Consider the following 57,671-nt stretch of genomic DNA (forward strand, 5'->3'; position numbering starts at 1 on the left):
CCGAAGGCCCGCGCATCCGGGACGGCCTGCTGAACTTCCTTGCAGAGCAGGGCTACCCCACCGAGGTAATGACGGAAGAGTTGGTTACGCCGCTGGAATGGGCCGACCAAGGGATGCAGGCGGGAACACCCTTCTCGTTAGCGCACACCTTCGCCCAGACCGGTCCCTTCCGCCCCTCGAACACGGACAAGCGCGTCCCAGGACTGGTTTTCGCCGGCTCCGGAACGGTCCCCGGTGTGGGGGTGCCCATGGTGCTGATTTCCGGCAAGCTAGCTGCCGAACGGATAGGTAAGGCTTCGTGACGGCAACCACCACCGCCGAAGCGCTGCTGGTTAAGGGTTACCGGCAGTGCGCCAAATTGACCTACGCGTATGGCACGACGTACTTCTGGGGCGCGGCGCTGCTGCCGAAACCCAGCCGCAAGCACGTCTACGCCGTCTATGCGCTGTGCCGGTTGGCCGACGATATCGTCGATGACCAGGAAGCAATCGACAGTGCGACCCCGGAGATTTTAGGAGCCCGACTGCAAGGTTTCGTGGATCGTTTCTGGGCAGCGCTGGACGGCGGGGAGTGCACCGATCCGGTGTTGGCTGCTGTCGTCAACACGGTGCGCGCGACCGAAATCGATCCCGAGTGCTTCCATCGCTTCTTCGGCGCGATGGCGATGGATCTGCACACCACCAGCTATCTCACGTGGGATGACCTGCTCGGCTACATGGAGGGCAGCGCGGCCGTCATCGGCGAGATGATGCTGCCGGTACTGCAACCGCTGAGTCCGGCGGCTCGAGAACCCGCGCGCTCCTTGGGTTTTGCTTTCCAGCTGACGAACTTTCTGCGCGATGTCAACGAAGATCTTGACCGCGGACGGATCTACGTCCCGTTGGAAGATATCGAACACTTCGGCGTCGACATCCACTCGCGCAAATCTGACGAGGCGTGGAAGGCGTTGCTGGCCTTCGAGTTACGCCGCAACCGCGAGCTGTACCAGCACGCTGACACCGGGCTGGTTCACTTACCGCCGCGATCAGCGAAGTGCGTGGGCGCCGCTCGCGTTCTGTACTCACAGATCCTGGACCGTATCGAAAAGGCTGATTACGACGTGTTCAGCACCCGGGTGCGGGTTCCGACGTGGCGCAAAGCAACCACCGCCGGGCGGATCTTGCTCCGCGGGATGTCGTAATTTGCCCCTATTTCGCGGTGTCTAGCCGATCTCGATGACCGTCATCCCGGGCCCGCCACCCGGCTGCCCCATTGCCGCTAGAGCCGCACTGCCGTCGGCGAGCCCCACCGTGCGACCCACCAGCAATGACGGGTCGAGCCTCCCGTCAGCGATCATTGCCAACATTGCCGGATACTCCTGCGCCGCCATGCCGTGCGACCCGTGAATCGAGAGCTCCCACGCCACCACCCGACCCATCGGCAACGGCGGCGTGGAACTGGCGCCGAGTAACAGTCCGATCTGGATGTGCTTCCCGCGCCTGCGGAGCGACAGCACTGACGCCACGGCCGTTTCCGCCGACCCCAGGGCATCGATCGAGACGTGCACTCCACCGGACTGCTGCTGAATCTGAGCAGCAGCCCTCGGCGATGACATCAGCGTTATGTCGGCGCCCAAGTTGGCTGCGGTGCGCAGTGCCTGTTCCGAAATGTCTACCGCAATAACGTTGGCGCCCAATGCTTTCGCGATCATCACCGCGGACAGACCCACTCCGCCGCAACCGTGCACAGCAACCCACTGTCCGCGGGTGAGACCGCCATGGGCGGTCAGTGCGCGAAAAGCCGTGGCGAACCTGCAGCCCAGCGCTGCTGCTGTCACAAAGTCGATCGCTTCGGGCAGGGCGACCAGGTTGAAATCCGCCCGATGAATCGCGACTAGCTCGGCGAAAGAACCAGCGTGCGTAAACCCCGGTTGGGTCTGATCGGGGCACACCTGGGAGTCGCCGGCCAGGCAGTATTCGCAAGCGCCGCAGCCGCAGACAAAGGGGACCGTGACGCGGTCGCCCGGCTTCCAGCGCCGAACCGACGACCCAACCTGCGCGATCACGCCCGCAAGTTCATGGCCCGGGATGTGCGGCAGGGCAACCGGATCGTGGCCCTGCCAAGCATGCCAATCAGACCGACACACACCAGAGGCCCGAACCGCAATCAGCGCCCCGTCATCCGGGCAGGCCGGCGGCGGCACGTCCCGCAAGTGGAGTGGAGAGTTGATGGCGTCAAAAACAAGGGCCTGCACCCGTTCAGCCTTTCATGCTGAGCGGAGGCAGGCCCTTGCCTACTGCGCGGGTGTGTTATGCGCGGCGCCGCGCGAAGAGCAGCGCTCCCACGCCCAGCCCGATCAAGAGCATCGACCACGGCACCATCGTGTCGGTGTGGCTACCCGTGGCAGGCAGGTATTTGATCGGAGTACCTGCCATAGTGCTGGGGCTGGTACTGCCGCTCCCACCCTCCACTTCGGAGGTAGACGTCTTTGTCGAGGTGCTCGGGGACGTGACCGAAGGAGACGTTACCGAAGGGGAGTTGAACGTCGGCTGTGTTGTTGTGGGGGATGTGGTTGTGGGGGATGTGGCAATAGTTGTTCCGGTGCTGGTAGAGGTTGTGGTGGAGGTTGTGGTGGAGGTTGTGGTGGAGGTGGAGGTTGTGGTGGTGGACGTAGAGGTTGTCACTGGCACCGTCACCTCCGCCGGGTCGTCGTCCGTAACGGTATTTTCCTCTTCGTCGTAAGCCCGCACGACCGCGGTGTTCACGTAACCCTTGGCTATGGACTCCTGGCACGTAATGGCGAAGGAGTCTCCGGGCTGCAAAGCCTCCGGCAACTCCTGGTCATCAAGGCACGCCTGCAGCGTCGGGTCGGTAAATTCGAATCCGGATAGGGTCTGCGCGCCCGTGTTGGTCACCACCAGTTGCCACTCGGCCACTCCATCCATGCCGACCGCGTAGGTCTCGCCGTAAGGGCCCTCGACAGGGCCCACGGTCTTCTCGAGCGTGATGCCCGAGTCGCCCACGAAGCCAAAGTCAACCGTTAGGTTGGTGTCCTCGTACGGCAATCCCGTGTTGTTCGGGGAGGTCTGGCCCGCTGGTGCGCCGCCAATAAGCAGGCTGACCAGGCCGGACCGCACGCCGCTGATGGCTGGGGTGGCACCGGTGGCCTGGTGATCAACTCCTTCGTCAGCTCCGCTCGCGGGATTAACGACGCCGTCGGGCGCCACTTTGTAGCCTTCCAACGGACCATTGAGCGCGAAGTTGGTTGCGGCCACGTACACGAAGTACGAACCTTCGGCCAGCCCGCGCACAAACCAGCGCCCGCTAGCGTCGGTGACGGCTACTCCGACTGGGGTATCCGTGCCGACGATGGCGCCCGCGGCGTAGACGAGCACGGTGACTCCGGGTACCCCGGCCTCACCGGCATCGGCGCGCCCGTTGAAGTTGCTGTCCAGGAAGATGAAGTCGCCGATCGCGACTTCGCGGATCTTGGGCTGAATTTCCGCATTGAAGTACACCGGCAAGGCGATGTCGCCAAAACGTGCTTCCCAAGAGTTCGCGTAAAGATCACCCGGTTTGGCGCCAGCCGTCGTCTGGAAGTCCAGCAAAATGCTGAAGATCCCGGAGTCCGCGGGCAGGTAAGCCGGTCCGCTGCCAACGAAGCGCAAGGCTGTCACCATCGACAACGTCACCCCTGCGCAGGTAGCGGGGTTTGCATCAGCAACGTCTGCGAACGTGCACGGCCACTGCGCTGATCCCAGTGCCGCAGCTGTGCCCGGGTCCACCCGCCCGTCCAGCCCGGGACCGTCAAGGGCATCCAAGGTGGACGGCGGTGTGGTTGACACCCACGCCACCTCGCCCTTGATCGAAGGCGTGACGGATTTAATGGTGAGGCTTCCGGGGGCGATGATGCTGCCCCGCGTGTCGCCGACATAGGGCAGGATGTCGATTGCATCAAAGCTATTCAGGTCAATCGCGGAGTTGTTGGCGAAATCTAGTTTGTAGGTCGCTACGTCGCCAGCATCGAGCAATGGGGTCAGCGCCGCCTTGGAGATAACTGCCTGGTTGCTGCCGTTGACATTGACCGTGTTAGCTGCCAACGTGCCGTTGTCGTTGAACCCGGCGACCTCGTCCGGGGTCCGGATAGGCAGACCCGACCTGTCCGGAGAGTTGATCGAAACATAGTTGGTGTGGCTTCCGCTAGCCACAGCGCCGCCGATTTGCGCTCGGTAGTTGATGATCGCCGTGGAGAACCATGGCATGTCGCCCATGCTCCATGTCATCACCTGATGCCCGCCCGAGTCGAAGCTCAGCACCGGTTCCGGCGTGGGCGGCGCTGTGGGGTAGGTCAGCGAATCCTGGAAGTTGGCACTGCCCGGCACATACGTGAATCCCAGAGGCAGGGTGTCAACGACGGCGACGTCATTGGTCAGCCCGATGGTGGTGCCGTCGTTGAACAGGTTGATTGCTGACTCGCCAGGTGCTGGCTGCACCACTAGTACCCAAGGGACCGTGTCGCCCACCCCGTAGCTGACACCGTTGTCTGTGTTTCCCTTGCTAACGCGTACTGCACCGTTGATTAAGGTCCACCAAGAAGATTGCGGACCAGAGCTGACGGTGTAAGCGAGCGGCGCCGTGCAGTCCGGGAAGTTGGTGCACGTGGCCGTCTCTACACCGTTAACGCTGTCCTTGAACGAGGCGTAATTCCTCATCTGCTGGCCATTCGGGCCCGCTAGTGGCTCCCAGACAAATGTAAAACCTGCGGACTTTCCAGCCGGAACGGCCTCATTCAAGGTGACACGCGCCATATTGAGATTAGCCGCGTTGACGAGACGGAGTCCCGAGTTCGTGTAGTCGACGTCGGCCGCCGTTACCCAGCCGTCAGCATCGCCAGCGATAGCTTGTGGCGCCGAGCAGTCGTTAGCGGATTGTGCCTGGTACTCCCCGCTATCCGTAGCCGCGATCCGATGAGTTCCCCACGGGCCAATCCCGTATTCGGTCAGGAACGTGCCCACGTACGGGTTGAACCCCGCGGGGTTCGGAGCAATCGGGTTGGTAGTAAAGGGAAGTCCGCCTGGTGTGCCGACGGTGCCCGTCGGAGCGGAGAGGGTGAACTTATCGTTCTCCCACTTATCGCACAGCGCGATGCCTGCCGGGTAGTCGGCCACGCCCGTGTTAACGAAGCCGATTTCGCTGGTGAATTTACCGCCCAGTGCTACGCCGAGGCCTCGGACTTCTGACTTGTAGTACCGACCGCTCACATTCACATCGAGCTGAGTACACACCCCGTTGTTGAGGGTGCTCTCCGTGCCCGCGCCGAAGTTCGACAAGCCAGCGGTATCCGACGGGTCCCAGTTACTCACTCCGGTCCCGGCGACCCAAGGCGATCCCGGATTCGGTGATGAACACAGACCTTCATTGGTGGTGCCGACTGCGTTGCCGAAGTACAACGTGCCGGCGCCGTCACCTGCTGGGAGTGTGGCCGCATCGACGTCGGCGGACGGGATGCGAAGCTGCACCTGCGCCACGCCGTAGTACCCCTGGTGACCAGCCGATAATGCAAACCCATAAGCGTCTTTGGTCGGTGTCGCGGCAGGGCGGTTGAAGTCAGGACTGAAGCTCACAGTGATAGGCGCGCCCGCAGCTGCTTGAACGCAGCTGGCGTTTGCGTTGGCGACCTGGCGGTCGTAGTCGATGGTGCTCCCGAACTGGATGCCGGGGATGTTGAAGGCGGAGATATTCACGTCGGTGCAGTTCTGCACGACGGTGCCGGTGGGGGTGAAGATATCGCTGAAAACTACTGGCGCCGACAAGGCTGTGTTTCCGCGAGGGTCGGTGTCGGCCGAGCGAAGACCGATCATGTACCGAGCGTTAAAACCTGCGGGAAGTGTTTGCGTCGCGGCAGCGAAGCTCGGGACGGCGGCAAGGTCTTTGACCAAATCCCACCGCGGGGCTGCCGAGGTAACGACCGGCACCGATGTCGCCGTCGCGGGGGTGCTCCCAACGTTGGTAACGGTGGCGGTGGCCGTAAAGCTCGCGCCGTCACCCATCGCCACCGGGGCAAACCCTGGAAGCTGAACGGTGCCGGTCGTGGAAGCTGCCAGCGGGCCTAAATTACAGGTGAACCCAGTGCGCGGGTTGAGAAAGGTCAGGCCCTTCTTGCACACGCCAGTGGTCGGATCCGTGGACAAAATGAAAGAGGCCTCGATCAAGGCCCCGTTGGTCAACGACACCGTGAGGATAGTGTCTTCCGTGTTCAACGGGGGGTTGATTGAATAGTCGACGCTGTATTGGACCGTGTCACCTGTGCGGACGATCCCGTTGGAGGCGTTGAGGTCGTCGCCCGGTTCTTGGACGCCGTCACCCGCGACACAAGGGGTGTCGATTGCGTCGGTACCGTCGTTGCACCAGTCCTCGAACGGGGCCGTACCGTCCGTCAGCTTCTGAATCTGCACGACCAACTCACTGGCGTTAGCCGTTAACGGCGCAAACAATTGAAGGCTCGCAGCGACAAGGCAGGTCACCGCCACAGTGATACCCGCGCGAAGGCACACTGTTTTGAGAGGAAAACGAGTTGCGGACACGGGCGACCTCACGTCGAATTAGCGGACTGTGAGAGTGATGTTAAGTCGTTCGCCGGACGGTTAACAGCCCATTCTGGTAATCTTTAGTTTACTCTTTCTGACAGATTGGTGACGGTAAGTAGTCACTAACCTTTATGTCAGGAACCTAAAGGTCGGTGAATCCGGGTCGATCTTCTCGATGTCCATCTTCGCGGCGCTCATCCGTTTCAGCAAGCCCGGAAGGTCGTCAGGTGAGCCGATCTGAATACCCACCAACGCCGGGCCGGTCTCACGATTGTTGCGCTTCACATATTCAAACAAGGCGATGTCATCGTCGGGACCGAGCACGTCGTCCAGGAATCTTCGCAGCGCCCCGGGCTCCTGCGGGAAGTTGACCAGAAAATAGTGTTTCAAACCCTCGTGTACCAAAGACCTTTCGAGGACCTCGCCATACCGCGAAACGTCATTGTTTCCACCGGATACCACCAGCACGACGGTGCTACCGGGCTGCACTTGAACTACCCCGGGATCGTAATGGGTACCCAGGCTTGCCACGGTGAGCGCCCCAGCGGGTTCGGCGATGATGCCCTCACTTTGGTAGAGCGCGAGCATCGCGGTGCAAATCGCGCCCTCCTCAACAGTGACCATCTCAACGCCGCTCTGTGCGATTAGCCCACTCGTGAGAGTCCCGACGGTTCGCACGGCGGCGCCGTCGACGAAAGGGTCCATATTCGCCAGTGGCACCGGCCGCCCGGCGGCGAGTGCGGCCGTCATCGAAGCGGCGCCCGCAGGTTCGACGCCGACGACGCGGATGCTGCCGAACCGCTCCGAATAAAACGTCGCCGTACCAGCCAGCAAACCACCGCCGCCCACAGGGACCACCACCATGTCCGGCACGCGGCCCAGCTGGTTGACGATTTCTCGGGCAATGGTGCCCTGCCCGGCGATGGTGCGCAGATCGTTGAACGGGTGGACCATCGTCGCGCCCGTCTCGGTCACCTCCTTCGCGGCGGCCTCCGCGGCTTCGTCATACGTGTCTCCCACCATCACCAGCTCCACCATCGAGCCGCCGTGAGCGCGGATCCGATCCCGCTTTTGCACAGGCGTGGTGCGCGGCACATAGATGCGCCCCATAATCCCCAGCTGCTTGCAGGCAAAGGCGACGCCCTGGGCGTGGTTGCCGGCGCTCGCCGTGACGACGCCCGCAGCGCGCTCGGCCTCGGACAACTGCGTCATCAGGTTGAACGCGCCGCGAAGCTTGTACGAACGGACCGCCTGCAGGTCTTCCCGTTTCAGGTAGACCTCCGCACCGACCATCGTCGAAAGTCGCTCACAGCGCTCCAGCGGGGTACTGGTGATCACTCCGGCCAGCCGCGCGGCCGCGTCGTCAATGTCAAGGGCGGACAGCTGTGGAAACGGCGTCGCCCATGGCATCGATCGGAAGTCCGGCACCAGTCAATCCTGCCACCGCTGACGGCGCGGCAACACCAATGCCCTTGTCGCGCTGCCGCCTTTCACTATCTGGTCGTGGCTTCTGATGCCACTGCCTGCCATCAGCGCCCCATTGGTGCGCTGATTTACTGCCGCTGGGGAGCCTGTCGGAGCCCTGCACTAGGATTTGCGGTAACGCTGACAGGCACCGAAAGGGGACGCCATGGACGCAATGACTACTACTTTCCTGGTGGTGGGCGGCCTCAGCGTCGTCATCCTGCTGATCTCCGTGGTAATCGGCGACGTAGCGCACTTCGGTGCGGACGCCGACGGGCCATTCTCACTTCCAGCACTTGCGGGGTTCTTCGGGGTGCAGGATTCGGTGGCGCGATCGCCGCCTCGTTACTCGACTCGCTGCCAGGCCTGGTCCGATTGCTGCTCAGCCTCGCAGTCGCTGGCGCGGTGGCTCTCCCACTGGCTTGGGCGGCGCTCAAGCTCGCTTCGACGCTTCTTAACATGCGCACCGACGCCACCGTAACCAGCACGTCATTGCTCGGCGCCCACGGAACGGTAATCACCGCGATCACCTCTGCAGCAGCCTTCGGTGAAGTCCGGCTTACCCTCGGCGGTCACACGCTCAAATACAACGCCCGGAGCCAGACCCCATTGCCTGTCGGCACCACGGTGTACGTCGTGGATGTCCCTAGTTCCACGTCGGTGGAGGTAGTTTCCACCGCCTACGACGTGCCCGGCGCGGCTGGTCCCGGCGCGGGCGGTCCCGGCGCGGCCGGCTCGCACACCACCGAACCAGGAGCCAGCGCAGAACTTACGTAGTACCGAATGCTTGAAGAAAGAGGTTCGAATGAGTCCTATTTTGCTTTCCATCATCGGCGTCGTTGTTCTGATCGTCCTATTGGCGCTGCTGATTCTGAGCCGCATCAAGGTGGCCGGGCCCAACCAGGCGTTCCTGGTCACCGGAGCCAAGGGACGCTCCGTGACGAGCGCCTCCGGTGACGTATCCACCGACATGTCGGGCCAGAAGGTCGTGATGGGCGCCAGCGTTTTCGTACTGCCCGTCGTGCAGAAGTTGCACGTCATCGACCTCTCCAGCAGGCGAATCCCCGTCGCCATCCGCGGCGCGGTCTCCAAACAGGGCGTCAAATGCGACCTCGAAGGGGTAGCCATCGTCAAGGTCGGCGGATCACAGGATTCGATCCGCGCTGCAGCCCAACGGTTCCTGAACCAACAGCAGGGCATTGATATCTTCACCTCGGAGGTGCTGGCCGGCGCACTGCGCTCCATCGTTGGCCGGCTGACCATTGAAGAAATTATCCGCGACCGCGCAGCGTTCGCCTCGGCCGTCGCGGAAGAAGCCGAAGCATCGCTGACCGGCCAGGGCTTGGTGCTCGACACGTTCCAACTGCAGGATATCCAAGCCGAAGGCACCTACCTGGAAGACCTCGGCCGCCCCGAAGCAGCTCGCGTGGTCAAAGAAGCAGCCATCGCGGAGGCCCGCGCCAGGCAGGCAGCCGAGCAGGAACGTCTACTGGCCGAAGAAGCCATCGCCGTATCCAACCGGCAGCTCTCCCTCAAGCAGGCAGAGATCCTCGCCGAGATCGACGCCGCCAAGGCGCAGGCTGCGGCCGCTGGGCCTATCTCTAAGGCGGCTCAAGACCAGCGCGTTCTGGCCGAGCAGGAGAAGGTAGCCCAAGCCACGGCAAACCTGACCGAAAGGCAGCTCGATACCCAGGTCCGCCGACCCGCGGATGCTGAGCGCTACCGGATCGAGCAACAGGCAGAGGCCAGCAAAAACTCCGTCATTGCCAAGGCCGAAGCCGACCGGCAAGCGACCATTGCGGGTGCGCAGGCAGCCGCGGAGCAGGCCAAGCTTTCCGGTGAAGGTGAACGGGCGCGCCGTAGTGCGCTCGCTGACGCCGAAGCAATCGAAGGCGCCAAGAAGGGGCAAGCCGAGCAGCAACGACGCACCGCTATCGCGGCGGCGGTCGAAGCCGAAGGCGCCGCGGAAGCATCGGCGATCCTTGCCCGCGGAACCGCTGAAGCAGCCGCCATGGACGCCCGGGCTGGCGCATTCAGCACCTACGGCGAGGCAGCAATTCTTGACTTGTTGATGAAGGTGCTGCCCGAGATCGTTCGGGCAGCCTCGGCGCCATTGTCGAATGTTGACAAGATCTCGATTATTTCAACGGACGGCGCTTCAGGATTGACGAAGACTGTTGCCGCCAACGTGGCTCAGGGTCTTGAGTTGTCGAGCGACCTCACCGGCGTCGATCTCAAGGCGCTGCTGACCAAACTCGGCGGAGCAGCAGCGGGCGGGGTGACCGGAGCAGGCAAGGGGTCTAACGCAGGCTCGCATGCCGCCACCGGGCCCACCACGATCGCCGTCGAAGACAAGGCCTGATTCTTCGATGCGGGCTCCCGGTTCACTGGGGCGGGGCGAGAATCAACAGTGCCCACTGCCCACGAACCGAACAGGAATCAACATCGCCCCGTTCGAATAAGTTGACTTAGGTGCCACTTCTTGCCAGAATCAGGCAGCAACCCGAAGGAGCTGCCTGTGCTCGCACAAATGCGTCAAGCCCGGATTCTGGAAGAAGTGCACCGCAGCGGCGGAGTGCGCGTCTCCAACCTCACCGATATCCTCGGCGTCTCCGACATGACGATTCGGCGCGACCTCGAGCTGATGGCCCGTAAGGGACTTCTCGCCAAAGTGCACGGTGGGGCCACCGCTGTCGACACAGCCTCCGCTGTCGAACCGGGATTTGCTGCCAAGAGCGGGCGCGAAACCGCAGAAAAGCAGGCGATTGCTGCCCGCGCAGCATCGCTGGTCCGTCCTGGGATGGCGGTGGCGATAACGGCGGGAACCACTACGTGGACGCTCGCCACCCACCTCGCTGCCATCGCTAGTCTCACCGTTGTTACCAACTCGCTGAAGGTCGCCGAGGTCCTGTACGCCCAAGGTCGACCAGACCTGACGGTGGTACTCACCGGCGGTATCCGCACGCCCTCCGACGGTTTGGTCGGCCCTATCGCGGTGCATGCCATCAAAAGCCTGCATGTCGACATGGTGATCATGGGCGTTCATGGGATCGACGAGCGAGCTGGCCTCACCACCCCGAACCTGCTCGAGGCGGAAACCAACCGCGCTTTTGTTGATTCTGCCCGTCGGCTCGTCGTCATCGCCGACAACACCAAGTGGGGTGTGGTGGGACTTTCCCAGATCGCGCCGCTGGACGCTGTCACCACACTCGTCACCGACGACCGCCTCGACGCGCACGCCGTCCGAGTCCTGCAGGAGCGCGTCGGAGAAGTGATCTGCGTGCCGCGCGTCGATGCGGGCAGGCCGTTCAGCGCCAGCGAACTGGACTCGCACCACCATGGCGGGGCGAATGGCGAACCGGCTTACCGCGTGCACTAGAACACCCTGCCCCACCTCAACAACTGCTCCACAACACCACATCCCCTGATCAAAAGGCGAGCCACCCCTTGACTCACGACAGCACCACCGCCAGCCGCGTAGCCAGCATCTTCCCGCCGGAGGTCATTCCCACCAAGATGGCCGATGGCCGCGACCTCATCTACTACGTCGACACCGAGGGTCCGACCGAGATCCTCGAAGATGCGCGCGATATCTCGCCCGTCATCCCCGCGTCGGTGGCGCGTTACGACGCACTTGTCGGCGAATGGGTGGGCATCGCTGGCCATCGCCAAACACGCACCTACCTACCGCCGGCCAACCAGTGCCCGTTGTGCCCGACGACTCCCGAGTTCGAAACTGAGATGCCCTCACCCGACTACGATGTCACCGTCTTTGAGAATCGCTTCCCCTCCTTCGCCCCCATAGGCGCCAGTACTGCGCCCGAGCCGCTGGGCGCCGATGCGTTGTTCATGGAAATCCCTGGGAACGGCCGCTGCGAGGTGGTCTGTTTCACCTCCAACCACACTGCGCTGGTCTCCGACCTGAACCCGGTACGGATTGGCACCGTCATCCAGGCCTGGGCCGACCGGACGGAAGCGTTGGGACACATCCCTGGGTTGGAACAGGTTTTCTGCTTCATCAACCAGGGCGCAGAAATTGGTGTAACGCTGGCCCACCCGCATGGTCAGATCTATGGCTACCCGTTCGTCACCCCAAAAACAGCCGCAATGGTGCGCCACGCGGACGACTACAGGGCCCGGACCGGCGGCAACTTATTCGGCGATATTTTGGACCGCGAGATTGCCGACGGCAGCAGAATCGTTGCCAGCAACGAACATTGGGTAGCCTTCGTCCCGTTCGCGGCTCGTTGGCCCGTGGAGGTCAGCATCTACCCGCGCCGCCAAGTCCCCGACCTACCCGCCACCAACGCAGCCGAGCGGCTGACTCTGGCCGCGATCTACCTCGAAGTGATGCACCGTATGGAAGGAGTGTTTGATGACACCATGCCCGCCATCACCGCCTGGCATCAGGCCCCTGTCAATGTTGGCCGCGAGGAGTTCTGGCTGCATATGCAGATTCTTTCTATCCGGCGGGCACCGGGGAAGCTGAAGTACCTGGCTGGAAGTGAGTCCGGGATGGGCGCCTTTGTCAACGACATCACCCCCGAATCCGCCGCCCAACGTCTCCGCGACGTAGTTCTTACACCGACCGAATCAGGGGCTCAGGCATGAGTAAAACTCTCGTCCTTGGCGGCGCTGGTTATATCGGTTCGGTGGTGACCAGGTTCCTGATCGAAGCGGGCCACGACGTCATGGTTCTCGACGACCTCTCCACCGGGCATGCCGATGCCTTACCCGCAGGGGTCGATTTCACCCACGCCGACATCTCGGCCGCCGGCGAACTCTTCGCGGCGCAACCGTACGGCGCGGTTGTCCACCTGGCAGCAAAATCGCTCGTCGGCGAGTCTGTGGTGCACCCGTCAAAGTACTGGCATACCAACGTGATCGGGACCCGCGCGCTTCTCGATGCCATGACCGAGCACCAGGTGCCACGGCTCGTCTTCTCCTCCACCGCGGCGGTCTACGGCGAACCCGAACAAATCCCTATTTCTGAAGATGCCCCGACCAAGCCGACCAATACCTACGGGGCGACCAAGCTCGCGGTCGACATGATGATCTCAGGCGAGTGCGCCGCCACCGATCTATCCGCGGTCTCACTCCGATACTTCAACGTCGCGGGCGCAGCCAAAGGCGCCGGCGAAAGGCACGGCACAGAAACGCATCTCATTCCACTCGCGCTTGACGCCGTTGCCGGTAAGCGCGACAAGCTCACCGTCTATGGCGATGACTGGCCCACCCCCGACGGCACACCGCTGCGCGATTATGTGCATGTTGCCGACCTAGCGAGGGCCCACGTTCTCGCCATTGGCGCAGCCCATCCGGGAGAGCACCTTATCTGCAACCTGGGTAATGGCAACGGTTTCAGCGTCAAAGAAGTGGTGGCCGCCGTCGAGCAGGTCACCGGAATGAAGATGCCCATCGCTTACGGGCCAAGGCGTGTCGGCGACCCTGCCCGGCTGGTCGCGTCCGCGCAGCGAGCCAGCGAACGCCTGGGGTGGCACCCCGAACTCGACCTGACCACGATGGTGGCCGACGCCTGGGCATTCGCCCAGAGTCGGCCGTCAGCAACAGATTCCGGAGATACTTCGCTGTGACCACCTCGCACCTGTATACCCGCGCTTATGGCGCAGCACCTGCCGGGCTGTGGTCAGCACCCGGCCGTGTCAACCTTATTGGCGAACACACCGACTACAACAACGGCCTGGTAATGCCGTTCGCTATCGATGCACGCGCGCACATGGCCGTCGGACGGGCCGCTGGCCAAGAGGTCAAAGTTGTTTCAGCGCAACAAGATTTTACGGTCCACTCGTTTCGCCTGGATGAGATCCAACAGGGTAGTCCGTCTGCCCGGGGGTGGCCTGGCTACGTGTATGGCGCGATCTGGGCGCTCCGTGAGGCAGGCTACCCGCTGGCCGGTGGACTGAACATCGCGATCGACTCCTCCGTACCGGTGGGAGCTGGGCTGTCCTCATCCGCAGCTCTGGAGTGTGTGACAACTCTGGCAGTGTCTCAATTGATGGGTATCGATCTCACCCAGCGCGACGTGGCGCTGTTGTCCCAAAAGGCGGAGAATGATTTCGTGGGGATGCCATGCGGTCTGATGGACCAAATGGCATCGAGCGCATGCACCGCGGGCAACGTCCTATTCTTTGATGTCCAGGCCCAGACCACGGAGCAGGTTCCGTTCGATACCGCCGCCGCAGGGCTGTCCCTGCTGGTGATTGATACGCACGTGCACCACCAGCTCGCCGACGGTGAATACGCGAAACGTCGTCAGTCCTGCGAGCAGGCCGCGGCCGAGCTCGGAGTCCCGTTCTTGCGAGCCGTTGATCTGGCCGGCCTCGATGCTGCCCTGGCGCAGTTGAGCGACGACGTGCTGCGCCGCCGGACTCGCCACATCGTCACCGAGAATGCCCGCGTTGCCCAAACGGTGGAACTGTTGCGCGCCAGGCGATTCGACGGGGTGGGTCAGTTGATGGTCGATTCTCACGCCTCCATGCGCGACGATTTCGAGATCTCCGATCCCGCCTTAGATTTAGCTGTTGAGGTATCTCTGGATGCAGGCGCGGCAGGTGCCCGGATGACGGGTGGCGGCTTCGGCGGATCCGCTATTGCGTTGGTGGAGACGGACCGCGCGGAATCCCTTTCGGCAGCCGTGCGGGCCGCCTTCGCCGCGCAGGGCCGGACCGCTCCGACCATTCGCTCGGTGGCGCCAAGCGAGGGAGCGCGACGCGACGGCTGACCGAGCGCAGCGGCCGACCACGCCACTGCCACTGCCACTGGCAGAGGCTGCTTTAGCTGGGCGGCGCGGTGGTGGCGCGGTCAATAAGAACTGTTGCTACCTGGATAGTTTCGGGCTCACGCGACGGGCCGCACTTCATCAGTTTCAGAAGAAGCTCGGCTGCCAGTTCACCTTGGTGGCGCACCGGTTGCGCGACAGTGGTGAGGCCGAAAAGGTAGGAAAGGTCATGGTCGTCGACTCCGACCACGGACAGCTCGCCAGGTACCGACACCCCCATGGCCCGCGCCATGTGCAGGATGCCCATGGCGATTTCGTCGGATGCCGCCACGATCGCCGTGGGGTGCTCAGCCTCCTGCCACAGCTGCACGAACGCGCTCTCCCCACCGAACACGCTGAACTCCGCGGGCAGAATCCAGTTCGCGCGGGGTTCAATACCCGCCGCTCTCAAAGCCTTCTCGTAGCCCGCCTGACGATCGGGAGCCACGGGGAAGCCGAACATGTCGTAGGGGTCCCCGCCAAAGAACGCTATTCGGCGGTGGCCCAGGGTCAGCAAGTGCTGCGTGGCCATAATTCCCACCCGGACGTCATCGACGCTCACGGAAGAAAAACCGGGAGCTGCCGGCCCCACCGTGACGAGTGCTGAGCGAGAGGCTTGCAACGCTTCGGCTTCGGAGTGAGAGAGGTTGACGGACAACGCCAGCACCCCGTCCACACGCTTAGAAAGCACCCGCGCGTCGATGGTCCGCGGCCTGCTCGTCGACGTACCAGCGGCATAGAGCACTAAGTCGTAGCCGTGGTGCGCCACCACCTCCTGAGCACCTTCCACCACTGCATTGAAAAACCACCGAGAGATCCACGGCACCAACACGCCGATGGCCTTGGTCTTGCCGGTGGGAAGGCTGGACGCCGAGGGCGACGCGACGTATCCCAATTGATCTGCTGCGAGCCGGATGCGCTCGCGGGTGTTGTCCGAGACGCCTGGAAGACCCCGCAGTGCCCTGGAAACTGTGGCCGGCGACACGCCGACATGGGCTGCTAGATCAACGATTCCACTCATCCGGCGCGGCCCTTACTGAGCCGCGCCGGATGAGCCGAATCGAAAGCTGTCACTACGGTCAGCCCTTGACTCCGCCGGCGAGCAAGCCGCGGACGAAGTAACGCTGCAGGGCAAGGAACACGATCAACGGCACAGCCATGGAGACGAATGCTCCGGCGGCAGGCAGCTGCCAGTTCGCGCCCTGCGTTCCCGAAAGCTCGGCAAGCCGCGCAGTCAACGGGGCAAGGTTCGCGCTCGGGGCGAACACGATCGCCACGAGCAGGTCGTTCCACACCCACAGGAACTGGAAGATGCCGAACGACGCGATTGCTGGCACCAACAACGGCAGCAGAACCCGGAAGAAGATCTTCACGTGTCCCGCACCGTCGACGCGAGCGGCTTCGATGATTTCCCGCGGGATCTCCTTCATGAAGTTGTGCAGAAGGAAGATCGCCAGCGGCAGACCAAAGATGGTGTGGGACAGCCACACCGGCCAGAAGGATGCCGCGAGTCCCCAAGCAACATACTGGCTTTGCAGCGGAATCAAGGTGACCTGGATCGGCACCACCTGCAAGGCGAAGATTGCCACGAAGAGGAAGTTGCGGCCCTTGAACGGAATCCACGCAAATGCATAGGCCGCAAGCAGCGCCAGCGCAATCGGGATGATCACGGCGGGAATAGTGATGACAAACGAATTCAAGAAGAACGAGCCGAGACTGCTCGCCCCTCCGGTGAGGACCTTGTCGTAGTTATCCAGGCTGAAGCTTGGATTGGTGAAGATCGTCCACCAACCGGTCGCCGTGGGACCGGAAATGTCCGCGGGCTTGCGGAACGAAGTGATAAAAAGGCCCAACGTTGGAAGGGTCCACAAGATCGCCAAAATGATGGCAACGGCCGAGGCCCACGGCGAAGAGAGCTTGGTCTTCGCGTCCGAGGCACGCTCGGACGCCTTGAGTGCCCTCCGCGTCATGTTTGATTCTTCTGGCAAAACCGGCGCTATCTGCGTCATCGCATACCCTCCGAAATCCGCATCTGCCGAACGTTGTAAACAATGATCGGGATAACGATGATGAACAGCAGCACCGCGAGGGCTGCAGCGATAGCAGGCTGGCCACGGGTGAACTGTTGGGTGTAGAACTCGTTCGCCACCACAGACATTTCCTCGTTCGACCTGGACATGGTCCGCACGATATCGAACGATTTAAGGCTGGTCATGGCGATGGTCGTAATGACCACCACCAGGGTTGGCCTAATACTGGGAATGGTGATGCTGCGGAAAAGTCTCATGCCCGACGCACCGTCAATTTTCGCGGCTTCGATCACGTCATCCGGGATTCCCTTAATGGCTGCCGACAGCAGTGTCATGGCAAAGCCCGCTTGGATCCAGATCATGACGACGATCAGCGCAAAGGTGTTCCACGGCCAGTACCGCAGGAAGTCGACGGGGTTGAGCCCCAGCCAGACCAAGACCTGGTTCGCCAGGCCGATCTGGTTATCCACCACGCTGGGGTCTTTGAAGTCGTAGACAAAACCCCAAATGATGGACGCACCGACCATAGAGATAGCCATCGGCGTAAAGATCAGCACCTTGGCGAATTTCTCAAAACGGCTCCGGTCGATGATTACGGCGTACACAAGCCCGATCGCCGTGGCAATGAGCGGAACGAGGATGACCCACATCGCGGTGTTGAGCAACACTTTTTGCAGCGCGCCGTCGGAGAAAATCTTTCCGTAGTTACCGAAACCGTAGAAGTAATCTTCCTTAGTCACCTGCCCGGTACTGGGGTTGATGATCTTTTTCCCGTTGTCGCCGAGTGCGTCTCTCGTAGCCGTGAAGGAAACCCACAGCGTGCGCAGAGCTGGGTAGAACAACCCGCCGCCGATGACCAGCACCACGGGCCCTAAAAATCCGCCGACCACGAGCCAGTTGGGGATTTTCGGTCGATCGACTGCAACGATGATGGCACCAACGATGAGGGCAAACAGCAGGATCGCCACCACCATCACCGAGATTTTTTCTACTGCAGTGGTTGGTCTTAAAAACCAATCCCAAAATGAAGAGCTGAAATCAAACACGCCCACACCACCTTCCGCGCTTTGAGAAGTGTGAAAGATGAGCCCCGCCGCTGAGGGTTTCAGCAGCGGGGCTCACCGTCATCCGAGCAAGATCAGCTCGCGGGCCAAGAGGCTTCGATCGTGTCGAGGACCGACTGGCTGGACGCGTTATCGCGGACCCAGGTCGTCATGCCCTTGAAGAACGAGTCCGAACCGACCGCGGAGGGCATCAGGTCAGAGGCGTCGAAGCGGAAGACCGTCTTCGGGTCTTGCAGGATCTTTGCCGAAAGCGCATCGATCGGGGTGGTCAGGTTGGCAACGTCCAGGCCCTTGTTGGCCGAGACCCAGCCGCCGCCGGGAGTGGCTTTGGCCTTCTCGTTAGCCCACGTGTCGGAAGACAGGTAGGTCTGGAACGCCTGGACCTCGGGGCGGTCGCTGAAAGCGGCAACGAACTCGCCGCCACCCTCAACAGGCTTGCCGAAGTCTTCGCTGATTGCGGGCAGGTAGAAGGCGAAGACGTCGCCGTCTTCGGCAATCTTGGTGCCTGCCGGGAAGTTGGCAGCGTAGAACGATGCCTGACGGTGCAGGAAGCAGGTACCGGTCGCGACTCCGAGTCCACCGTCTTGGAACTTGGTGGCGGCAATCGAGGCAACGTCGCCGATTCCGGCATTCATGTAGGCAGGGTTACGGACGATTTCGCCGACCTTCTCCAGCGCGGCAACAACCTTGGGGTCGTTGAACGGGATTTTGTGGCTGATCCACTGGTCGTAGACGTCAGGTCCGTTGACCCGGAGCATATAGTCCTCAAGCCAGTCGGTCAGCGTCCAGCCGGTGGCTACACCGGACTCGATACCGGCACACCACGGCTTCTTGCCGTCGGCAACGATCTTGTCCGACAGTGCGATCAGCTCTTTGTACGTGGTCGGGACCGTGTAGCCCTTTTCCTTGAAGACCTTCGGGGAGTACCAGACGAACGACTTGACGTTCGCGCCGAGAGGGGCAGCGAAGAAGATATCGTTGACGGTGCCGTAGCTCTTCCAGTCCTTACCGAACCACTTGTCGACGTTGTCGGCGACAGACTTTGGTGCCGGCTTCACGGCGCCGGTCTCTTCCACCAGCGTCTTCAGCAAACCTGGCTGCGGAATGAAGGCAATATCCGGCGGGTTTGCGGAAGAAACGCGCACCTTGAGCTGGGTCTCGAATTCCTTGGAACCTTCGTAGTTCACCTTCACGCCGGTGCACGCTTCGAAGGCTTTGTACGAGTCGATTTGCGGCTTGTCTTCAGGCGCCACGATGGAGGTGTAGACGCTGACGGACTTGCCGCTGATGTCCGCGAACTGCGACTTGAGAGTGTCGCACCACGCGGCATCCGTTGCCGCGGGGGCTCCGGACGAGCCGGCTGCGGAGCCGTCCGTCATCGCCTCTGAGGTCATTGCCTCTGATGTCATCGCTTCGGAGCTGCCAGCCGATGTTGCAGCCGCAGCCGTACTCGATGCGGCAGGGGTGGCTGCCGTGTCTGAACTGCCGCACGCGGACAGCAGCAACGCTGTTGCCGCCGAACCTGCGATCAGTGCTTTTCTTACTGAAGTCATGGCCATTCGGGCCGACCTCGCTTCCTTTTTTAGGACCGGCGCGTGAGAGATTTCACACTGCCAACACCCAATAGAAAACGTTTGCGTAGCTGTTTGGCAACCCCTAGCCGGTAATTAGCGGTAACAATTGCGTAACCCAGCCCGTGGGTTCGCGCCGCGGGGAGGCCCTACCGTAGGGATCACGTTCCCGTACTGGCAGCTGGGAGTATGTTTCGTCCGAATTTTGTGTGCACCTGGCACGGCTGCGCCGCTTCGGGACCGCCGACCCGCACCGCGACCATTTCGGCTCTCTAAGATCACGGATTGTGAAGATACTTTCGATCCAGTCGTCCGTGGCGTACGGATACGTCGGGAACAGCGCTGCAACATTCCCCTTGCAACGGTTGGGCCACGAGGTATGGCCCGTGCTGACGGTGCATTTCTCCAACCACACGGGCTACGGCGAGTGGCGTGGCATCGTGATCGATCCGGCCGTAGTCGCTGACGTCATCGAAGGCATCAACGATCGCGGCGTGTTGGGTCAAGCAGATGCCATCCTCACCGGCTACCAAGGTTCTCCCGGCGTCGCCGAGGTGGTCTTGGCCACCGTGGCCCGCATCAAGGCCCTCAATCCGCGGGCTGTGTACTGCTGCGACCCGGTCCTCGGGGACGTGGGCCGGGGCTTCTTCGTGGCGCCCGGAATCCCCGAACTCATGCGCGAACTCGTCGTGCCCCACGCCGACATCGTCACCCCCAACGCGTTCGAACTCGCCTACCTCGCCGGTCTACCAAGTACCACCGACGACGCCTATGTCCCGGCTCCGTTCCGTGACGCCGCCTCCGTACTCGCGGCAATCGACGCTGTCCGCGCGGCAGGCCCCACGACGGTGCTCGTCACATCCGTCACCCATGACGAACTCGGCGCGAACGAGATCGCAATGATCGCCTGCGACCCCACCGGGGCGTACGAAGTGCGAACCCCGGAGCTTCCGCTATCCGTGAACGGCGCCGGCGACGTCACGTCGGCTCTGTTTCTTGCTCACCTTGCGGCGGCCGGGATCGAGAGCGCCCTCGCCCGTGTGGCGTCATCGGTGTTCGCCATTTTGTCGCTGACCCTCGCGGCTGGGTCCCGGGAGATAAAGCTGATTCAAGCCGCTGACCAGATCGCTGAACCCGCGTGCGAGTTCACCGTGACGCGGCTTCGTGAGGCATAAAACCTCAGAATCGCTGTAGGCAGACGCGGGCTAGGCCGAACGGGTTACTCTTCGGTGAAAGCATGTCGATGGGATACGACGGGGGCCAGATGCGGACTGAGCGCAGTTCTGTTCAGGCACGACAGCGGCTAATCGCGCTGATCTGTCTGCTGCTCACCGTCTCCGGGTGTACCGCCGTCATCTCCGGCCGGGGCAGCGGCGACACATCCGTAGCTGCGGCGCTGGCTGCCGATCTTGCAGCGGTTAGTTCCTCGGCCCGCTCGTCAGCAAGCTTGGCTTCCAGCTCGGCCGCAAGTTCTTCGTCCAGCTCGGCAGCAAGCGCGGCGGCAGAAAGCTCCGCTGCCAGCGTGGCGGCTTCACTGGCCAGTGAAGCCGCAAGACCCAAGGTTCGCCCAAGTAGCGTTGACACCAGCGCGCTTTTCGAATCCATCACGAATGCACTGCTGGTTGGCAATCGTGAAGCATTCCTTCTGCACTTCACCTCAGAAGCGCTGGTACCGGCCACATTCTGGTGGGACAATATGGCTGCCATCGGGATGGACGGAGGCGCGGCGAGCACGTATTACTCAGACGCGGCGATGATCGATGTGGGCGCAAATGACGTTGGTACGGTGCGACAAGTGTTTATGGGCGCGCACTTTCCCGGCGACGGAGCTGACGAGTTCAATAACCTGCGTGTGTCCACGACCGCCTACAGCTGGGATGTGGCTGCCAGCTTCGATCCAACGTTTGAGGTCACTTCGTTAATCGTCACCGCGTGGACCTCGCTGAGCAACGCTCCATGGGACTGCAACTGCGCGTTACATGTCGCCAGAGGGGTATCCGGTGTCGTGGCCTCCCTGCCCGACGATGCAGCATTCGCCGACGAGATCCTCAATTATCAAGATCAAGGATATGAGTGGCTCAATAATTTTATGACGTTGAGCGCGCCCGAGATCGGCGTGCCCGCAGAGGTTGTCACGTTTGCTACTGCGAATGCCGACCGCCTCTACAACTGGTTTCGGCCACTTTCTGACGGCACCGCAGAGGTTCCCGTCGACCGTAGCTTTGTAGCGGCGGTGCAGGCGACATACAGCTACTACGGCTTCAACCCGAACCTGGCATGGGCTGTCCCCAACACCGCGCCGAGAATGGTGGTGGGCAGTGACGTTCTCGACTTCGCCGATCCCGTTGACGTCCTCGTTCACGAGCTCGTGCACTACTCACTGGGCAAGTTCCGCAACGAGGAGTACTGGCCCTACACAGAGCCGTATTTGGCCGAGGGCGTGGCCGAGATGATCGAGCAGGTCTATGGTTTCACGACTCCCGCCGACGCCGTGGCGGGCGCCTGGGTCGTCGGCCAACCTCGGCAGGCCACCTCGATCTCGGCAAGCCTTCTCGCAGAGCTTTTTGACGGCTCCCTCCCCACCAGCGACGAAATGCGCAGTGGCAGCAATAGTGTCGTCAATTTTTGGTACGACATTGCCGGCTCCCTCTATAACTATTTAGCCCTCACTTACGGAATGCCCGCGGCGTTGAGAGCATCGGTGTGCGCCTACAAAGAGGGCACAGTCCTCGGTTGCGTCACCGACGATGCCGGAGTTCGCCTCTCCGAAGCCGACCTCACAGCGTCGTGGGCTCAATGGGTGCGCGCCACCTACGGCTGACCTCAGTCGATCTCGTAGACCACTTCCACTTTCGCGTCGACTTCACCCTCGCCCGGAGCAACAGGCATGTCTGCCAAGCTTGCTGCCCGCATCATCGTTATCGGTCCGCCTCCTGCTGATCCAGGGATCTCGGACACCGAAATAGCCTGTCCCAACTGGCGTCCCACGAGCTGGGCATAGTGTTCGGCTTTATTCTTTGCGTCAGCTATAGCCAGAGCCCGAGCTTGCTGCTGCGCCTGCGCCGGGTCCGCGGCGGAGAAGACGAGGCCGTTAAACCGCACTCCCTCCACCCCGGCGGTTGCCACACTGCTGAGCAGGCGGCTGAGCCCGGAGAGCCCTTGTAGCACAGCGAGAAGGCCTTGACCGCAGGAGAATCCGAGCATCCGCTCCTGGCCGTCTTGCCAGCTCAATTTTGGCGCCAGATGCATGTTCGTGGTGCGGACACTGCGGGAATCAACGCCACCGTCGGCGAGCAAAGCCAGCACTGTTGTGGCAGACCCCGCCGCCGCCTCGAAGGCTTGGCTGGCCTCGGAGCGAACGATCTCAATAGCGAGATCTACCGCGACCTGATCCGCCGCAATTTTGACGCGGCCCTGTCCGGTAACCGTCACGCTGGGGTTCATGAGTTCTCCGCTGGATCTGGATGTGCTGGCGATGTGTGCTGACTCAGAACAGTTTTCATCATGGCTAACAGCGCGTCCACCGCGGGATGGGTCGGTGGATTCTTTGTCGCAAAGTACACGGGCAGGTCCGGCGCACCGCGAAGCGGCAGATACGTCACCCCCGGGTAGCGATGCAGCTCTCCCGTCGCCGCAGCCGTGACGCCCACCGCTCGGCCGCTAGCGATCGCACTGAGCCAATCGTCAGTATTGGCAACGGTTATCGTTGCTGGCGGAGACTGAGGGGGCCACAGATCGAGCGTGGTGCTCCCCGACGCCGGATTGATGGCAACGGTTTCCCGCGCTAAATCTTCCAATGTCACCGACTCGGCGGCTGCGAGGTAGCTCTCCGAAGGCACCGCCGCGATCCGGCGCTCCATCATCAGCAACTCTCTCGTCAGGTCTCGATAGGTCAGGTCTTGATAGGTCGGGTCTCGATAGGTCAGGTCTTGATAGGTCGGGTCTCCGCGTATCAGGGCGGCATCCACGCTGCCTGCGGCGAGCCCCGCGGTTCGTTCGTCACAACGCAGCAACTCCAGCGGGATGTCCGGGTTGGTGCGGGCCCAGCCGCGCAACAACACCGGCGTCGCGTTACCCAGCGCAGACCACGCATATCCCAGCCGCAGCGGCCAGGTACCCCACCGCTCGGGATCAGTGGCGTCCTCGAACGCGGCAACGGCCGCAGCAGCCCGGGCCTGGAAGCGTTCACCCGCGGGAGTCAGGTGCAGGTGATGGGTGGAGCGGTCCACGAGCGAGAGCCCTACCTGCGCTTCGAGTTGGATCAGGGTGCGGGATACCGCAGGTTGCGTCATATGTAGCGCGGCCGCCGCCGCCGTCACGGTGCCTTCCTGGGCAATAGCGAGGAAAGCGCGCAAGTGACGCAATTCGATGGTCATGTCCTGAGAGCATATCCACTACCGCTGAGGCATTATTCTTTGCGGCGGCGGGGACGTATTTTTGACGACATGACCACGCCCCCCGTTCCTGTCGCAGAAGGCGGACCGGCGGGCGCCGGATCGGCGGGATCCGGGCTCGGCCGTTGGCCCGCCGTCGCAATGGTTCTGGGGAGCGCAACCTCCACCCACCTTGGCGCTGCCATTGCCGTCCTGCTCTTCGCGCGGGCCGGCGCAGGTGGGGTGGTGACGTTGCGCCTGGCAGGCGCCGCCCTCATCATGATGCTGATCTGTCGGCCTCAGGTCCGCGGCTACCGACGCTCGGACTGGGCGGTCGTCATCGGCTTCGGGGTCGCTCTCGCCGGGATGAACACGCTGTTCTACCAAGCCATCGACCGCATCCCGCTAGGCGCAGCCGTCACCATCGAAGTGCTCGGGCCGCTGACGCTCTCCGTGATCGCCAGCAGACGGGCGATCGCGTGGCTCTGGGCGGCCCTGGCACTGGGCGGTGTGATCCTGTTGGGCGGGGCCGGATTTGATGGTCTCAATCTCACCGGCGTGGCCTTCGCTCTCGGGGCCGCCGCCGCGTGGGCGGCGTACATCGTGCTCAGCGGCAGCACCGGGCAACGTTTCCCGAAGGCGGATGGCCTAGCGCTGGCTCTGGTAGTGGCCGCCGTCTTGACCCTGCCGCTGGGTATCACCTCGAGCGGCAGCGCCATGTTCGCGCCAGCAGTGTTGGGCCTGGGCCTTGCGGTCGCAGTGCTGTCGTCGTCGCTGCCCTACACGATCGAACTGCTTGCGCTGCGGGCCCTTCCGGCATCAACCTTCGCGATCCTGGTCAGCCTGGGGCCTGGAATTGCCGCCACCGCTGGCTACTTCATCCTCGATCAACCGATGAACCTGATAGACGGCGCTGCCATCGCGCTGGTAATCGCGGCCAGCATCGGCGCTGTCCTGACAACGCCTGCGAAGCAGGTGTCCGCCGACATTGGGCTGCCGGTGCCGTAGTTCTCTCGCCTCAAGACGTCCAGCGGTGCCTTATGACGCCTAATCCGGCAGTTTTGCCGGTGTACCGTACCGCTCGGCGAAGAAAACGGAGCGAGAGCGGAGGGCGGCAAAAAGCTGGCGTACCCGGCGTCGGCGGGACCTTCGACCCTGGACGTTCCGTCAATGCGAGACGACGCTGGAGGTTGCGGCTCGTTCAGGGCAGCGCTGACCATCTCACCGAGGAGTCCGCTATGACGCTCACACCATCAGCCGCCACCAGGATCAACGTCATCGTCGCCGGGGTCGACGGATCGCCGGAGAGCAATGTCGCGATTCTCTGGGCCGCAGCGCAGGCCGAACGCCGCGGCGCGGAGCTGCGCCTCGTCCACGCCTACACCGAGAGTGCGGCGATGTACGCAGGCCCGGGCCTCATTGCCCCATCCATGACGGAAGCCACCACCGAGTGGGCGATGAATATCCTGGCCTCGGCGAAAGAGCTTGTTGTGGCTGGATACCCCACCCTCGCCGTTACTGCGCACCTGCATCATTACGATGCCAGCTCGTCATTGATCTCCGAAGCTGAGCATGCGCTCATGATGGTCGTCGGCACCAGCCACCGAAGCCGTCTCGCCGAGCTGATGCTTGGGTCTGTCGTAAACCGCGTCATCGGCAACTCCGGGTGCCCCGTCGTCGTAGTGCGCGGAGCTGAGAATCTCCCCGCCGACGGACCCGTCCTCGTTGCACTTGACGGCAGTGTCTGCTCCGATGGGGCGCTCGCGTTTGCGTTTGAAGAAGCGTCATTCCGCGGCAGCGAACTGGTAGCGGTCAGGGTCTGGAACGAGCCTGGCCTCGAGCGTTTTGCAGGGCTTTTTCCGCTTCCCATCGACAGCGCCAGCATCACTGTCGATGAGCAGGTCCGACTCGCAGAACAACTCGCGGGCTGGTCGGCAAAATACTCGGATGTGACGGTCCGGCCGCTAGTTTTTGGTGGGCACCCGGCCGAGACGCTGCTCCGCGAATCGGCGAAGACGTCAGACCGCGCGGCCGCATCGCTGATCGTGACCGGCAGTCGCGGCCGAGGCGGGTTTGCAGGCCTGCTGTTAGGCTCGACCAGCCAGACGCTGGTCACCCACGCAGACTGCCCGGTGGCCGTAGTCGGTTTACAGGAGTAGCCCCCTGGGCCGTGCGATGAGTGCCCGCCGAGACTGGCGGCATTTCAGGGTCGGGGCAGCACCGGCGACACCGATTCGATGTTCCCCACGGTGAACTCTCGGTCGCCGCCACGGAGATAGCAGAACGCCTCGATCCAGCGCCCGTACATCCCTGATGGCCTGATGGCGCGCGAGGTGTAGCTGCCGTTCTTATCCCGATAGTCGATGACGACCTCACTGTGGTTTTCTAATGCGTAGGCCAGCAACTCCAGTTCCGCCTCATTGAGCCCCGACCCTTCATTCACCAGTACCTGGGCCATCGGCGAAATTTCATCAACGCCCAGTCGGCCTAGGAGCGCGGCTGCGAGTGACTCCGGGGTGCTCCGACTGGGGCGATGAGGTGCCTCCCCGATGCCTTTGAACGCAAGGGCAAATGCAGCGATTTCGGCCCGAGAAGCAGCCGCGTCCTGCTCTGCGCGGACGATCACCGCCGCGGTGGCATCGCCGGGCATCGGGAACAGTCCGGCCTTCCGGAGCAGCGCTATCGCCTGAGTCGACTCCACCTGCGCCACAAGGACAGTCGGAGCAATCTTCGCAAGCCCCAACTTGATCAGCGACTTGGTATGCAACATTTCATTGATCAGATTCTCCTCTGCGACGATGCAGCATGCACCCTCGTGCACCTTGATTTGCCCGTGCCTGCGCGCCACATCGTTGATCAAGTACTCCAACGGCTGAGGAATCGCACGGTCGGACAGGGACTCAAGGCCAGCCAGAAGATTCTCGGCGCTCCATCCCGCGTCGAGGGCGGCCCGCACGCTGCTCTGATTGAAGCGCCAGACCTGCGCGGCACCAAGGGTTTCGCTTACCGAGGCCGCCGCGAGCAGCTTCGCCGCAGCAGCGCTGGGCTGCCCCGAAACCACTGCCGTCAGGTCCGACTGCAGGGTGACGGTGCCTGAGTCCACGACCAGGATGACGCAGGCTCTTTCCGCCAAGTCCGCTACTGCGTTGCACTCGAGGAGATGTTCGCCCAGCTCCGTCAGCATGTCAGAAGCGGACAATCCCAACAACTCTGACTCCACGAGGCTGGCAGCTACCTTCACGTCCAACTCTGCGGGGGAGTACGGCTGCCACGGAACCAGCCACCACAGATGGGAGCGCACGGAGTCAAGCGAAAGCCCTCCCTGCGCGTTTTTCAGTAAAGCTCGCCGCAGCTCGCCCGCGGGGCTCGACTGCGGGACCGGCGGCGACACCTCCTGCCCGTCAACAGCATCACGGCTTGTCGGGCAGAAATCTAGCTGCCACCAGGACCTGGCCAGTTGGGCCCACCTTGCGCCGACCTCAGCCTCCCTCCAGCCTAGATAGGTGCCACTGGGGGTGTACCCCTGGTTGGTTGTCGTCAGCAGGCCAGCAGCATTCGCTAGATCGAGGCAGAGCCCTACCTCAGGGGCGGAGATACCCATTCTCGTTGCCAACCGGGCGATCTCGCGCTTTCCAACACCCCCTTTCTTCAACTCCGCCAGCGGCGTAGCGGCGGTGCTATCGAGCAGAGTTGTTACGCGCCTGACGATCTCAGTTGCCGCAGCCGCAGCCGCAGGACGCACCGACTCGGCGTTCGTTGGCGCGGGAGCGAACTGTGGCCTGCCGTGGATTCGAAGGGGTGTCTCTGCCAGCCACAGCGCCAGTGCCACCTCCCTCGGCAGCTCCACCCCGTGGTTCGCTTCAATCAGAAGGCCGCAGTGGATGAGGTCCGCGACGTCGCGAGAATTAGTCCCGAACCTAACGCGGCTATAAAACGCGTCGATCTCCCCCGACCTGATGTTGCGGATACATTGCAGCAGCGGTCCAGGCAATTCTTGGATTTCTGCGGTCATTGCAGAAAGGTCACTCATCCGTGTGACGACGATTTCCACAAGTTCCGCCTTCCGCAGACCCGTCGAATCGCGGAACGCCGAAACGGCAGTGCGAACCGACTCGACCGATGCTGTGACGAGTATTTTGCGGATCGGTCGGCCACCCCCCACGCCTTGTAGCACGCTCAGCGTGAGGATTTCGGGGAGCAGAATGGCGTCCCCCGCTGGCCAACATAGACCCAGTGCTTGCAGGCTGGCACGGACGCGCTCGACCTCCGCGGGTGCGGCATGCAGCAGCGCTGAGATTGTCTCCACGTTCGCCTGCTCTCCCAACAACGCGATCGCTGTCGCGGCGCTCAACATGTCCCCATTTACCGCGCACAGCACCGCGGCCACCGACCCCGGACCACACAGTCGCTGGGCGAGCTGCACAAAATTGCGCGGGGCAGGCTCGACGAGCACGTCTGGTCGACGGGCGAGCAAGTCTTCTAAACGACGACGGGGCAACGACTGCAGGTGCTGGGCGAAACTGTGCTGGTTCGTCATACCTACAATTGTGTCAACTCTTCCTATCCCCCTCGCGCAGACTTGGACAGGGTGCTGTTCACTGACACCATGCTGGCGCCCACCCCGTTCACAGGTTCCTCGCGTCACGGACCTACCGGAGGCGGCTCATGACGGTGCAGAGTCGGTACATCGACATCCGGGATTCGCTTCGGACACAGCTATGGCCGGTGCCGACCGTCGGCATCGTTCTCGCTCTGATTGTCGGCGTGGCACTGCCAGAACTGGACCGGGCAGTCGACGACTCGCTTCCCGCCAGCATCAGTGCCTACCTCTTCGGCGGCGGAGCCTCTGCGGCGCGAACAGTCCTCGACGCGGTTGCGAGTTCCCTCATTACCGTTACTTCCCTTACCTTTTCGCTCACAGTCGTGACGCTGCAACTAGCGAGCGGACAGTTTTCGCCGCGGCTCCTGCGAACCTTCACTCGCGATCGCTTCGTCCACTTCACGCTCGCGCTTTTCCTCGCGACATTCGTGTACGCGTTGACCGTGCTGCGCACCGTGCGCAGCATTGGGGAGGAGCAAGCCCAGTTCGTCCCGCAACTTTCGGTGACGTTGGCGTTCGTCCTCGCGGTCGCCAGTGTCGTCGCGCTCGTGTTGTTCCTCGCTCACCTTGCCCGCGAGATCCGGGTTGAGACGATGCTGCAGGGGGTTCGCAAGGATGCGATCGCCGCCGTCGTACGGCTTCTGGCACCGGGTGAGGGGCCCGATGACGACGAAACGTCCGACATGGCTGCCTCTTTCAAAGATTCCGACCCGATCCTGGCTGACAAGTCCGGCTTCTTGACATCGGTCGACCACGACGGTCTGTGCGCGGCGGCGTCCGAGATCGGAGCAGTGGTGCTCATCGAAAGATGGCCCGGCGCGTTCGTGGTTGCTGGCACACCGATCGGCCGCTCCCGGGGTGTCCCGAAGAATCCAAAAGAGACTGTGGCCGCTTTCGAGGCCGCGTTGAAGAAGTCCCTCACAATCCGCAACGAGCGCAACGACACCCAGGACTTCACGTTCGGCCTTCGGCAGCTCACCGACGTCACCACCAAGGCGCTATCTCCCGGCGTTAACGACCCGACCACGGCGATCCACTCGTTGGGACACATTTCGGCGTTGCTCTGCGAAATCGCTCGCCACGACCTGCGCCCTCAGCGGTGGTACGACGATGACGGTTGCCTGCGCGTCGTTTGCCTTCAGCCGGGCTTCAGTGACATTTTGGACGAGGCGCTCGCGCAGCCGCGGCGCTACGGGGCATCCGATCCGGCGCTGATGGTGCGCCTGTTTGAACTGCTCCGCGAGGTGGGGTGGTCGGTTCGCACTCCCCACCAGAGAGAGGCGGTCACTGGCCAACTCGCGAGGTTGCGGGCTACAGCCGCTGCGCAGGATTTCGACGAGGCGGAACGTGCGCAGTTGGGGCGGTGCGACGTGCAGGTCCAACAGGCACTTCGTGGTCTGTGGGCCGAAAGTTCGTAGGCGGGTCCTCGTACTCCTCTACTACTGCGCGAGATCTACTGCGCGAGATCTACTGCGCTAGGTCTATGAAGCGGCTGTAATGCAGTTGGTGCGCGACGGCGATGGTCATGGTTTGGCCGTTGCGATGCTTGGCGACAATCAGGTCAGCCTCGCCGGCGCGAGGGTCGTCTGCCTCGTGAATATCGGGACGGTGAACCAGAATCACCATGTCGGCGTCCTGCTCCAGCGAACCTGACTCACGAAGGTCAGAAATCAGCGGGCGCTTGTCTGTCCGTTGCTCGGGGCCCCGGTTCAGCTGCGAAATGGCGATCACCGGAACTTCCAGTTCCTTGGCCAACAGCTTCATCTGCCGAGAAAATTCCGAGACTTCCTGCTGACGGGACTCGACCTTCTTCCCCGACGACATCAACTGCAGGTAGTCCAGCACAATGAGCTTGAGGTTGTTGCGCTGCTTAAGCCTGCGGGCCTTCGCGCGGATCTCCATCATCGTCATGTTAGGGGAGTCGTCGATAAACATGGGTGCATCGGAGATCTCGCTCATCCGGCGGACGATCTTCTGCCAGTCGTGCTCCGACATGGTGCCAGCTCGCATCTGCGACAGTTTGATCTGGGCCTCAGCGGACAGCAACCGCATGGTGATCTCGGTTTTGGACATTTCGAGTGAAAAGAACGCGCTGGTCATCCCATGTTTGACGGACGCATTCCTGGCAATATCCAAGGCCAGTGTCGATTTACCCACACCGGGCCTCGCCGCAATAATGATCATCTGGCCTGGGTGGAAGCCGTTGGTCAGTTTGTCGAGATCGGTGAATCCGGTGGGCACTCCTGACGACATTCCGCCGCTGCTTTGGATTGCGTCGATCTCGTCCATAGTCGGCTGCAGGAGCTCCTCAAGGATGACGTAGTCCTCGGTGGTGCGCCGTTCAGTGACCTCATAAATTTCGGCTTGCGCTCGGTCCACGATCTCGTCGACGTCGCCACTGCCGCCCTCTTCGGACCCGCCATAGCCGAGCTGGACGATCTTGGTGCCCGCCTCAACCAAGCGGCGAAGCACTGATTTCTCACTGACGATCTGGGCGTAATAACCGGCGTTCGCCGCGGTCGGCACGGTAGCCGTCAAATGGTGCAGATATACGGCACCGCCAGCGCGAGGCAGCGTCCCGTGGCGCTCCAGCTCGGCGGACACAGTGATGGGATCAGCGGGGTCGCCACGCGAATACAGATCCAGGATCGCTTCATAGACCAGGGTGTGGGCGGGCTTGTAGAAATCGCGACCCGTCAAGATCTCGGCGACGTCCGCGATGGCATCCTTGGAAAGCAACATGCCGCCGAGGACCGACTGCTCCGCCGGCAAATCCTGCGGGGGCTGGCGATCGAACGCCACGGGGGCCGATGCGTTGCCTACGCCAGATTTGCGGGATGAAGACCATTGCTCTTCCGCGCTCATCTCATGCCCTCCCAAGTCACTGTCCGCAACGCTCGCAAGCACGTTGTTGATGCGTCATCTTGTTGTATCGCGCTGCACCGACAGGCACGGGCAGAGCGCCAACAGCTCCGCCTAGCTGCCCGCCGAGGCGACCGTCACGCTACGAAGCCTCACGGTAAGCCGCGGCATCTTCGGGGCCTAATGACCCTGGGGATGGCCTTGTGGACAACCTGGGGATAAGTCTGGCTTTCGCCTAGTGGATATTGCTGGCCGTTTGTGGATACCGTGGGGAAATCTCTCACATGTTTACACATAATCCCAGATCACAGCGCTGACGCGCCGCTGGGAGATTGTGGATAGAAATTGATGACAACCCGGCGGCGTGGCGCGATATGTGACGTCGGCGTGTCGCTTCCAATACCCTTCACGCTCTAAAAAGCAAGATGGCACCCTCATAATTCGTCCCATCGAGGGTAAAGATCCGGGCAAAATTCCCACTGTGGGACAGGAGTTACCTACGCTGCACTGGGCACTGGGCAGGCCACCCGTTGGATACCGCGATGCTCACTATTGGCGAGGGTGGGATGACGCACTCCCGGTCAGTGAGAGCCTTCTGGTTCGCCGGCCGAGCCACCCTGTTCGTCGAACTTCATTTCGGCTTCAAAAATGTGGTTCCTGCCCGCGCTGAGTTGTTCTCGAACTTTGGTGTCCACGGCTTTGAAGACGCTGTAGTACTGATCGTCATAATTCTCGACGATCTGGAAGGTCCACATATCGCGCACCACATCCCGGCCCACCAAGACGTCTTCGATCTCGTCAGCCAATTCGGGATGGCCGGCTTTGCGCAACGCCTCAATCCCGTCCTGCAGATTCAGATCCGCCATGCCGCTCATCCGGTGGAACTGATAGAGCATCCCGCGGGCGTTCTCAATTATTTCGAATGCGGCGGAAATCTTGCCCACCGCTTCCACTTCGGCGTCTGTCGAACGGGCAGGGCGTTCGTGGAAAACAGGTCGGTCGGGGTGCTTTGCCGAGCCGTACAAAGCCCGTAAATCCTGGTCTACAGCGTTGTCTGACTGTGGTTCTTGTGACACCGTTTCTCCTCTTGCGCGTCCCTGATCTTTATCGGGTGCAGCGACTTTAAGGCTTCCGGGTAATCGGCCCTGGATCGATGCAAAACCCTCATACCCGCCCCGCGCAAAAAGCAACCCTGACGAGGCGTCTAACCGTGCCGCCCGCCGTGCCGCCCGCTGGTGAAGACGTCGCGAACGAGCAGCCCGTAAGCCCGATCAATGGGGTCACGGACCCTGTCATTCGCATCGCCGCCGTCATAGATTGTGTCGGTGACTGTCGTGCCATGTGGAGTGGTCACCGTCCACCGCATCGGCTGCGCCACGCCGCTGCGGCTTAACTCGTCCGCGAGAGCCGCGGTGATCAGCTCCGGATTCGCAATGGACGCGCTGAAGCCGCTACTGGTTTCGAGTTGGTACATAGCCCCTCCAAGTGGGTGCGGTATCGCAAAACCGGTACGGCGTCATTCGGTGCGCATCTTCTCGAGCCGGGTCAGCGCAGGAACGGCTGGCAGCGTCGCGGCAGTCACGAGGAGTGATGCCAGCACGGCAGTCACCCCAATCAGCAACGCGATCAACCAATTCGGGGCGAAGGCGGGGGTGATGCTGGAGCCGGACAGCGAGTTGGTCGCCGCCGACGCGTAGAAGGTGAGGAGTGCTCCGACCGCGATGCCCAAGATCGCTCCGGTGACGGCGGGAATCATGGCTCCGGCGAGGATGGATCTGGCGATCAAGCCTCGCGGCGCTCCGGCGGCGACCGCCAATGTGAGCGTCCGGCGCCTCTCCACGAGTTGCTCTACGGCGACGACAAGCAGCCCGAGCAACGCCACCAGCAGGGTAAGACCACCGCCGAGGATGAGGCCGGTTTGCAGCGTGGACGTGAGTTTGATCGTGGGACTATCTGCCGCCCACTCTGAATTCCCTGTGACTTCCGCTCGAGATCCGAAGCCACCGACGACATTGCGGAGTTGGTCGACCGCATCGGCGCCCGTCGCGCGCAGCGTGAAGTACGCGAACGAATTGGCCAAGACGCCATCGAGGTTCGGCCCAATCGCACCCTCGGTGACTATCAGGTACGGCGCGAACGGGTTCATCGCGTCGTCTGGTTGAGCGTCGCGGATCACGTCAGGCAGAGACCACGAACTGCTCGATCGATCCACTGCGGCAGAGGCACTCAACGTGGCGCCGGGGGTGATGGGATCGCTGCCGTAAGCACCCACCCGGAAGACGTCGCCGTCACGACAGTCTGTGATGCCGGAAGTAGCTTCGATCTGCGGGCACGTGGCGACGAATGCCTCAAAACTGCTGCTGTCAGGGTTGGCGCCCAGCCACACGTAGCTGCCAGCGGTGACCGCGGTGACCCCCCCACTTCGCTGGAAAAGCGCTGTGAGGCTGGCCATCTCGGCTTGAGTGGCACCGTGGACTTGAATCTGAAACTGATTCGGGTCGCGGTCTGCATAACGACCAGTGTCGACAACCGTGGAGGTCATCGCGAGCAGTGCCTGAAAAGCTATGGCCGCTGCGACTACCACCGAAATTCCGGCAACTGATCGCGAAGCGGCGCCAATGTTGGACTGTAGTCGGCGGATGGCGAGGTGCCACGCCAGCCCTGCCGAGGGCAGGCGGTTCGCTACGACGGCCAGCAGGAGTGGGAGAAGTACAGGCACCAGCAGCAGTCCGAGCACAACGGTGCCACCGAGAATCGCTAACCCCACCGGACTGAAGCTGACGAGAATGCCCGTCAACTGGATCGCGATCAACGCGAAGACAATCAACGCGAAGACAACGCGCCAGCCAGGACGCGCACTCTTGCCGGACTTCTTGTCGTGCCTGGAAGGCCGAACATTGCTCACCACGCCTGCGGTCGCGATTACGGGCACACCAACGACGATCAAGGCGGCCAGCCACGGCTGCGGGCTGATGTCGGTAGTGAAAAATCCATCCCCAGCCACCCTGATCCACGGGGCCGTCCGGATGACGAAGAACCACGCTGCCCCCAGCAGGACGCCGGCCACCGCCCCGACCAGCGTTTCGCCGGCGAGGACGCGACGCCGCTGCGCGCCGGTGGCACCCATTAATCCTAAGACCGCGGATCTGCGATCGCGTGTGCCCGACCCCAACCGCGACATCAACGATACGAAGATCAGCAGCGGCACCAGTACCACTGCAGCCCCGGTAACCAGCGCAGCCCGCGTGAGGTCGCCATAGACGTCGCCGTTATAGCCATACCTCCAGTCCTGCTTGCCCCAGCCAGAACTGAGCCCGTGGTAGCCGCCATCCTGATCTGCGACCGACGAGGGTGCTATGCCGCGATAGAAGCGAAGGTCGGTCGGCGAGGTCAGGCCCGATTCGTCGATCACGGCCGCCACCGGCTCGGTGAACCTCGGGCGCAGGAGGTAACCGTCGGTCGTCACGAGCAGCTTCAGCAATGCGGGGGAGACAGCCAGCGTTCCCGGCGCCGGGAAATGCGTAAGCCCTGGTGGCGCTGCTGCCCCTGATTCGATCGGCGCAACGTCGGCGCCAGTGACGAGCAGGCCGCGATATGTCTGGGTGTAGGGAAGCGCGACGAAGGTGGGGGCGTCTGCCCTCGCTCCGAGAAGTTCAAAACCCACTGGATTCAGTGAGTCGGCTCGTGCGTCGCGGGTATCCAGCGCACTGCTAAAGGATGCCCCCAAGAGCAGAACCGCAACACACAAACCGATTCCACCCGCGGTGAGGACTAGCCGGAGCCAACCGCCGCGGCCGCCTCGTACAGCCAAGCGCACACCGATGGCAAGATCGGATACGAGATGGCGCAGGCTGCCTCGCTGCGCAGTCGGTGCGTAAGTGAGAGGCTGGGCAGGGGCTTCGGTCGTCATCTGGCGAGCTCCGTCTCGCAGATGCGGCCATCGCGCACGACGATCTCGCGGTCGGAATAAGCCGCAATCGAAGGTTCGTGGGTGATGAGAACGATCGCGGTGCCAGCCTCCCGCGCCGTCCCCGTCAACAGTCGCATGACTCGCTCGCCTTGCAATGAGTCCAGCGCGCCGGTGGGCTCGTCAGCGAATAGGATCTTCGGGTCGACGACCATCGCTCGGGCGATCGCAACCCGCTGGGCCTGCCCACCCGAGACCTCGCCTGGGCGCTTCGCTGCCGTGTCACCGACATCCAACCGGTCGAGCCACTGGGCCGCGATAGCCTCAGCGGTGCGTCGCGGCGATCCCCCCAGTCGCAGCGGCAGCGCAACGTTCTCCAGGCAGGTCAACTCTGGGATGAGTTGGCCGAATTGGAACACGAATCCGAATTGCGACCGGCGCAGGATGGATCGCTCACGCTCTCGCATGGCCGTTAGCTCAGCATCCAGGAATGTGACCGTTCCGCTGTCTGGTGAGATGACGCCCGCCGCGCACTGCAGCAACGTCGACTTACCCGACCCGGAAGGGCCCATCACTGCCACGATCTCACCCTCGTGGACCGTAAGGTGCGCGCCTCGTAGCGCTTGGGAACCTGTCGATGACGCGGTCGCCCCGAACGTTTTCACGAGACCGGTTGCCTGCAGGAGAAGCGTCATCGGGTCACCTGCTGGCCCAGTTCCGCGAGCCGCGCCGCGGTAAGTTCCAACCAACGGAGGTCCGCCTCGAGGTGCAACAACGCGTGGTCACAGATCAACTGGTCAGCGAGATCACCAGACTGCTTGCGTCGGTTGAACTCTCGCATCGCCTTGAGGTGTTCCGCACGTTGTGCATCCAATAGTTCCGCTGCGGATCGAGATGACATCAGCGCCAGCACCACCTTCGTATAGAGAGTGTTTTGCAGATATTCCTTCGGGCTCTCAGGAGTCCGTAACCACGACTGCACGTCCGTCACACCGGCATCGGTGATCGCATACCGCTTGCGCTCCGGGCCCTCCCCCGGCTCGACGCCTTCGACCGTAACCAGGCCGTTCTTCAGCAATCGAGCGAGCGTGGAGTACACCTGCCCGTAGGCCAGTGGCCGTTCGCCGCGAAACACCTCATCGTGTGCGCGCTTGAGGTCGTAGCCGTGCGAGGGGCTGGCTTCGAGAAGCCCGAGGAGTGTGAGGGAGACTGACATGCTGGCGACTATACACACCGTATCTACACTCGCATAGTACTTCGCCCAGATGGTCTCTGCGCGCTGGTTAGGGGGTCCGTTGCGGTGCGTCCCCTGTTACTGGTCTCCGCCTTCGCGAACGACACGTTCGCGGGCCAGCAACTCGTGGGCTGCGTCGTTCTCCAGCACGGTGCCGTCGTCCAACGCGATGCTCAGGCTGGACCGATACGCAGCGCCCTCCCCCGGCCGCACCACTTGCGCCGGCGTCAAAGGAGTTTGGTCCAGCAGCGTCAACCGCGCTGGGTCGATGAGGTAGGGCAGATAGCTAAAGCCGGTGCCGGTCTCGACCAAATCGGCTTCGTCGACGCCGTCAATCGCCCAGACATCGACCGGCCCACCGGTGTTGTTCATCCTGACGAAAAATTCGGCCGTGAAATAGTCGGGCACTACGAAGATGCCGTCCGCTTCTGGCTCGCAGCTGCCAGCGATCCCCGAAGCTAGGGACATGCGCGACCAATCCAGCCCGTGCGCTCGGATCGATGCACGGTTGTTGGCGGAACTCACGTGAAACATGCGGCTCATGCGTACACCCTAGGTCTACCTTGCCCATCCGATGGCGACAGTACGTTCCGATGCGGATCTATCGTTGACGCGCAGCACTCAAATCCCCTGGATGCGACGGCGCCTTTCTCGACTCGGGCGATAGTCCGATGCGGAACGCAGGCAGAGGTCTACGCTCTGCTCGCGGGAAGTGAGCCTGCCGGTCGATGATCACGCCGAGCGGTGCGATATAACGCGCAAATCGCCGTTTCGAGCGTCATAGGGCACCGCTCGGCAGGGGAAGGGCAGGGGAAGGGCGGGGGAGGGGCGGGGGAACGGCGGGGGATCGGCGAAAAAATGCTCAAGGAGCCCCCACAGCACGCAATTCGTGACGAATAGCACCACTAACCCGCCAGAAATCCTATATTCCCGTATTACAATCAGATAACGCTGTATCGCTAGTCCGGGACTCCCAAGGTTGTGTGCTCATCGGCGACTAGAAATTTCGTCTTACCGATCTTGGAAGGTTCTTGCCGTGCCCCCGTACACCGCCGTAGACCAGGCGACGCATGCTCCCACCCCCATCCTTCACCAGCGACCACCCAGAAACAGCCGCTTGGGCGTCACGCTCGTCGGCACCATCGCCTTGATGTCCGCGGTCGGACCGCTCGCCACAGACATGTATCTGCCGGCCTTCCCCACGATGGCGGCCGAGTTGGGTACCGACGCCTCCAGCGTCCAGCTCACGCTGACCACGTTCATGATCGGTTTGGCCCTCGGCCAGCTCGTCTTAGGTAGCTTGTCTGACCGCATCGGCCGAAGGCCCCTGCTGATCAGCGGCGCCGCGCTGCTTGTCGTCAGCTCCGCGTTGTGCGCAGTCGCGCCATCCATCGGATTCCTGATGACGATGCGCTTCATCCAGGGCATCGCTAGCGCGGCGGGCATGGTTTTGGGTCGGGCGGTAGTCGCTGATAAGGCCGAAGGTGTCCGCGCCGCAAGGATTTTCAGCATTCTCGGCGTCATCGGTGCCATCTCTCCCATTGTGGCGCCGATCCTCGGAGCAGTGCTGTTCGCCTCGGTCGGGTGGCGCGGAGTCTTCTGGGCCATCATGGTCGTGGCGATTCTGCTCCTGGCCGCCATCATTTCGTGGGCTGCCGAGTCGTTGCCCACGGAGCATCGTCATCGCGGAGGGGTCCGTGAGTTCGGAACGACGGCCAGGCGTGTCCTCTCGAACCGGGAGTACCTCGGCCACACCATCACCTTATGTTTTGCATTCGGAGCCATTTTTGCCTACGTAGCAGCGTCTCCCTTTGTGCTGCAAAATGTTCTCGGCTTCTCCAGTACCGGCTTCTCCATCGTTTTCGCCGTTAACTCCTGCGGCCTGATGGCGGCGAGCGCCACCAGCGCGGCAATCGTTGGCCGGGTCGCCCCCGCGTCCATCCTGCGGTTCGGTGTGGTTGCCCTTGTCACCTCAACAGTGGCGCTAGCACTGCTCACTACGACTGGGCTGAGCAACTCTTACACCGTGCTGCCGCTGTTGTTCGTCAGCGTCGCCAGCATCGCGCTGATCTTCAGTAATGGCATGGTGCTGGCGATCGGTGCAATCCCCTACGCCTCCGGCACCGCTTCTGCGATCCTCGGTTCCAGCCAGTTCGCACTCGGAGCTGCCGTCTCCCCTCTCGTCGGCTTGGCGGGCGAAAACTCCGCGTTACCCATGGGGCTCACCATGGCCGGCTGCGGCGTCATCGCGTGCTTCGCGCACTTCGTCATCGCCCGGCCAGCTGCCAGGGTTACCGAGAAGGAATTCGTGAGCGTCTAACGTCCTAGGAAGCCGGCCTATCCGCCTGTCGCAATTCCGGATGCAGAACCACCCGCCGACCGCCAGCTCGCTTTGCGTCGTACATCGCATCGTCGGCGTGCGCGAAGGATCGGTCAATGTCGCGGCGATCCAAATGGGCTAGCCCCACGCTGATACCGGGGGTCACCGTGATGGGCGACTTCTGGATCTGCGGCACGTCGATCTGCATTGTTGCCTCAACCACCGACCAACAAATTTCCTGCGCCCGCTCCATCTCAACGCCAATAAAGACGAGTGCAAATTCGTCGCCGCTGATTCTCGCGGGGACCACCCGCGGGTCTCCAATAAGATTCAGAACTCGGGCTACCCCGCGAAGGACGGCATCGCCCTGAAGGTGGCCGAAATTGTCGTTGATCCTCTTCAGACCGTCAAGATCCATCATTGCCAGCAACGAGGGGCCGCCCTGCTGCCGTTCGCTTTGCAGGAAATCTCGAAATCCGCGCCGGTTCTTCAAGCCAGTCAGCTCGTCCGCCATCGTCAACCGCACAAGGTTGCGCAGCAGCCTTTCCTTCTCTTCCAGCACCTGTTCGAGTTCGGAGGTTCGTGACACGATCGCGTCTTCTAAAATTTCGTTGTTTTCCCGAATTGCTACCTCAAGCATTGCTCGCTCGGTGGTTTCATCGGTGGGTCCGGCATTCGCCATCTCAAGCATTCGGGACCCCACGATTGTCAGCGCGCACACCAACGTGAGGTAGGCGATGGCCGACAGAGAGGCACCAAGCCCCCCACCCAAACCGGCACTCATCCACATTAGAACGCAGATGACGGTTCCGACATATATCAGCACTTGGCCGCGTATTGACTCGGAGAATGCGCCAATCAACAACATCACGTACAGGGGAAGGTAGGGCGCTGGCGGCAGGGTGCCAGCAATCAAAGCCGACCCGGCGAAGATGATGAGTAATCCGCTATTAATCACCACGGAAACGACACGGGCGCGTCCCGCACGCAGAAAAGGATGAGTGACTGCCATCAACAGCGCAGGCCCCGCACACCAGGACAACGCGACCAGTCGATCTGCGCCCGGCAGAGCCAACAGGCTGACTACCGCGCCCACGGCCAACGCTGCGTACATGACGATATGAATTACTTTGCGGCTCTGAAGTCGGCGCTGCACTAGCGCCTCGCGATCGGATCTCACCCGGACCGCCGGTTGCTGCATGTGATGTTTCCTTCCCACATGCGCGCCCCAATGGTGTGCAAATCTAGACTCATCGTAACCGAAATCCGTTCGGTCCAAGCGGCCCGTTTGCGTGGTCTCTCACCTACGGCCTTACTGTGAACCAAACGGCTTATCGGCCTTAAAGTGATCGGCATGTGATGCTTTTGTTACTTCCGTTGTTTCCTTCGAGGAGGGCCTTCGGTGCTGCAATTACTTAGAGCTACGAAAGGTCCTCGAACGTGTTACTCAGAAAATTTAGTATGCACGCTTCTACTCGGTCTCGATCGTGCTCGTGAATAACATTGTGTAGATCTTCGGGAAATTCGACCAATGTGACGCTCGGATGTATGTTCGCAAGCTCGCGGACGCCCTCTACACCCGAAAGGGAATCCCGCTCGCCGTGGACGAGCAATATCGGAATCGTTAGAGCTGCCGCGGCCGAAGCTAGGGTGGCCCTGCTCGACGTCAGAGCAGCGAGCGTTTCGCGCCGAATACCCTGTTGCCACGTCAGGGGGTCGGCGCGGACGAACGCGGCGTGCTCGGCGTTGCGTGACATCGTGATGGGGTCAGCCCCCAGCGTCAGCGGGTCGATCCCCGCTGCCACCATTTCCGCGAGGTCCTCCAGGCCTGCCCCAGCAGAAATGCCCAAGGCAGACAAAACCAAGGCCTGCGTACCAGTACCGATCGCGGCCTTGAGCGTGACCGCTGCCCCAGCGAATGCCCAAACATTGCCCCGGGAAGGCCACTCGCCCCTACCGTATGGGCGTAGACAGAAATGCAGTCGGCGACCAGATCGTCCACGCTCTCAATCAACACCGGAGTTCCAGCACTTCTGCCGTGCCCGCGTTGGTCGTACGCCCACCACCGGATACCAGCCGCGGTCAGGCTTTGCTGCAGGTGATAGTACGAGCCGGCGTGCTCGCCAAGTCCATGGGTGATCAGCAGACCCAGATGCTGCCCCGCTGTCTGCGGACCGCTCACCACGTGCAAATAGCCGCGGCTGCCGTCAAAAAAAATGTGTTTCATATTGTCCACATCTGGAAGGTTAGCGGCAGACGGAACGCCCCCCGAGGCAAGGGATTGCCCGCGCGCGACCGCTGCAGGCCGAACGTCTGAGGTAAAAGAGTTGGATCCTTTTTCAGCTCACTGGGTCTCAGATGCACAGAGAGCCCTTCTCGGAGCCGCAACTCGGAGGGGGATCTGATTCCCAGTCTGTTTCGGAGCTGCCCACTAGGCAGTCGTTGACTTGTTGGCCGCTGGCGTAGCGCAACTTGTTGGCTACAGCGGCGCTGACCGTAGGGGTGGCCGTCTTACCCCTGGCGTCGTAAACGTATTTGGTGGTGAGACCAGAGGTACCGCTCAGAGGGTGTTAGCTTGTTCCCCAATTCACGTAACGGCTCCTTCCCTCAAACGGTCGCTACCAGCGTCGGCGATGTGGAGCTGTCAATCCCGAGGGATCGGGACGGCACATTCACCCCGGATGTTGGTCCCGAAGGGGTCCAGGCGGGTGGGGGCCTGGATGACATGATCGTCAGCTTGTATGCCGGCGGGATGACGGTGCGCGACATTGAACACCACCTGGTGTCCACGATCGGCACTGAAATCAGCAGGGAAACGATCAGCAAGATCACCGACGAGGTCCTAGACGAGGTATTGGCGTGGCAGCAACGCCCGTTGGATGCGTTTTACCCCGTGATCTATCTCGACGCCCTGCGGTGAAGATCCGCGACGGCGCCCACATCCGGAACAATGCCGGCCACAACTTCAGCCGCTGCATATCCGGCCTGTCGCTGCCCAAGGTTGGGCCAATCTTGTCTGCTAGCTGTGCGGGCGGCAACATTGAGATATAGGTCGATATTCGAGGATGCAGCGAACGGCTCGCTACCGGGTTTGCCGAGGTTAACGGTGCGGTACTCCCCCGCCCAGTCGTAAACATCTTGGAAGATATGAGCGTGCAATGCCTTGAGGTGAGTGGCGTCGAAAGTCTGCGGAATGTTGACCAAGCCGCCTCGAATCTCTGCTTCCCGAACCCCGGTCACCCGGTATTCGGCGCTTCGCAGTTGACGAAAATCAGTCAGCCCGAACTTATTGCGAAGGATATCCGTGCCCGGGTACAGATAGCTTTCCCACTGCCTGGCCTCAGGGTCAGTCACTCAGATCCAACCGCACGGGCCTTATCCAGACTGCGCTGCATGTGCTGCTCCCTCGTCATCAGGCCGGCAACAAACTGCGCTAGATCCAGCACATCCTCATGATCTGGATTCATCCCCTCTAGGCGGTGATTGGCAAGCGTCTGCTCAACGTTCCAGCACTGCTCGGGTGTTAACGACTCGAAGGCGTCTGGATAGATCTGCGCATAACGGATCGGCGTCATGATGTTCCCTCCAGTGGCCTGTCAGCCACATCAGTTGTGTGCGGTGATTTTGCAGTTGAGACAACTTGTTGGCGTTGCACCGCGCGGTACACCGTCGCGCGACCCACCTTGAAAATTTCTGCGAGCTCGTCCGTGGTGTGCTCCCCTTCGTGGAAGAGTTTCGCAAGGTGACGTTCCTGGGTTGGGCTGAGCTTCGGTTTCCGGCCCTTTAGCCGGCCCTTGGCCCTGGCGATCTTCATGCCTTCACGTGTTCGCATGCTGATGAGATCAGACTCAAACTCGGCCATCATTGCCAGGGTGTTGAACAACAGCCGACCTATCGGGTCGGCCGGATCATGCACTGATCCCCCAAGGCTCAAAGCCACCTCGCGGGCGAGCAGCTCGTCGGCGATGTTGCGGGCATCCACAATGGATCGGGCCAACCGGTCGAGCTTCGTAACGACAAGGGTGTCCCCCGCCCTGCCGGCGGCCAACGCTTCCCGAAGCCCCGGCCGGTCCCTGCTCGTTCCTGTCAGCCCATGATCGGTGTAGATGCGGGATTCGGAAACACCCAACGCAAGCAGTGCTTCCTGCTGAACGGTGAGATCTTGGGAGTCCGTAGAGACTCGCGCATAACCAATGAGGATCCCCATACCGAACTGTACCAATAAGGGACCCATCATCGGTAAATATTTCGGACGGGTCTAACGAGACGCGATTCTGGGCGCAATCACAGTGACCAAAGTGCTCTGCACACCGTCTCGATAGACGATCCCTAAACGATTTGCGCAAAGCGAGGTCATGTTCGTCAGAGGCGTCATGGACAGTCGATGGAGGCCTACAACCCCATCCATGTTTCTTGGAGCATGAAGACTTGACCCACTGCCGGACGCAACCCCTGCTGGTCCCGCTCCGTGGGTTCATAGCCATCTATACAGCTAATCGGCGTTCGGGAAACGCTGAAGGTTACGCGAGGTTGTCCTCATTTCAATCCAACCTCACTCCGGGCAAGCTCGCAAAACACACCATGCCCGTATGAAGTTCAAGCCTGTAAACCGCCAAGCCATCCTCTCGCGGATGCTCAGCCGTGATCATCCAGGTATCAAAAACTTCCCAACCATCCACATCTGGTTCCAGATAGAACGTTCCGTCGATTTGCAGGTCGGCAATACTCTGAAACAGAAAACGATACGTATCGCCATTATCAACCAAAAACTCCAGCTCAATCGTCCCTGGTGTGATGAAATGAATAGCGACAAGGTCGGTTCCCCCATCGAATTCTGCAGCATCCCACCTGTAACCTGCGAAAAGCCGCCACCCATTCTCTAACGTCTCGCTGATACCGGGTTGCCCAGGGAGCCAACGACTATCTGAATCAGTCATCTTATCGGCCTCGCTTGCGGGCGTTGCCGAAGGATGCCTCGCCGCTTTTCAGGAGACCTCGCGCGTATTTCGCATCGCTTCCGGTCATCGGCCGAATCGTTGTTCTCTGAGCTCCTTGAGTCGTCACTCGCGTCTCATGGCCGGTGTGGACCTCCGCCATGATTATTTGCTTTGCCGAAGCAGTAGCGGGTTGTGCAACTCGGCGTCGCATGAATCGCATTCCGTCCTCCTGTCACCGTTTTCAGCCTGTCGATTTGTTTTGTGGAGGCCTTTGCGATCTGCCCAGCGGACTTAATCAATTTGACGCCGGGGATCATACCTAGGGCGGCCATTCCGGCTCCGGCTCTGTCTCCCATTGTAAGCAGCGCACCAACTGCGACGCCGGAAGCGATCATTCCGATGGGGCCGGGAATGTTCGACACCACGTCAGCAACTTTGGCCACTACCTTCACAGCAGCTTTCACCCACCCCCATAGTCGGCCGTCGAGGTCGGTCATGTTGATGGGGTCGGTGGGGTAGGCGTAGTCGTTGGCGCCGCCGCCGGCGACGGGGTCGATGCTGTTGAACCGGCCGGTGGTGGGGTCGTACACCCGGGCGCCCATTTGGGTGTAGGTGAGGTTGGCGGTGTGTTCAGCCATCCGCTGGTGCTGCCCCAGCCAACCGGCGTCGTATGCGGACGGGTTGGTGTTCGGGGACAGCGTCGAAGTCCGGGGCCCCGCCGGCGGTGATGGGGGCGCCGTAGGGGTCGTAGACCTTCACCGTCCCGTCGATGGTTCCGGTGGGCAGGGTGGTGGCGATGTTGTCGCCGTGAATGTTCGGGTAATGCCACCTGCTATCTGCGACGGTTTGGTAGTTCTTGGTGTACGTCACACCACCGGGGAGGCTATTGATTCGGGTGATCATCACGTTCCCGGCGCCGAGGTCCAGGTCAGCGGAATCATCGGTGGAGGTGAACCCATACAGGAAAGTGCCGTTCTCCGCCGGGGTAGCGGAACCGGCGATGATCCTCGCGGTGACCCGGTCAGCGGTGTCCCGAATGTAGGTGATCGTCACAGTCCCACCGGAACCATTAGGGGCAATGGTTTTCACGTGCCGGTTGGAGGAGTCATACACAAATGTGGTGACCCCGGCGGTGTCGGTGACGGTGGAAACGTTCCCGCGGCTGTCGTAGGTGTAGGTGGTCGGTTTCGCACCCGTCACAGCGAGGATCCGGTCCGCGGCGTCGTAACAAAAACGCGACGTTTCCCCGACCGCGCCTAATTGGTAGGTGGACACCGTCCGGTTGGTGTTCGCCGCCGCCCCCACACTGGTCCCAGTCGGGCATATCGAGGACGCCGATCCGGAAAAACCGTAGGAGTATTCAACTCTCGGGCGGGACGCGTTCGCGGCCAGCACCGCCGAACCCAAATTACCGGCGGGGTCGTAGGTGTAGGACCACACGTTATTGGCAGCGGGGGTGAGGGTGCTGGTTTGGGTGGAACCAGTCACCCGACCCGACTGCGACCTCGTTACGGTGTCACCGATGGTGGCCCCGTTCAACGTCCACGTCAGGGACTGCAACGCCCCATTACCAAACCTACCGATCTCGCCGGTGGTGGTGTTTCCGTAGACGGCGCCGGTGACCTCACCCGTTCCCGCATCAAAGGTGGTGTCGGAGAGCAACGCCCCATCCAGGGTAATGGTGTCCACCGCCCCCGCGTCGGTGAAGGTGTAAGCCTCCGTTAATGACCACCGCCGGCGGCGGTGGTCATTAACGGAGACATTTCTAAAACCCAAGGATTAACCCTATTTCCATTTCGCTCGTCAAGAGATATCGACCAGGGGAGATTTCGCAGTAACAGCATCACCCACCTCGAATGTCTTCCAGATTGAAGGGCTCACATTTACATAATGTTCTCTACCTCGTACATCCCTAACAACAATCACCCACCTAGCAGGCACCACTCCCGAAACCGTGCCACTCCTGCTCCGACCCACTATCACAGATGCTGATGCATATCCTTGCTCACGATGCACTTTCCGCACGATCTCGCCAGCTCCTGACCACACCACTCCCGGAAACAACTTCCGTCCGATGCAGAGCCAAAAAGTGGGCGCACTTCGAGCTTTTTTATTCATCTCTGAGCCTCTTTCCATATTATGAAATAGCGAATGGGCGGCTTGAACTGCTATTACCGTCCTTAGCTGCAGAGGTAAATCAACGCCCGCTCACCAATACCACAGCTGAAGTCTTTAGTCTAGGAAGTTTTCCATCGCGGAAAGGTCTACGTTAACAAAACCCGCCAAAAATTACGAGCAAAACTTTTGATTGCGAATTTGCAGGATGTCATCCTGCATCCGAACTCACTTACCCCTGGCGTCATTCCACGCAACTCTCGACAAAACTGCTGTTCCAATAGAAAGCGGCAAAAAGAGGAAGCCCGCTCTACGCAAACTTTCAGGGTCATCACCGACACCGTAGCAAAATACGGAGAATAATGTTAGACAAATAATAGTAGCTACCATCCAGAGTATCCAACTACCCAATTTTCTATTCTGAAACATCGCACTCCTTAGATGCTGCCCAACAGAACTGAATTTTCGTGCGTTAACAAATCGTCAGAGTTCAACTGCGAGCTCGATTTTGTTCACGTCTGTCCAGAGTATATATCGTAATGAAACCCAGAATTATGGGCGCCAGTCCAATCGTGTGATCTCCTGAAAGAAGAATCACCCCAAATATTCCAACCAAAAGGCAAAGAGCGAATATAAACCAATGAATAGGTCCTTTATGGTATGGCTGACGCATTTGTCGCCCCTTCTGATTACGAAATTGCTTAACTAGTCGAGTCGACTAGAAATCCTGTCAATACTTCGCCGATAGGCGCGCCCTCGAAAAGCCCTGTCCAGGCAACAGCCGCTCCGAGGCCGGTGTTGTAGGCAAATATCGGACTGTCGGTAACTGCCATAACCCCTAATCCGACGGTGAGTCCAAAGGCTGTAGCTCCCAACTCTTTCCAGAATAGTCCGGTGATATCTGTGTTGGTGATGGGGTTGGCGGCGGCGTAGAGGTAGTTGTTGGTTTCTTGGCCGGAGGGGTCTGGTTGGTCGAATCTTCCGGTGGTGGGGTTGTACCAGCGGGCACCGAACTGGACGGTCCCATCGTTTTCGGTCCAGCCGGCGGCGTATCGGAACTTGTTCGCTATCGCGGCGCTTACTGTTGGGGTGGCCGTGTTGCCCCAGGGGTCGTATACGTATTTGGTGGTGACCCCAGCGGTACTGGTGAGTGCGATGACGGAACCGATGTTGTCAGTGGTGTAGTAGTGGTCCACGCCGCCGTTTTGTATGGCGATGAGGTTTCCGGTGTTATCCCGCACGTACTCGGTTGTCCCGGATGGGCCGCCGGTGGTGCGGGTGATCGACCCGAACAGGCTGTTGGCGAACGCGGTGGTGAAACCACCGCCGGTAGCTGCGGTGCGCTCAGTGTTGGTAGTACCGGCGAACACCGATGTTCCCAAAGCCGCCGAGGTACTGCGCTGATCGAACACGTTGAAAGTCTGCGCGACCCCGTCTAGCGCCGGGTGAAACTTACGGAGTTCGTCTGAGTCCAATCGAACGAAATCTCTGTCGGGTTCTCTTCGTTCGGCGTCCAGGATTGCTTGCGTTTTCCCGGCCCCTGGTTGGGCGCCTACGAATAGAACTTTGGGTCGGGTGCTGCATTGCGCATCGGTGAAGAGCAGCGGTTGAATGAGTTTGTTCCAGCGCTGTCGGAGCTGCTCCTCGGCCAGAACGTAGCTCCCGGGGTCGGTCACGCCGCTCGGTGGTGGCGCATCTCCATAAGCTGCACTCGCTAAGATTGAACGAACGCTATAGCTTGTAGCAGTTCGTCGACGTCTCTGCCGTTCACCGCTCCGCGGAGTCTGCGCAAAGCCACGGCACGGTCCCCCCATAGTTGCTCCTCGGCCTGGCTTTTGGCGCGGTCTTGCATCTGCATGTATCGCGCCTGAAGACTAGAAACCGCTTCGGAGAAACGTCGACCACGACTGAGCTGTCCATGCCAGCGAAGATTTCAGGTAGTTGATCCACACTCTTCGACTCTGAACTTGCAGCGTTCATGATGCGCTCCTTCAATTGCCGGTTGGCTTCATTGATTATGACGTGTGCGGAGCAATCGCGCCCGGCACCTCGGGACAGAAATAGCGGTACCCACTTTTCGCTTCGCCTTCTACTCGCCTCAGCGAACCGTCGGCCGACAGCTCCACGCAACCAGCAGCTCGGGCCCGCCTCGCCGAGCACCAACACGCATTTGGGCGATCCGCGCCGAAACCAGGGGAGGCAGGCCCCGCATTTACTTGTTGCACAACCCGGGGTGTGGGTCGCGTGCGCTGCGGTGTGGTCAGTTACTGGCGGTTTCGGCTAGCGCGGCGAGGAACGCTCCGCGGGTTTCGGTGATGATGCGGTCAATTACTTCGCCACTGCGCGTCTTCAGTTCTCGCTGGGTGGTCGCGCCGTACTCTGCTGCGCGCAGCTCACGGAAGTCGGTGAGGGCGAAATTATTGCGAACGATATTGCTGCCTGGGTACAGGTTCTCCTCCCGCCGCTCGGCTTCTGGGTCGGTCGCGCAGACCTGCCGGTGATGGCCATGGAAAGGCTGCACTGGACCGACTGCGTGAGCGGCCGGGCCTTGGACTCTGATGCGCGACTACCGAAGATCCGCCAGCAAATCCTCGATCGAAACTGCGTGGCTCGATGTAAGGAATTATTTTCTTCCGGACATTTACTAGACAAGGCATCGTTTCAACGAATTTGGAAGGAGGTACGGGATGTGATGAGTGAGGAGAAGCAGCTCCTAGAAAAGTGGTTCAAGCTTTATGCAGATCGCGTGTTTTCCTATCTGCTTCATCGGACGGACCCGCAAACTGCGCAGGACCTCGTTCAAGATGTCTTCATCCTGGCGTTCCGCAAACTTGAACACATTCCGGAACCCCCGCTGGGCTGGTTGTTTGCTGCCGCTCGACGACTGTTGGCCAATAAAACTCGAGGATTCCGTCGCCGAGACATGTTGCTGGCACGAATCAGTGAGGCAGCAGCAGAAACCGCTGATCGCGACCACGCCGACATCATGCTTACCTTTGCCAGCCTGCTGAAACCTCTATCAGCCCAAGATCGAGAAATACTCACACTCACAGCCTGGTACGGCCTGACCGCGAGCGAGGGTGCGATGGCTTTGGGTTGCTCAGTGTCTGCCTACACCGTTCGGCTACACAGAGCACGCAAAAAACTCATTGGTGAGCTCAGCCGAAAGGGATCTCTGGGAGGTTCCCCAGCACAACACCTACAGGAGGCACTTCGTGATCACTGAACCGCTTCCCAAAATCGTCGCCGCCGCAAGACCAGCGACCATTGCAGATACACATTGGGCATCCTCCCCAGCGGGGATACGAACGCTGGCTAGAGTCCAAGCGGCTGTGAGGCTGCCTCTGAAGCCTGCTCGCAGGCGAATGGGGATCCTTGTTGGTGCGACTGCCGCACTAACTGCCATCGGCGGGACTGCTGCTTTCGCTGTCATCAGCTTTCGCGCTCCGGACGACACCTCGGTAGTTATGTGCAACGAAACAGCGTCCCTGCAGGCCAATGGGGCGGGCATTCAAGTCCCGGACGGAACACCTCTCGGTGCTCTGCAAGCTTGTTCGGCTCGATGGCCCGAACTTTGGCCAAACACCCCCACTCCAGAGGCCTTTATCGTGTGTACCTACCCTGCTTCCTCCGACAGTGAACGGGGCGGCGGTCAAGTGGTTATGCCAGCCGAACCGGGTCAAACGAACAGTCAAGGTTGCTTCGCCGCCGGAGCTGATCCCGTCGCCGCGGACAACCTACTACCCTGACCCGGAGAGCTGAGGACGGCTTCAAGAACTCAATTCGTATCTTTTGTGGAGGGCAGTTGTAGAGGCAATCCGCCTGAAAAAACACAGGCCGCGTCCGCACCGGAGGGCTCGGGCGGCCAGTCTTTGACAGATAACAGTCCTAGGTGAATCGTGCGAGCGACTAATTCTGCACGATTTTGTACAGCTAATAGACGGTACAGTGTCGTCAAATATTGCCGCACGTAACCTAGACTGACGGAGAACTTTTTTGCTAGCTCTGCATTAGAGTAACCCTGCGCAACACATGCGACTAGAGCCGCATCTCGGGAAGTAAAAACTCTGCAGTAACACCTTTTGCAAGTAGCCATGTCATCATCCAATTCGTGCTGAGGAACTTGGTGCTGCGATGATCTCAGCTAGGTGCAGCGTAGAGCAACACATCACCAGAACCTCTTTTTCCAGCAACCACCAGAACCTTACACATATCAGCTACGAACTTATGGCTCTTTGAGAACTACCTTCAACACGAGATACTTGCAACACTTCAACTCCCCCTATGAAGGAGTTCGCAGTGAACATCGTCCGACATCTCACAGTTTTATTCGCAGCTTGCACCGCTTTCGTGCTGACAGTGCCTTCGGCGTATGCGGAGGAATCCATCGACACCAACGGCGGCGTTTCTGCAGACAGGTCCAGCGATCTAACCAAGGTAGGCTCGATAGATGCAATAGCGGACGAAAACAAAACCTTGATACCACAGATGGAAGCTCGAGGAGCCATTCTCAGTCCTGATGGTGAATGGATGACAATGCCGAGCGGGGCCGCGGTATCGCTGACGGCGAAGAGTTTCGCTGACTGCCCTTCAGGTTGGGTATGTCTATTTGCCCAAGCTAGTTGGGGTGGGCGAATGCTCAAGTGGAGTGATCCCGGTACCGCTGCCGATCTAAGTTCATTTTCGTTCAACGATCAGATGTCCTCTTGGGCGAATAGAGGGCCATATGCTGCTAAATGGTTCTATAACGCAGGTTTTGCAGGAACAAGCCGTTGCATGCAGCCATACACTTCGAATTCGTATGTAGGCAGTTCCGACAACGACGAGGCCAGCTCTTTCCGTATTTACACTGATGCCGCCGCTTGCTGATAAAGGGACTGTCTCGTTAACGGTTTTTCCAGCATTTTTGGTGAGTAGGTTTCTGCTGGCCAGCGGTCGACGAAGGTAATTGCGAATGCGTTGAGCGCTGGCTTCCACCTGTCACGGCGAGGATCCGGTCGGCGGCGTCGTAACAAAAACGCGACGTTTCCCCGACCGTACCTAATTGGTAGGTGGACACCGTCCGGCTGGTGTTCGCCGCCGCCCCCGCACTGGTCCCGGTCGGGCACATCGAGGTCGCCGATCCGGAAAACCGTACGAGTATTCAACTCTCGGGCGGGACGCATTCGCGGCCAGCACCGCCGAACCCAAATTGCCGGTGGGGTCGTAGGTGTAGGACCACACATTGTTCGCCGCGGGCATGAGCGAATTGGTTTGGGTGGAACCAGTAACCCGACCCGACTGCGACCTTGTTACGGTGTCGCCGATGGTGGCCCCGTTCAACGCCCACGTCAGGCCTGTTGTTTCCCCGTTGGCATTCCTACCGATCGCGCCGGCGTTGGTGTTTCCGTACACGGCGCCGGTGACCTCACCCGTTCCCGCATCGAAGGTGGTGTCCGTGGGCAACGCCCCATCGAGGGTGATGGTGTTCACCGCCCCCGCGTCGGTGTAGGTATATGCCCTCGCTCTAACCCTACTAACTAAAAATGCTGGAAACACCGTTAACGAGACGATCCTGATCGAGGGTAGGCGATTGTGCGGTTTAAATGACAATCAGGCGCGTCATTATAAACGACACCCCTCCCAGGAGAGAATATGATACTGCTATAACTGGTGGTATCCAATCAAAAGACTTTCGCACCCACGGTTCTTCGTTTAGCTGGGCTTGAGAGCGTTCTGCGTAGAGCGCAGCGAATTGCTTTTTTAGGCTATGCCGAACTGCCATGAACTGGGTGAGTTCAAACCCGTGCCAAACAACTTTTACTTTCCTTCCGCACTTAAGGTAGATCAAGCCACCTGAGCCGCTCAAGTCCACCGATTCGATAGCAGCCCAGTTGAACTCAGTCTTTTTCAGCGCACCCCGAACCGTGACACCCGTTTCCGACGCCTGGAACAATATGCTTTGTGGATAGCTCAATAAGATTCCTCCAAACAGCCCCATTCCAGCCGGATATTGGATATCACTCCATAGCAATTTTAAGCAGTCTATCTCAGATCCGAATAGGCCATACCTAATTCCTACGCCCACACCTGCAAAAGCACAGACAATTGATACAACTTCATATAACCGACGACTTGTTCCCGATGGGTACCGAAGTTCTAGCACCATGTTTCATTTCCTTCTCGTTTGATTATAGGAAATGCTTGCCCCTGCCCAGCCTGCTGATTGTGCTGCGTTGACATAATAATTTCCGCGGGTAGCTTTCCAGTTGATTGGGGCGCGATGGTTTTTCGAACCACCTTTGATCGCAAGTCCTCTACCAGAATTTTGGACAACGTTTCGACCGCCTTGCGCTCCCTTTCCTAATGATTTGAGTCCTTTACCGATAAGTTTTGCGAGTCCGAATCCGCCCAGAACTCCTGCACCGTCAGCTGCCCATGCCTGCCGGCCCTGACCTACATAACCTCCGGTAACAGCCTTTCGATACATGTTCGCCGCTCCTGCGACAGCACATCCAATAGGTCCTGTGAAAGTGCAAACTCCGGCGACGACGTAAGTATCCCAGTTGGCTTTCACATGCTTAACAACAGGTGTCACCACCGCAGCTGCCGCGTTGTAGGCTTTCTTGGCGCCAGTCGCTAAGGCTTTGGCGCCGCTTTCGATCCAGCCCCACCATTTTCCGTTGAGGTCGATGATGTTGATGGGGTCGGTGGGGTAGGCGTAGTCGTTTGCGCCGCCGCCGGGGACGGGGTCGATGTTGTTGAACCGGCCGGTGGTGGGGTCGTAAACGCGGGCGCCCATGTGGGTGTAGTTGAGGTTGGCGGTGTGTTCAGCCATCCGCTGGTGCTCACCCAACCACCCCGTGTCGTAGGCGGACGGGTTGGTATCCGGGACAGCGTCGAACTCCGTGACCCCACCGGCGATGACGGGGGCGCCGTAGGGGTCGTAGACCTTCACCGAACCGTCAATGGTCCCGGTGGGCAGGACGGTGATGATGTTGTCGCCGTGAATGTTCGGGTACTGCCACCTGCTATCTGTGACTGTTTGGTAGTTCTTGATGTAAGTCACACCCCCGGGGAGGTTGTTAATTCGGGTGATCATCACGTTGCCGGATCGGTGACGGTTTGCCGGTCAAATTACTTCTACTGTTCCCACGCCGGCGATCCGCGGCTTCGTGGACCAACATAGATCCGCCCGCACCCGGGCCAGCAGGTTCGGATCCCGACCCAGGTCCAGCGCGATTTGGATGAGAGACCAGCCCGCTTTGAGCCCCGCATAGATCTCCGCTCAATCCTCAAAAGTCAGGGCCCTGTGCATCAACCCAACACCCAATTCAGATCAACTGGCTCTACACCGCCCTTACTGGGTTGTTGCGTCGAGGGTGCGACACCGTCTCTCACAACGATCCAACATCCCAGCAACAGACTGCAACCCCAACCTCACGTCGGCGCTTATTGGTGGATACTTCAGTAGAGATAAAAGTAAGCTATTCAAATCAATAGTTGATAATAGTTTGACAACCATCCGTCAACCGACCTCGACGCTGAAATGCCATCCTAAAAAGCCACTTGTAAAATTCCAAGGCTGCCCCCTGGCGTCTATCTTTTGCCAGTTCGCGCTCGTAAGTAGTTCTCGCATTACCCAAGGAACCATTATTGCGCTTCGATCACGCGATTCTTGCGTCGCGATTTCTATGCCAGACCTCGTAAAAACTTTGAGTTGAATTACAGTGTCCACATCGTCAAACGAAATTTTAAATACAGTTTTGAACCTTCTGTCCGGGCTCAGCTTTGGTTTTGACTCAAGGATGAACTCAAGATGTTCGTCTACACATCCTCTATAGGTCTGATTTAGGAGCATTTCGTCCCAATCGCGCAATTTCGCTAAAACGATCAGAATATTTTGAAGCCAATCGAGCATGCGCATGTTCCGCTCATAGCCATGACATTTCAGCGCTGTTGCGTCTATACCGGAGTAGGCTGTTTCGAATATACCCAAATCTATTCTTGTGATTGGGTCACCGAACTCTAGCTGATCTTGACCCTCCCGGATGAATATACGCAGGTGAGGCGCCATAGCTGGGACGCCCCCAAGTTTGGTAAGTTGCCGGTTGTACAAGTTCACTACTGTGTGCGAAATCCAAAGGAAATGTTTTTCATTACGGGTGGGCTCGCATTCTATAGGCAACGCGTTCGAATGAAGGTCTATTGACTTCAGCTTTCTAGGGTTTTTCACCTACTAGCCTTCCTTTTGATTTTCCAACCGTTAGCATCTTCTTGAGCCTCTAGGCAATTCTCCCCATGCTGCTACGTGGCTACGACACATGCTTAGCTCCCAGTTTCTGGCGGCCTGCTTGTTTGGGAAGGTAAGCATAGGTGGAAACCCGCACTTTTTGCCAGTGTCCTTTTCGCACAAAGGTAATTGAGATTGTGGTCGATCTTGGGGAGCGGAATCTACTGACGTGATTCCGTACTTCCAAGTTATGCCAGGACCGTAAAAGATCGTGTAGCCCCAAGACGGTCCTGGCCATTTATTGGAGCTGCGGGAAACATAGACTCCACCGACTTTCATCTTACTGACGATTTTACCTAGTGCAGTGCCTTTGGTTATCACTCCGGTCGGCTTTGGCGGACCGTCCCTCAGTGCCTTATACACTCGGTAGGCTGTGGCAATGAACCATAGTCGGCCGTCGAGGTCGGTGATGTTGATGGGGTCGGTGGGGTAGGCGTAGTCGTTTGCGCCGCCGCCGGGGACGGGGTCGATGCTGTTGAACCGGCCGGTGGTGGGGTCATAAACGCGGGCGCCCATTTGGGTGTAGGTGAGGTTGGCGGTGTGTTCAGCCATCCGCTGGTGCTCACCCAACCACCCCGCGTCGTAGGCGGAGGGGTTGGTGTTCGGGACAGCGTCGAAGTCCAGGGTCCCGCCGGCGGTGATGGGGGCGCCGTAGGGGTCGTAGACCTTCACCGTTCCGTCGATGGTCCCGGTGGGCAGGGTGGTGATGATGTTGTCGCCGTGAATGTTCGGGTAATGCCACCTGCTATCTGCGACGGTTTGGTAGTTCTTGGTGTACGTCACCCCGCCGGGGAGGCTATTAATTCGGGTGATCATGACATTGCCGGCGCCGAGGTCCAGGTCAGCGAAATCATCGGTGGAGGTGAACCCGTACAGGAAAGTGCCGTTCTCCGCCGGGGTGGCGGAACGGGCGATGATCCTCGCGGTGACCCGGTCTGCGGTGTCCCGAATGTAGGTGATGGTGACAGTCCCGCCGGCACCATCAGGGGCAATGGTCCGCACATGCCGGTTGGAGGACGTTCAGGATGAAGCAAATTCACGCATGAAATCACTCGGATACGCATACTGGTCGCTGGGTTTAGCCCTGGTCGGTACAGCCGCTCTCAGCATTCACCAGGTCACTACCTCGGGAGGAACCCCCTTGACTCACAACGACTATCGCGCCTTTGCTGCATCCCAGCCCGCACCACAGAATCCCCCATCCCCACCACCGATCTCGGTCCCCGTATATGAGCCAGTCCGGAGAGATGGTCCTGGACCTTCAGAGAAGCGCTGAACCAAGCGATATCGCTATCAGTTTGCCGTCTCTAGGTCCGACACTGCTAGCTGGGCCCTGCGCTCCAGCTGGGAGTGCAGAGAGAGAGAGAGAGAGAGAGAGAGTCGCCAACAGACTGTGGCACGGGACGCGTAGCGGATTTTGACATGGTGGACAGACTCGTCAGCGGAACAGTGGCAGCTGCTCCACCAACTCCCGCACCGGCTGTACCACCGCGCGAACCTGGTCGATGCGCTCCGACGCTTCTTCCGCGTTCACCGTCTCGGCTGTTCTCGTCAACGGCGGGAACTCCAACTCGTTGCGGGTGCGCCGCATGCGGGAGAAGAACCGGAACAGGTCACCAAACTGGGCCTGCACCGCATCCTGAAGCGTCGAGTGTCCGGCCTCGGTACCGCCCTTGACCCGCAACCCTTGCGCTGCCAGGAGCGCGTTGAGCAGGAACCTTGCTGCGTCGTAGGCCAGGGTGTAGGCGCTGTCGGGATCGGTTCTGGTCAGCAGCTGCGCCGAGCCGAGCTTCGTCTCCGTAGTCGCAATGAGGTCTTCGGTGCGTTCCGGATCGCCCGGTACGTGCTCGAGCTTGCCGTCAACAATCATGCGGGCCACCAGTTGCTGCCCCACAGGCCACGGTGCCATCAGAGTGCACTCCTCAACGGGATGAGAGGTCGCGACTTGATCTCACCAATGAACGGAGTTGCCGCGGCGTCCCAGTCTTCGCGGCTGATCCGGCGGATGTGAACCGGCCGATGCAGGCTCGCCTCGGCACGTTCGGCGACGTCGTCGAGCGTGCTGAGCGGTACCGCGCCGATGACGATGACATCGACGTCCAGGGGGACCGGGCCGGGCTCTCCCGCGCGCCGCGCTGCCCATGAGCCGTAAATGTAGGCCTCGTCGGTGGCCGGGATGGTTTCGATCAGGCCGCGTAGCACCGGCTCCGGCCCGTAAGTGACGGCCATCAGTTCGGCCAGCGGCCTGTAAAGGGGGGTATCGGTGTTGGCTGACACATACTTGATGTTGCCGGTTCGCTGTTCAGTGACGATGCCAGCCGCAGCGAGACGGGCCACCTCCCGCTGGACGCTCTGCACAGGCCGGCCGATGGTGTTGGACAGCGCGGTGACCGACCAGGACTCGTCGGGGTGTAGAAGCAAAAGTGCCAGGAGTTCGCCTTGCACTTCCGACCGCAGCAGCGGCAGCAGCGGCGAGGCTGATGTTCTCATAAGACGGTATGTTACAACCATGTCTTAGGTGTTCACAACCGGTATGCCCCTGCCCTGCCGCAATGAGGGAGGTAGCATCCGCTCAATTCATCGTTCGGTACCCCCACCGGCTGGGATAGCCGCAATGCAAACGATCGTTACTGATACAACATTCAAGTGTCGATGTCCGAAGTGGCCTGCAAGGTCTGCCGTGTCATGGTCGGTGCTGTGCAGGCCAGTGCGGATATCTGAATGGTCGAAGTTCTCTGCGCTAGTGCTGTTTTATGATGAAGCTTGCGGCAACAAGGTCGAAGACGATGAGGTCATCGGTTCGTTGTTGAGTGCTCGTGACCTTCGGTAGAACGTCGCGCGGGACATCCCGAGGTCGCGCGTTACTTGGGCGGCTGGTGTGCCACTTTGGATGAGGCTGAGGGCGCTGCCGATCTGGCTGTCAGTGATGCGTCGAGGCCGACCGCCGAGGTTCTTGCCGGCCGCTTTGCGTTTGCTGATTGAGTCGGTGATGCGTTCACTTTTAATCTCGTGTTCCATCTGCGCCAGTGCAGCCATGATCGTGAACAGCATCGACCCCATCGGTGATGACGTATCAACATCACCTCCGCCCAAGTTCAGAACACGCAGCCCAGCACCGCGTCCTCGCAGCTCGTCAGCGAACGCGAGCATATTTTGCGTAGACCGGCCGAGCCGGTCAAGCGTCGTGATCACGAGGGTGTCGCCGTGGATTAGCGCATCGAGTGCTCGAGCGAACTGGGGACGCGATGCTTGCGCCCCGGAGACTCCGTGATCAACGTAGAGGTCATCGCGCCGAACCCCAGCGGATAGGAGGTCCGCTTCCTGGCGGTCAGTTGACTGCTGTTTCGTCCAAACACGCGCGTAGCCGATCAGCTTCGACATGGTCTCCTCCGGGGTGTCTCATAAGTGATGGTGTGTCGACAGATTCAACCAGAAGGTTGCGAGACATAGTTACGAGAATCGCTGCCTGTGGAAAGCACGCTCAACAGAGCGAAAACTGGACTGTCAGCACCACCGCCCTGGAGCGGTCGATGAGACACCTCGTATCCCTAGGATTGCCAGACGCTGCGATAGTGGAG

Annotated in this window: 51 protein-coding genes and 2 pseudogenes (1 of these 53 cut by a window edge); 19 read left to right on the forward strand and 34 right to left on the reverse strand. The window is 60.7% G+C overall.

Annotated elements, in window-relative coordinates; genetic code table 11:
• Together EH165_RS14460 and EH165_RS14465 are read left to right on the forward strand one after the other, a co-directional pair.
• Positions 1-302 carry the 3' portion of a phytoene desaturase family protein gene (locus EH165_RS14460; protein ID WP_124800068.1) on the forward strand. Its footprint begins 1,171 nt before the window's first position, so 302 of the gene's 1,473 nt are visible here — the last part of the coding sequence; its start codon lies beyond the left edge, outside the window; its stop codon occupies positions 300-302.
• The gene (locus tag EH165_RS14465) at positions 299-1,180 is read left to right on the forward strand and encodes a phytoene/squalene synthase family protein (protein ID WP_124800069.1); all 882 of its coding nucleotides are present in this window, start codon (positions 299-301) and stop codon (positions 1,178-1,180) included. The genes EH165_RS14460 and EH165_RS14465 overlap by 4 nt, the downstream gene beginning before the upstream one ends.
• Before the next feature lie 21 nt (positions 1,181-1,201).
• Here the strand turns inward: EH165_RS14465 and EH165_RS14470 are convergent, their stop codons facing one another.
• From EH165_RS14470 to ilvA, 3 genes are all read right to left on the reverse strand, one after another.
• On the reverse strand, positions 1,202-2,233 hold the full coding sequence (locus tag EH165_RS14470; protein ID WP_124800070.1) for a zinc-dependent alcohol dehydrogenase family protein: 1,032 nt from the start codon (positions 2,231-2,233) through the stop codon (positions 1,202-1,204).
• 55 nt (positions 2,234-2,288) lie between these two features.
• Positions 2,289-6,503 (reverse strand): SdrD B-like domain-containing protein, encoded by a 4,215-nt coding sequence (locus tag EH165_RS14475; RefSeq protein WP_164479260.1) that lies wholly within the window; start codon positions 6,501-6,503, stop codon positions 2,289-2,291.
• A gap of 192 nt (positions 6,504-6,695) precedes the next feature.
• Positions 6,696-7,976 (reverse strand): threonine ammonia-lyase IlvA, encoded by a 1,281-nt coding sequence (gene ilvA / locus EH165_RS14480; RefSeq protein ID WP_124800554.1) that lies wholly within the window; start codon positions 7,974-7,976, stop codon positions 6,696-6,698.
• 220 nt (positions 7,977-8,196) lie between these two features.
• On the opposite strand from ilvA, the gene EH165_RS14485 reads away from it, so the two are divergent.
• From EH165_RS14485 to galK, 7 genes are all read left to right on the forward strand, one after another.
• On the forward strand, positions 8,197-8,511 hold the full coding sequence (locus EH165_RS14485) for a hypothetical protein (RefSeq protein ID WP_124800072.1): 315 nt from the start codon (positions 8,197-8,199) through the stop codon (positions 8,509-8,511).
• Complete coding sequence (locus EH165_RS14490) at positions 8,490-8,807, forward strand: NfeD family protein (RefSeq protein ID WP_124800073.1); 318 nt, start codon at positions 8,490-8,492, stop codon at positions 8,805-8,807. Before EH165_RS14485 ends, EH165_RS14490 begins: the two co-directional genes overlap by 22 nt.
• Positions 8,808-8,835: 28 nt before the next feature.
• Positions 8,836-10,392 carry an SPFH domain-containing protein gene (locus tag EH165_RS14495; RefSeq protein ID WP_124800074.1) on the forward strand — a complete coding sequence of 519 codons (1,557 nt, stop codon included), beginning with the start codon at positions 8,836-8,838 and terminating at the stop codon, positions 10,390-10,392.
• Between the two features lie 156 nt (positions 10,393-10,548).
• Entirely contained in the window at positions 10,549-11,409 is an 861-nt protein-coding gene (locus tag EH165_RS14500; protein ID WP_124800075.1) for a DeoR/GlpR family DNA-binding transcription regulator, read from the forward strand.
• A 68-nt stretch (positions 11,410-11,477) separates the two neighbouring features.
• Complete coding sequence (gene galT / locus EH165_RS14505; protein WP_239020611.1) at positions 11,478-12,641, forward strand: galactose-1-phosphate uridylyltransferase; 1,164 nt, start codon at positions 11,478-11,480, stop codon at positions 12,639-12,641.
• Entirely contained in the window at positions 12,638-13,624 is a 987-nt protein-coding gene (galE, locus tag EH165_RS14510) for a UDP-glucose 4-epimerase GalE (RefSeq protein WP_124800076.1), read from the forward strand. The genes galT and galE overlap by 4 nt, the downstream gene beginning before the upstream one ends.
• Complete coding sequence (gene galK / locus EH165_RS14515; protein ID WP_124800077.1) at positions 13,621-14,772, forward strand: galactokinase; 1,152 nt, start codon at positions 13,621-13,623, stop codon at positions 14,770-14,772. Before galE ends, galK begins: the two co-directional genes overlap by 4 nt.
• A 52-nt stretch (positions 14,773-14,824) precedes the next feature.
• Here galK and EH165_RS14520 read toward each other — a convergent pair whose 3' ends face one another.
• The 4 genes from EH165_RS14520 to EH165_RS14535 form a co-directional block, all read right to left on the reverse strand.
• Positions 14,825-15,829, reverse strand: a complete 1,005-nt coding sequence (locus tag EH165_RS14520) for a LacI family DNA-binding transcriptional regulator (protein WP_124800078.1) — start codon at positions 15,827-15,829, stop codon at positions 14,825-14,827.
• 58 nt (positions 15,830-15,887) lie between these two features.
• Positions 15,888-16,778: a carbohydrate ABC transporter permease gene (locus EH165_RS14525; protein ID WP_239020612.1), complete on the reverse strand. Its 891-nt coding sequence runs from the start codon at positions 16,776-16,778 to the stop codon at positions 15,888-15,890.
• A 35-nt stretch (positions 16,779-16,813) separates the two neighbouring features.
• Positions 16,814-17,884, reverse strand: a complete 1,071-nt coding sequence (locus tag EH165_RS14530; protein ID WP_239020613.1) for a carbohydrate ABC transporter permease — start codon at positions 17,882-17,884, stop codon at positions 16,814-16,816.
• 92 nt (positions 17,885-17,976) lie between these two features.
• A complete protein-coding gene (locus EH165_RS14535) occupies positions 17,977-19,311 on the reverse strand; it encodes an ABC transporter substrate-binding protein (protein ID WP_422392161.1) in 1,335 nt (444 codons plus the stop codon).
• Between the two features lie 449 nt (positions 19,312-19,760).
• On the opposite strand from EH165_RS14535, the gene pdxY reads away from it, so the two are divergent.
• Both pdxY and EH165_RS14545 read left to right on the forward strand, forming a co-directional pair.
• Entirely contained in the window at positions 19,761-20,648 is an 888-nt protein-coding gene (gene pdxY / locus EH165_RS14540; RefSeq protein ID WP_124800080.1) for a pyridoxal kinase PdxY, read from the forward strand.
• A gap of 62 nt (positions 20,649-20,710) precedes the next feature.
• Complete coding sequence (locus EH165_RS14545) at positions 20,711-22,294, forward strand: hypothetical protein (RefSeq protein ID WP_124800081.1); 1,584 nt, start codon at positions 20,711-20,713, stop codon at positions 22,292-22,294.
• Positions 22,295-22,296: 2 nt separating this feature from the next.
• On the opposite strand, the gene EH165_RS14550 is transcribed toward EH165_RS14545, so the two are convergent.
• Together EH165_RS14550 and EH165_RS14555 are read right to left on the reverse strand one after the other, a co-directional pair.
• A complete protein-coding gene (locus EH165_RS14550; RefSeq protein ID WP_124800082.1) occupies positions 22,297-22,917 on the reverse strand; it encodes an SIMPL domain-containing protein in 621 nt (206 codons plus the stop codon).
• Positions 22,914-23,849 carry a LysR family transcriptional regulator gene (locus EH165_RS14555; protein ID WP_124800083.1) on the reverse strand — a complete coding sequence of 312 codons (936 nt, stop codon included), beginning with the start codon at positions 23,847-23,849 and terminating at the stop codon, positions 22,914-22,916. The genes EH165_RS14550 and EH165_RS14555 overlap by 4 nt, the downstream gene beginning before the upstream one ends.
• Positions 23,850-23,918: 69 nt before the next feature.
• On the opposite strand from EH165_RS14555, the gene EH165_RS14560 reads away from it, so the two are divergent.
• Positions 23,919-24,854 (forward strand): EamA family transporter, encoded by a 936-nt coding sequence (locus tag EH165_RS14560; RefSeq protein ID WP_124800084.1) that lies wholly within the window; start codon positions 23,919-23,921, stop codon positions 24,852-24,854.
• Positions 24,855-25,084: 230 nt separating this feature from the next.
• A complete protein-coding gene (locus EH165_RS14565) occupies positions 25,085-26,005 on the forward strand; it encodes a universal stress protein (protein ID WP_164479261.1) in 921 nt (306 codons plus the stop codon).
• Between the two features lie 44 nt (positions 26,006-26,049).
• Here EH165_RS14565 and EH165_RS14570 read toward each other — a convergent pair whose 3' ends face one another.
• Entirely contained in the window at positions 26,050-28,383 is a 2,334-nt protein-coding gene (locus EH165_RS14570; RefSeq protein WP_124800086.1) for a helicase-associated domain-containing protein, read from the reverse strand.
• Between the two features lie 128 nt (positions 28,384-28,511).
• Between EH165_RS14570 and EH165_RS14575 the strand changes: the two genes are divergently transcribed.
• Positions 28,512-29,864 (forward strand): DUF2254 domain-containing protein, encoded by a 1,353-nt coding sequence (locus EH165_RS14575; protein ID WP_124800087.1) that lies wholly within the window; start codon positions 28,512-28,514, stop codon positions 29,862-29,864.
• Between the two features lie 49 nt (positions 29,865-29,913).
• Here the strand turns inward: EH165_RS14575 and dnaB are convergent, their stop codons facing one another.
• From dnaB to EH165_RS15900, 7 genes are all read right to left on the reverse strand, one after another.
• Entirely contained in the window at positions 29,914-31,311 is a 1,398-nt protein-coding gene (gene dnaB, locus EH165_RS14580; protein ID WP_124800088.1) for a replicative DNA helicase, read from the reverse strand.
• A gap of 578 nt (positions 31,312-31,889) precedes the next feature.
• Positions 31,890-32,384, reverse strand: coding sequence for a hypothetical protein (locus EH165_RS14585; RefSeq protein ID WP_239020614.1), 495 nt, complete (start codon positions 32,382-32,384; stop codon positions 31,890-31,892).
• 128 nt (positions 32,385-32,512) lie between these two features.
• A complete protein-coding gene (locus EH165_RS14590) occupies positions 32,513-32,782 on the reverse strand; it encodes a hypothetical protein (protein WP_124800089.1) in 270 nt (89 codons plus the stop codon).
• Positions 32,783-32,824: 42 nt separating this feature from the next.
• Positions 32,825-35,218, reverse strand: a complete 2,394-nt coding sequence (locus EH165_RS14595; protein ID WP_124800090.1) for an FtsX-like permease family protein — start codon at positions 35,216-35,218, stop codon at positions 32,825-32,827.
• A complete protein-coding gene (locus EH165_RS14600; protein ID WP_124800091.1) occupies positions 35,215-35,910 on the reverse strand; it encodes an ABC transporter ATP-binding protein in 696 nt (231 codons plus the stop codon). The genes EH165_RS14595 and EH165_RS14600 overlap by 4 nt, the downstream gene beginning before the upstream one ends.
• Positions 35,907-36,431 (reverse strand): PadR family transcriptional regulator, encoded by a 525-nt coding sequence (locus EH165_RS14605; protein WP_124800092.1) that lies wholly within the window; start codon positions 36,429-36,431, stop codon positions 35,907-35,909. Before EH165_RS14605 ends, EH165_RS14600 begins: the two co-directional genes overlap by 4 nt.
• A 96-nt stretch (positions 36,432-36,527) precedes the next feature.
• Positions 36,528-36,992, reverse strand: a complete 465-nt coding sequence (locus EH165_RS15900) for a hypothetical protein (protein ID WP_206425993.1) — start codon at positions 36,990-36,992, stop codon at positions 36,528-36,530.
• Between the two features lie 493 nt (positions 36,993-37,485).
• Between EH165_RS15900 and EH165_RS14615 the strand changes: the two genes are divergently transcribed.
• Positions 37,486-38,769 (forward strand): multidrug effflux MFS transporter, encoded by a 1,284-nt coding sequence (locus tag EH165_RS14615; RefSeq protein WP_124800093.1) that lies wholly within the window; start codon positions 37,486-37,488, stop codon positions 38,767-38,769.
• 4 nt (positions 38,770-38,773) lie between these two features.
• Here EH165_RS14615 and EH165_RS14620 read toward each other — a convergent pair whose 3' ends face one another.
• Both EH165_RS14620 and EH165_RS14625 read right to left on the reverse strand, forming a co-directional pair.
• Positions 38,774-39,970 carry a GGDEF domain-containing protein gene (locus EH165_RS14620; protein ID WP_124800094.1) on the reverse strand — a complete coding sequence of 399 codons (1,197 nt, stop codon included), beginning with the start codon at positions 39,968-39,970 and terminating at the stop codon, positions 38,774-38,776.
• 220 nt (positions 39,971-40,190) lie between these two features.
• Positions 40,191-40,996, reverse strand: a pseudogene (locus EH165_RS14625) (alpha/beta fold hydrolase).
• A 354-nt stretch (positions 40,997-41,350) separates the two neighbouring features.
• Here EH165_RS14625 and EH165_RS14635 point away from each other — a divergent pair.
• Positions 41,351-41,730 (forward strand): annotated as a pseudogene (locus EH165_RS14635) (transposase); the annotation flags it as partial.
• Positions 41,731-42,119: 389 nt separating this feature from the next.
• On the opposite strand, the gene EH165_RS14645 reads toward EH165_RS14635, so the two are convergent.
• The 7 genes from EH165_RS14645 to EH165_RS14675 all read right to left on the reverse strand — a co-directional run bounded on the left by EH165_RS14645 (position 42,120) and on the right by EH165_RS14675 (position 48,342).
• Positions 42,120-42,344, reverse strand: a complete 225-nt coding sequence (locus EH165_RS14645; RefSeq protein ID WP_124800099.1) for an antitoxin VbhA family protein — start codon at positions 42,342-42,344, stop codon at positions 42,120-42,122.
• Complete coding sequence (locus EH165_RS14650) at positions 42,341-43,006, reverse strand: recombinase family protein (protein WP_239020616.1); 666 nt, start codon at positions 43,004-43,006, stop codon at positions 42,341-42,343. The genes EH165_RS14645 and EH165_RS14650 overlap by 4 nt, the downstream gene beginning before the upstream one ends.
• A 304-nt stretch (positions 43,007-43,310) precedes the next feature.
• Positions 43,311-43,706, reverse strand: a complete 396-nt coding sequence (locus EH165_RS14655; RefSeq protein WP_124800100.1) for a hypothetical protein — start codon at positions 43,704-43,706, stop codon at positions 43,311-43,313.
• 134 nt (positions 43,707-43,840) lie between these two features.
• On the reverse strand, positions 43,841-44,344 hold the full coding sequence (locus EH165_RS14660; RefSeq protein ID WP_206425994.1) for an RHS repeat-associated core domain-containing protein: 504 nt from the start codon (positions 44,342-44,344) through the stop codon (positions 43,841-43,843).
• On the reverse strand, positions 44,337-45,482 hold the full coding sequence (locus tag EH165_RS15905) for an RHS repeat domain-containing protein (RefSeq protein WP_206425995.1): 1,146 nt from the start codon (positions 45,480-45,482) through the stop codon (positions 44,337-44,339). Before EH165_RS15905 ends, EH165_RS14660 begins: the two co-directional genes overlap by 8 nt.
• Positions 45,483-46,522: 1,040 nt before the next feature.
• Positions 46,523-47,497, reverse strand: a complete 975-nt coding sequence (locus EH165_RS14670; RefSeq protein ID WP_164479264.1) for an RHS repeat-associated core domain-containing protein — start codon at positions 47,495-47,497, stop codon at positions 46,523-46,525.
• Between the two features lie 584 nt (positions 47,498-48,081).
• A complete protein-coding gene (locus tag EH165_RS14675) occupies positions 48,082-48,342 on the reverse strand; it encodes a hypothetical protein (RefSeq protein WP_124800102.1) in 261 nt (86 codons plus the stop codon).
• Positions 48,343-48,513: 171 nt separating this feature from the next.
• Between EH165_RS14675 and EH165_RS14680 the strand changes: the two genes are divergently transcribed.
• Positions 48,514-49,047, forward strand: coding sequence for an RNA polymerase sigma factor (locus EH165_RS14680; RefSeq protein ID WP_164479265.1), 534 nt, complete (start codon positions 48,514-48,516; stop codon positions 49,045-49,047).
• A 552-nt stretch (positions 49,048-49,599) separates the two neighbouring features.
• Here EH165_RS14680 and EH165_RS16950 read toward each other — a convergent pair.
• Positions 49,600-49,917 (reverse strand): response regulator transcription factor, encoded by a 318-nt coding sequence (locus EH165_RS16950; protein ID WP_124800104.1) that lies wholly within the window; start codon positions 49,915-49,917, stop codon positions 49,600-49,602.
• A gap of 203 nt (positions 49,918-50,120) precedes the next feature.
• On the opposite strand from EH165_RS16950, the gene EH165_RS14690 reads away from it, so the two are divergent.
• Both EH165_RS14690 and EH165_RS14695 read left to right on the forward strand, forming a co-directional pair.
• Entirely contained in the window at positions 50,121-50,690 is a 570-nt protein-coding gene (locus tag EH165_RS14690; protein WP_164479266.1) for a peptidase inhibitor family I36 protein, read from the forward strand.
• Positions 50,691-51,060: 370 nt separating this feature from the next.
• Positions 51,061-51,312, forward strand: a complete 252-nt coding sequence (locus tag EH165_RS14695; RefSeq protein ID WP_124800106.1) for a hypothetical protein — start codon at positions 51,061-51,063, stop codon at positions 51,310-51,312.
• Positions 51,313-51,402: 90 nt separating this feature from the next.
• On the opposite strand, the gene EH165_RS14700 is transcribed toward EH165_RS14695, so the two are convergent.
• The 7 genes from EH165_RS14700 to EH165_RS14730 all read right to left on the reverse strand — a co-directional run bounded on the left by EH165_RS14700 (position 51,403) and on the right by EH165_RS14730 (position 57,474).
• Positions 51,403-51,969 carry a hypothetical protein gene (locus tag EH165_RS14700; protein WP_124800107.1) on the reverse strand — a complete coding sequence of 189 codons (567 nt, stop codon included), beginning with the start codon at positions 51,967-51,969 and terminating at the stop codon, positions 51,403-51,405.
• A gap of 3 nt (positions 51,970-51,972) precedes the next feature.
• The gene (locus EH165_RS14705) at positions 51,973-52,902 is read right to left on the reverse strand and encodes an RHS repeat-associated core domain-containing protein (protein ID WP_124800108.1); all 930 of its coding nucleotides are present in this window, start codon (positions 52,900-52,902) and stop codon (positions 51,973-51,975) included.
• Positions 52,903-53,328: 426 nt separating this feature from the next.
• Positions 53,329-54,036: a hypothetical protein gene (locus tag EH165_RS14710; protein WP_124800109.1), complete on the reverse strand. Its 708-nt coding sequence runs from the start codon at positions 54,034-54,036 to the stop codon at positions 53,329-53,331.
• Between the two features lie 30 nt (positions 54,037-54,066).
• A complete protein-coding gene (locus tag EH165_RS14715; protein WP_206425996.1) occupies positions 54,067-55,095 on the reverse strand; it encodes an RHS repeat-associated core domain-containing protein in 1,029 nt (342 codons plus the stop codon).
• 436 nt (positions 55,096-55,531) lie between these two features.
• Entirely contained in the window at positions 55,532-56,002 is a 471-nt protein-coding gene (locus EH165_RS14720; RefSeq protein ID WP_124800110.1) for a hypothetical protein, read from the reverse strand.
• Positions 56,002-56,583 carry a helix-turn-helix domain-containing protein gene (locus EH165_RS14725; protein WP_124800111.1) on the reverse strand — a complete coding sequence of 194 codons (582 nt, stop codon included), beginning with the start codon at positions 56,581-56,583 and terminating at the stop codon, positions 56,002-56,004. The genes EH165_RS14720 and EH165_RS14725 overlap by 1 nt, the downstream gene beginning before the upstream one ends.
• Before the next feature lie 261 nt (positions 56,584-56,844).
• Positions 56,845-57,474 (reverse strand): recombinase family protein, encoded by a 630-nt coding sequence (locus tag EH165_RS14730; RefSeq protein WP_124800112.1) that lies wholly within the window; start codon positions 57,472-57,474, stop codon positions 56,845-56,847.
• Positions 57,475-57,671 lie beyond the last annotated feature (197 nt).

Origin of the sequence: Nakamurella antarctica (assembly GCF_003860405.1) — a bacterium.
Lineage (GTDB): Bacteria > Actinomycetota > Actinomycetes > Mycobacteriales > Nakamurellaceae > Nakamurella > Nakamurella antarctica.

Bases quoted from the DNA above. Each gene is read 5' to 3' on its own strand.
- EH165_RS14490 (WP_124800073.1), top strand. From the start codon at position 8,490: ATGCGCACCGACGCCACCGTAACCAGCACGTCATTGCTCGGCGCCCAC.
- EH165_RS15900 (WP_206425993.1), bottom strand. From the start codon at position 36,992: ATGAGCCGCATGTTTCACGTGAGTTCCGCCAACAACCGTGCATCGATC.
- EH165_RS14590 (WP_124800089.1), bottom strand. From the start codon at position 32,782: ATGTACCAACTCGAAACCAGTAGCGGCTTCAGCGCGTCCATTGCGAAT.
- EH165_RS14595 (WP_124800090.1), bottom strand. From the start codon at position 35,218: ATGACGACCGAAGCCCCTGCCCAGCCTCTCACTTACGCACCGACTGCG.
- EH165_RS14620 (WP_124800094.1), bottom strand. From the start codon at position 39,970: ATGCAGCAACCGGCGGTCCGGGTGAGATCCGATCGCGAGGCGCTAGTG.
- EH165_RS14660 (WP_206425994.1), bottom strand. From the start codon at position 44,344: ATGGCTGAACACACCGCCAACCTCACCTACACCCAAATGGGCGCCCGG.
- EH165_RS14700 (WP_124800107.1), bottom strand. From the start codon at position 51,969: ATGGTGCTAGAACTTCGGTACCCATCGGGAACAAGTCGTCGGTTATAT.
- EH165_RS14560 (WP_124800084.1), top strand. From the start codon at position 23,919: ATGACCACGCCCCCCGTTCCTGTCGCAGAAGGCGGACCGGCGGGCGCC.
- EH165_RS14655 (WP_124800100.1), bottom strand. From the start codon at position 43,706: ATGACTGATTCAGATAGTCGTTGGCTCCCTGGGCAACCCGGTATCAGC.
- EH165_RS14705 (WP_124800108.1), bottom strand. From the start codon at position 52,902: ATGATCACCCGAATTAACAACCTCCCCGGGGGTGTGACTTACATCAAG.
- EH165_RS14650 (WP_239020616.1), bottom strand. From the start codon at position 43,006: ATGATGGGTCCCTTATTGGTACAGTTCGGTATGGGGATCCTCATTGGT.
- ilvA (WP_124800554.1), bottom strand. From the start codon at position 7,976: ATGCCATGGGCGACGCCGTTTCCACAGCTGTCCGCCCTTGACATTGAC.
- EH165_RS14570 (WP_124800086.1), bottom strand. From the start codon at position 28,383: ATGACGAACCAGCACAGTTTCGCCCAGCACCTGCAGTCGTTGCCCCGT.
- EH165_RS14730 (WP_124800112.1), bottom strand. From the start codon at position 57,474: ATGTCGAAGCTGATCGGCTACGCGCGTGTTTGGACGAAACAGCAGTCA.
- EH165_RS14645 (WP_124800099.1), bottom strand. From the start codon at position 42,344: ATGACGCCGATCCGTTATGCGCAGATCTATCCAGACGCCTTCGAGTCG.
- EH165_RS14565 (WP_164479261.1), top strand. From the start codon at position 25,085: ATGACGCTCACACCATCAGCCGCCACCAGGATCAACGTCATCGTCGCC.
- galE (WP_124800076.1), top strand. From the start codon at position 12,638: ATGAGTAAAACTCTCGTCCTTGGCGGCGCTGGTTATATCGGTTCGGTG.
- EH165_RS14600 (WP_124800091.1), bottom strand. From the start codon at position 35,910: ATGACGCTTCTCCTGCAGGCAACCGGTCTCGTGAAAACGTTCGGGGCG.
- EH165_RS14695 (WP_124800106.1), top strand. From the start codon at position 51,061: ATGAGCGAATTGGTTTGGGTGGAACCAGTAACCCGACCCGACTGCGAC.
- EH165_RS14525 (WP_239020612.1), bottom strand. From the start codon at position 16,778: ATGACGCGGAGGGCACTCAAGGCGTCCGAGCGTGCCTCGGACGCGAAG.
- EH165_RS14725 (WP_124800111.1), bottom strand. From the start codon at position 56,583: ATGAGAACATCAGCCTCGCCGCTGCTGCCGCTGCTGCGGTCGGAAGTG.
- EH165_RS14535 (WP_422392161.1), bottom strand. From the start codon at position 19,311: ATGACATCAGAGGCAATGACCTCAGAGGCGATGACGGACGGCTCCGCA.
- dnaB (WP_124800088.1), bottom strand. From the start codon at position 31,311: ATGAGCGCGGAAGAGCAATGGTCTTCATCCCGCAAATCTGGCGTAGGC.
- EH165_RS14605 (WP_124800092.1), bottom strand. From the start codon at position 36,431: ATGTCAGTCTCCCTCACACTCCTCGGGCTTCTCGAAGCCAGCCCCTCG.
- EH165_RS14495 (WP_124800074.1), top strand. From the start codon at position 8,836: ATGAGTCCTATTTTGCTTTCCATCATCGGCGTCGTTGTTCTGATCGTC.
- EH165_RS14575 (WP_124800087.1), top strand. From the start codon at position 28,512: ATGACGGTGCAGAGTCGGTACATCGACATCCGGGATTCGCTTCGGACA.
- EH165_RS16950 (WP_124800104.1), bottom strand. From the start codon at position 49,917: ATGGCTACTTGCAAAAGGTGTTACTGCAGAGTTTTTACTTCCCGAGAT.
- EH165_RS14545 (WP_124800081.1), top strand. From the start codon at position 20,711: ATGTCGATGGGATACGACGGGGGCCAGATGCGGACTGAGCGCAGTTCT.
- EH165_RS14550 (WP_124800082.1), bottom strand. From the start codon at position 22,917: ATGAACCCCAGCGTGACGGTTACCGGACAGGGCCGCGTCAAAATTGCG.
- EH165_RS14680 (WP_164479265.1), top strand. From the start codon at position 48,514: ATGAGTGAGGAGAAGCAGCTCCTAGAAAAGTGGTTCAAGCTTTATGCA.
- EH165_RS14720 (WP_124800110.1), bottom strand. From the start codon at position 56,002: ATGGCACCGTGGCCTGTGGGGCAGCAACTGGTGGCCCGCATGATTGTT.
- EH165_RS14485 (WP_124800072.1), top strand. From the start codon at position 8,197: ATGGACGCAATGACTACTACTTTCCTGGTGGTGGGCGGCCTCAGCGTC.
- EH165_RS14520 (WP_124800078.1), bottom strand. From the start codon at position 15,829: ATGAGTGGAATCGTTGATCTAGCAGCCCATGTCGGCGTGTCGCCGGCC.
- EH165_RS14555 (WP_124800083.1), bottom strand. From the start codon at position 23,849: ATGACCATCGAATTGCGTCACTTGCGCGCTTTCCTCGCTATTGCCCAG.